Annotated in this window: 58 protein-coding genes, 3 tRNA genes, 1 rRNA gene and 1 pseudogene (1 of these 63 only partly in view); 31 read left to right on the top strand and 32 right to left on the bottom strand. The window is 54.9% G+C overall.

Features of this window, described 5'->3' with window-relative positions; translation table 11 throughout:
- The 3 genes from ACYQ04_RS00005 to ACYQ04_RS00015 form a co-directional block, all read left to right on the top strand.
- Positions 1-2,071 (top strand): 23S ribosomal RNA (locus ACYQ04_RS00005); the annotation flags it as partial.
- A 125-nt stretch (positions 2,072-2,196) separates the two neighbouring features.
- Positions 2,197-2,673 carry a magnesium-dependent phosphatase-1 gene (locus tag ACYQ04_RS00010; protein ID WP_460127210.1) on the top strand — a complete coding sequence of 159 codons (477 nt, stop codon included), beginning with the start codon at positions 2,197-2,199 and terminating at the stop codon, positions 2,671-2,673.
- Between the two features lie 4 nt (positions 2,674-2,677).
- Complete coding sequence (locus tag ACYQ04_RS00015; protein WP_460126594.1) at positions 2,678-3,244, top strand: DUF366 family protein; 567 nt, start codon at positions 2,678-2,680, stop codon at positions 3,242-3,244.
- Here ACYQ04_RS00015 and ACYQ04_RS00020 read toward each other — a convergent pair.
- Positions 3,238-3,846, bottom strand: coding sequence for a hypothetical protein (locus ACYQ04_RS00020; protein ID WP_460127211.1), 609 nt, complete (start codon positions 3,844-3,846; stop codon positions 3,238-3,240). The genes ACYQ04_RS00015 and ACYQ04_RS00020 overlap by 7 nt on opposite strands.
- A gap of 46 nt (positions 3,847-3,892) precedes the next feature.
- On the bottom strand, positions 3,893-4,762 hold the full coding sequence (locus tag ACYQ04_RS00025) for a PhoI (protein ID WP_460126596.1): 870 nt from the start codon (positions 4,760-4,762) through the stop codon (positions 3,893-3,895).
- A 126-nt stretch (positions 4,763-4,888) separates the two neighbouring features.
- Here ACYQ04_RS00025 and lysS point away from each other — a divergent pair, with 126 nt between their 5' ends.
- The gene (lysS, locus tag ACYQ04_RS00030) at positions 4,889-6,466 is read left to right on the top strand and encodes a lysine--tRNA ligase (RefSeq protein WP_460127212.1); all 1,578 of its coding nucleotides are present in this window, start codon (positions 4,889-4,891) and stop codon (positions 6,464-6,466) included.
- A 1-nt stretch (position 6,467) separates the two neighbouring features.
- Here the strand turns inward: lysS and ACYQ04_RS00035 are convergent, their stop codons facing one another.
- Entirely contained in the window at positions 6,468-7,154 is a 687-nt protein-coding gene (locus tag ACYQ04_RS00035; RefSeq protein ID WP_460126598.1) for a class I SAM-dependent methyltransferase, read from the bottom strand.
- Between the two features lie 49 nt (positions 7,155-7,203).
- Here ACYQ04_RS00035 and ACYQ04_RS00040 point away from each other — a divergent pair, with 49 nt between their 5' ends.
- From ACYQ04_RS00040 to ACYQ04_RS00050, 3 genes are read left to right on the top strand one after another with little or no spacing between them, the layout of a single operon-like run.
- On the top strand, positions 7,204-8,163 hold the full coding sequence (locus tag ACYQ04_RS00040; RefSeq protein WP_460126601.1) for a beta-ribofuranosylaminobenzene 5'-phosphate synthase family protein: 960 nt from the start codon (positions 7,204-7,206) through the stop codon (positions 8,161-8,163).
- A complete protein-coding gene (locus ACYQ04_RS00045) occupies positions 8,156-9,307 on the top strand; it encodes a DUF1464 family protein (RefSeq protein WP_460126603.1) in 1,152 nt (383 codons plus the stop codon). Before ACYQ04_RS00040 ends, ACYQ04_RS00045 begins: the two co-directional genes overlap by 8 nt.
- A 59-nt stretch (positions 9,308-9,366) precedes the next feature.
- On the top strand, positions 9,367-9,951 hold the full coding sequence (locus ACYQ04_RS00050; RefSeq protein WP_460127213.1) for an indolepyruvate oxidoreductase subunit beta: 585 nt from the start codon (positions 9,367-9,369) through the stop codon (positions 9,949-9,951).
- Positions 9,952-9,976: 25 nt separating this feature from the next.
- Here the strand turns inward: ACYQ04_RS00050 and ACYQ04_RS00055 are convergent, their stop codons facing one another.
- Complete coding sequence (locus tag ACYQ04_RS00055; RefSeq protein ID WP_460126605.1) at positions 9,977-11,146, bottom strand: MFS transporter; 1,170 nt, start codon at positions 11,144-11,146, stop codon at positions 9,977-9,979.
- Between the two features lie 83 nt (positions 11,147-11,229).
- On the opposite strand from ACYQ04_RS00055, the gene ACYQ04_RS00060 reads away from it, so the two are divergent.
- Genes ACYQ04_RS00060 through lipS2 form a run of 4 tightly spaced genes read left to right on the top strand, consistent with a single transcriptional unit; the run spans position 11,230 to position 15,218 of the window.
- Complete coding sequence (locus ACYQ04_RS00060; protein WP_460127214.1) at positions 11,230-12,141, top strand: PhoU domain-containing protein; 912 nt, start codon at positions 11,230-11,232, stop codon at positions 12,139-12,141.
- Positions 12,142-12,200: 59 nt separating this feature from the next.
- Positions 12,201-13,121 carry an isoaspartyl peptidase/L-asparaginase family protein gene (locus tag ACYQ04_RS00065; RefSeq protein WP_460127215.1) on the top strand — a complete coding sequence of 307 codons (921 nt, stop codon included), beginning with the start codon at positions 12,201-12,203 and terminating at the stop codon, positions 13,119-13,121.
- A gap of 8 nt (positions 13,122-13,129) precedes the next feature.
- The gene (locus tag ACYQ04_RS00070; RefSeq protein ID WP_460127216.1) at positions 13,130-14,290 is read left to right on the top strand and encodes an MFS transporter; all 1,161 of its coding nucleotides are present in this window, start codon (positions 13,130-13,132) and stop codon (positions 14,288-14,290) included.
- The gene (gene lipS2 / locus ACYQ04_RS00075; RefSeq protein ID WP_460126607.1) at positions 14,280-15,218 is read left to right on the top strand and encodes a LipS2 family lipoyl synthase; all 939 of its coding nucleotides are present in this window, start codon (positions 14,280-14,282) and stop codon (positions 15,216-15,218) included. The genes ACYQ04_RS00070 and lipS2 overlap by 11 nt, the downstream gene beginning before the upstream one ends.
- On the opposite strand, the gene ACYQ04_RS00080 is transcribed toward lipS2, so the two are convergent.
- Entirely contained in the window at positions 15,187-15,678 is a 492-nt protein-coding gene (locus ACYQ04_RS00080) for a tetratricopeptide repeat protein (protein WP_460126610.1), read from the bottom strand. The genes lipS2 and ACYQ04_RS00080 overlap by 32 nt on opposite strands.
- A complete protein-coding gene (locus ACYQ04_RS00085; protein WP_460126612.1) occupies positions 15,668-16,600 on the bottom strand; it encodes an RIO1 family regulatory kinase/ATPase domain-containing protein in 933 nt (310 codons plus the stop codon). The genes ACYQ04_RS00080 and ACYQ04_RS00085 overlap by 11 nt, the downstream gene beginning before the upstream one ends.
- A gap of 101 nt (positions 16,601-16,701) precedes the next feature.
- Here ACYQ04_RS00085 and ACYQ04_RS00090 point away from each other — a divergent pair, with 101 nt between their 5' ends.
- Complete coding sequence (locus tag ACYQ04_RS00090) at positions 16,702-17,817, top strand: MFS transporter (protein ID WP_460126616.1); 1,116 nt, start codon at positions 16,702-16,704, stop codon at positions 17,815-17,817.
- On the opposite strand, the gene ACYQ04_RS00095 is transcribed toward ACYQ04_RS00090, so the two are convergent.
- Together ACYQ04_RS00095 and ACYQ04_RS00100 are read right to left on the bottom strand one after the other, a co-directional pair.
- Entirely contained in the window at positions 17,804-18,994 is a 1,191-nt protein-coding gene (locus ACYQ04_RS00095) for a proteasome-activating nucleotidase (RefSeq protein ID WP_460126619.1), read from the bottom strand. The two genes, ACYQ04_RS00090 and ACYQ04_RS00095, sit on opposite strands and share 14 nt — an antisense overlap.
- On the bottom strand, positions 18,984-19,121 hold the full coding sequence (locus ACYQ04_RS00100; protein ID WP_460126621.1) for a hypothetical protein: 138 nt from the start codon (positions 19,119-19,121) through the stop codon (positions 18,984-18,986). Before ACYQ04_RS00100 ends, ACYQ04_RS00095 begins: the two co-directional genes overlap by 11 nt.
- 101 nt (positions 19,122-19,222) lie before the next feature.
- Here ACYQ04_RS00100 and cas6 point away from each other — a divergent pair, with 101 nt between their 5' ends.
- Positions 19,223-19,972, top strand: coding sequence for a CRISPR-associated endoribonuclease Cas6 (cas6, locus tag ACYQ04_RS00105; RefSeq protein ID WP_099209203.1), 750 nt, complete (start codon positions 19,223-19,225; stop codon positions 19,970-19,972).
- Here the strand turns inward: cas6 and ACYQ04_RS00110 are convergent.
- Complete coding sequence (locus ACYQ04_RS00110) at positions 19,929-20,825, bottom strand: MraY family glycosyltransferase (protein ID WP_460127217.1); 897 nt, start codon at positions 20,823-20,825, stop codon at positions 19,929-19,931. The two genes, cas6 and ACYQ04_RS00110, sit on opposite strands and share 44 nt — an antisense overlap.
- A gap of 53 nt (positions 20,826-20,878) precedes the next feature.
- On the opposite strand from ACYQ04_RS00110, the pseudogene ACYQ04_RS00115 reads away from it, so the two are divergent.
- A pseudogene (locus ACYQ04_RS00115) lies at positions 20,879-22,202 on the top strand (HAD-IA family hydrolase).
- 5 nt (positions 22,203-22,207) lie between these two features.
- The gene (locus tag ACYQ04_RS00120; protein WP_099209200.1) at positions 22,208-22,576 is read left to right on the top strand and encodes a DUF2304 domain-containing protein; all 369 of its coding nucleotides are present in this window, start codon (positions 22,208-22,210) and stop codon (positions 22,574-22,576) included.
- Here the strand turns inward: ACYQ04_RS00120 and ACYQ04_RS00125 are convergent.
- The 3 genes from ACYQ04_RS00125 to ACYQ04_RS00135 are packed head-to-tail and all read right to left on the bottom strand — an operon-like array spanning position 22,569 to position 24,255.
- Positions 22,569-23,102 (bottom strand): deoxycytidylate deaminase, encoded by a 534-nt coding sequence (locus ACYQ04_RS00125; RefSeq protein WP_460126624.1) that lies wholly within the window; start codon positions 23,100-23,102, stop codon positions 22,569-22,571. The genes ACYQ04_RS00120 and ACYQ04_RS00125 overlap by 8 nt on opposite strands.
- Before the next feature lies 1 nt (position 23,103).
- A complete protein-coding gene (locus ACYQ04_RS00130) occupies positions 23,104-23,883 on the bottom strand; it encodes a M48 family metallopeptidase (RefSeq protein ID WP_460126627.1) in 780 nt (259 codons plus the stop codon).
- A gap of 6 nt (positions 23,884-23,889) precedes the next feature.
- Entirely contained in the window at positions 23,890-24,255 is a 366-nt protein-coding gene (locus tag ACYQ04_RS00135; RefSeq protein WP_099209197.1) for a BlaI/MecI/CopY family transcriptional regulator, read from the bottom strand.
- A gap of 89 nt (positions 24,256-24,344) precedes the next feature.
- On the opposite strand from ACYQ04_RS00135, the gene ACYQ04_RS00140 reads away from it, so the two are divergent.
- Positions 24,345-24,422 (top strand) — tRNA-Arg (locus tag ACYQ04_RS00140).
- Positions 24,423-24,619: 197 nt separating this feature from the next.
- On the opposite strand, the gene ACYQ04_RS00145 is transcribed toward ACYQ04_RS00140, so the two are convergent.
- Positions 24,620-25,450 (bottom strand): DUF835 domain-containing protein, encoded by an 831-nt coding sequence (locus ACYQ04_RS00145; RefSeq protein ID WP_460126629.1) that lies wholly within the window; start codon positions 25,448-25,450, stop codon positions 24,620-24,622.
- Positions 25,451-25,529: 79 nt separating this feature from the next.
- Between ACYQ04_RS00145 and cobO the strand changes: the two genes are divergently transcribed.
- Both cobO and ACYQ04_RS00155 read left to right on the top strand, forming a co-directional pair.
- Complete coding sequence (cobO, locus tag ACYQ04_RS00150) at positions 25,530-26,057, top strand: cob(I)yrinic acid a,c-diamide adenosyltransferase (RefSeq protein ID WP_460127218.1); 528 nt, start codon at positions 25,530-25,532, stop codon at positions 26,055-26,057.
- 103 nt (positions 26,058-26,160) lie between these two features.
- Positions 26,161-26,412 (top strand): stationary phase-response protein, encoded by a 252-nt coding sequence (locus tag ACYQ04_RS00155; RefSeq protein WP_014122777.1) that lies wholly within the window; start codon positions 26,161-26,163, stop codon positions 26,410-26,412.
- A gap of 17 nt (positions 26,413-26,429) precedes the next feature.
- Here the strand turns inward: ACYQ04_RS00155 and ACYQ04_RS00160 are convergent, their stop codons facing one another.
- A complete protein-coding gene (locus tag ACYQ04_RS00160) occupies positions 26,430-26,987 on the bottom strand; it encodes an aldolase (protein ID WP_460126631.1) in 558 nt (185 codons plus the stop codon).
- Between the two features lie 5 nt (positions 26,988-26,992).
- Complete coding sequence (locus ACYQ04_RS00165; protein ID WP_460127219.1) at positions 26,993-27,562, bottom strand: hypothetical protein; 570 nt, start codon at positions 27,560-27,562, stop codon at positions 26,993-26,995.
- A 78-nt stretch (positions 27,563-27,640) separates the two neighbouring features.
- Between ACYQ04_RS00165 and ACYQ04_RS00170 the strand changes: the two genes are divergently transcribed.
- A tRNA-Tyr gene (locus ACYQ04_RS00170) sits at positions 27,641-27,718 on the top strand.
- Between the two features lie 138 nt (positions 27,719-27,856).
- On the opposite strand, the gene lrpA is transcribed toward ACYQ04_RS00170, so the two are convergent.
- Together lrpA and rlmD are read right to left on the bottom strand one after the other, a co-directional pair.
- Positions 27,857-28,282, bottom strand: coding sequence for an HTH-type transcriptional regulator LrpA (gene lrpA / locus ACYQ04_RS00175; RefSeq protein ID WP_042691562.1), 426 nt, complete (start codon positions 28,280-28,282; stop codon positions 27,857-27,859).
- 61 nt (positions 28,283-28,343) lie between these two features.
- On the bottom strand, positions 28,344-29,600 hold the full coding sequence (gene rlmD, locus ACYQ04_RS00180; RefSeq protein ID WP_460126635.1) for a 23S rRNA (uracil(1939)-C(5))-methyltransferase RlmD: 1,257 nt from the start codon (positions 29,598-29,600) through the stop codon (positions 28,344-28,346).
- 120 nt (positions 29,601-29,720) lie between these two features.
- Here rlmD and ACYQ04_RS00185 point away from each other — a divergent pair, with 120 nt between their 5' ends.
- Both ACYQ04_RS00185 and ACYQ04_RS00190 read left to right on the top strand, forming a co-directional pair.
- On the top strand, positions 29,721-29,936 hold the full coding sequence (locus tag ACYQ04_RS00185; protein WP_042691567.1) for a hypothetical protein: 216 nt from the start codon (positions 29,721-29,723) through the stop codon (positions 29,934-29,936).
- Positions 29,937-29,982: 46 nt separating this feature from the next.
- Positions 29,983-30,810 (top strand): MinD/ParA family ATP-binding protein, encoded by an 828-nt coding sequence (locus ACYQ04_RS00190; RefSeq protein ID WP_460126638.1) that lies wholly within the window; start codon positions 29,983-29,985, stop codon positions 30,808-30,810.
- Here ACYQ04_RS00190 and pyrE read toward each other — a convergent pair.
- Complete coding sequence (gene pyrE, locus ACYQ04_RS00195) at positions 30,772-31,320, bottom strand: orotate phosphoribosyltransferase (protein WP_460127220.1); 549 nt, start codon at positions 31,318-31,320, stop codon at positions 30,772-30,774. The two genes, ACYQ04_RS00190 and pyrE, sit on opposite strands and share 39 nt — an antisense overlap.
- Before the next feature lie 123 nt (positions 31,321-31,443).
- Here pyrE and ACYQ04_RS00200 point away from each other — a divergent pair, with 123 nt between their 5' ends.
- Positions 31,444-32,226 (top strand): PrsW family glutamic-type intramembrane protease, encoded by a 783-nt coding sequence (locus tag ACYQ04_RS00200; protein ID WP_460126641.1) that lies wholly within the window; start codon positions 31,444-31,446, stop codon positions 32,224-32,226.
- Here the strand turns inward: ACYQ04_RS00200 and ACYQ04_RS00205 are convergent.
- Positions 32,210-33,889: an ATP-dependent DNA ligase gene (locus tag ACYQ04_RS00205; protein ID WP_460127221.1), complete on the bottom strand. Its 1,680-nt coding sequence runs from the start codon at positions 33,887-33,889 to the stop codon at positions 32,210-32,212. The two genes, ACYQ04_RS00200 and ACYQ04_RS00205, sit on opposite strands and share 17 nt — an antisense overlap.
- Before the next feature lie 206 nt (positions 33,890-34,095).
- Here ACYQ04_RS00205 and ACYQ04_RS00210 point away from each other — a divergent pair, with 206 nt between their 5' ends.
- The gene (locus ACYQ04_RS00210; RefSeq protein WP_460126644.1) at positions 34,096-34,401 is read left to right on the top strand and encodes a nucleotidyltransferase domain-containing protein; all 306 of its coding nucleotides are present in this window, start codon (positions 34,096-34,098) and stop codon (positions 34,399-34,401) included.
- Here ACYQ04_RS00210 and ACYQ04_RS00215 read toward each other — a convergent pair.
- The 9 genes from ACYQ04_RS00215 to ACYQ04_RS00255 form a co-directional block, all read right to left on the bottom strand.
- A complete protein-coding gene (locus ACYQ04_RS00215; protein ID WP_460126646.1) occupies positions 34,398-35,300 on the bottom strand; it encodes a pantoate kinase in 903 nt (300 codons plus the stop codon). The two genes, ACYQ04_RS00210 and ACYQ04_RS00215, sit on opposite strands and share 4 nt — an antisense overlap.
- Positions 35,301-35,340: 40 nt before the next feature.
- Positions 35,341-35,997: a hypothetical protein gene (locus ACYQ04_RS00220; protein WP_460126650.1), complete on the bottom strand. Its 657-nt coding sequence runs from the start codon at positions 35,995-35,997 to the stop codon at positions 35,341-35,343.
- Complete coding sequence (locus ACYQ04_RS00225; protein ID WP_460126653.1) at positions 35,994-36,686, bottom strand: ABC transporter ATP-binding protein; 693 nt, start codon at positions 36,684-36,686, stop codon at positions 35,994-35,996. The genes ACYQ04_RS00220 and ACYQ04_RS00225 overlap by 4 nt, the downstream gene beginning before the upstream one ends.
- Positions 36,683-37,114 carry a hypothetical protein gene (locus tag ACYQ04_RS00230; protein WP_460126656.1) on the bottom strand — a complete coding sequence of 144 codons (432 nt, stop codon included), beginning with the start codon at positions 37,112-37,114 and terminating at the stop codon, positions 36,683-36,685. The genes ACYQ04_RS00225 and ACYQ04_RS00230 overlap by 4 nt, the downstream gene beginning before the upstream one ends.
- On the bottom strand, positions 37,107-38,456 hold the full coding sequence (locus ACYQ04_RS00235; protein ID WP_460126659.1) for a radical SAM protein: 1,350 nt from the start codon (positions 38,454-38,456) through the stop codon (positions 37,107-37,109). Before ACYQ04_RS00235 ends, ACYQ04_RS00230 begins: the two co-directional genes overlap by 8 nt.
- Positions 38,457-38,496: 40 nt before the next feature.
- A complete protein-coding gene (locus tag ACYQ04_RS00240; protein WP_460126662.1) occupies positions 38,497-38,625 on the bottom strand; it encodes a subtilosin A family bacteriocin in 129 nt (42 codons plus the stop codon).
- Between the two features lie 151 nt (positions 38,626-38,776).
- Positions 38,777-40,384: a Na+/H+ antiporter NhaC family protein gene (locus ACYQ04_RS00245; RefSeq protein WP_460126664.1), complete on the bottom strand. Its 1,608-nt coding sequence runs from the start codon at positions 40,382-40,384 to the stop codon at positions 38,777-38,779.
- 287 nt (positions 40,385-40,671) lie between these two features.
- Positions 40,672-41,259, bottom strand: a complete 588-nt coding sequence (udg, locus tag ACYQ04_RS00250) for a type-4 uracil-DNA glycosylase (protein ID WP_460127222.1) — start codon at positions 41,257-41,259, stop codon at positions 40,672-40,674.
- Positions 41,260-41,264: 5 nt separating this feature from the next.
- The gene (locus ACYQ04_RS00255) at positions 41,265-41,615 is read right to left on the bottom strand and encodes a hypothetical protein (RefSeq protein WP_460126667.1); all 351 of its coding nucleotides are present in this window, start codon (positions 41,613-41,615) and stop codon (positions 41,265-41,267) included.
- Between the two features lie 145 nt (positions 41,616-41,760).
- Here ACYQ04_RS00255 and tes point away from each other — a divergent pair, with 145 nt between their 5' ends.
- The 5 genes from tes (at position 41,761) to ACYQ04_RS00280 (ending at position 47,351) form a co-directional block, all read left to right on the top strand.
- Positions 41,761-43,530, top strand: a complete 1,770-nt coding sequence (gene tes, locus ACYQ04_RS00260) for a tetraether lipid synthase Tes (protein ID WP_460126669.1) — start codon at positions 41,761-41,763, stop codon at positions 43,528-43,530.
- Positions 43,531-43,542: 12 nt separating this feature from the next.
- Complete coding sequence (locus ACYQ04_RS00265; RefSeq protein WP_460126672.1) at positions 43,543-43,842, top strand: DUF3213 domain-containing protein; 300 nt, start codon at positions 43,543-43,545, stop codon at positions 43,840-43,842.
- 120 nt (positions 43,843-43,962) lie between these two features.
- A complete protein-coding gene (locus ACYQ04_RS00270) occupies positions 43,963-46,272 on the top strand; it encodes a methyl-accepting chemotaxis protein (protein ID WP_460126675.1) in 2,310 nt (769 codons plus the stop codon).
- Positions 46,273-46,344: 72 nt separating this feature from the next.
- Positions 46,345-46,683, top strand: a complete 339-nt coding sequence (locus tag ACYQ04_RS00275) for a CidA/LrgA family protein (protein ID WP_460126678.1) — start codon at positions 46,345-46,347, stop codon at positions 46,681-46,683.
- The gene (locus ACYQ04_RS00280) at positions 46,680-47,351 is read left to right on the top strand and encodes a CidB/LrgB family autolysis modulator (protein ID WP_460126681.1); all 672 of its coding nucleotides are present in this window, start codon (positions 46,680-46,682) and stop codon (positions 47,349-47,351) included. The genes ACYQ04_RS00275 and ACYQ04_RS00280 overlap by 4 nt, the downstream gene beginning before the upstream one ends.
- Here the strand turns inward: ACYQ04_RS00280 and enfR are convergent.
- Together enfR and ACYQ04_RS00290 are read right to left on the bottom strand one after the other, a co-directional pair.
- Positions 47,286-47,753, bottom strand: a complete 468-nt coding sequence (enfR, locus tag ACYQ04_RS00285) for a transcriptional factor EnfR (RefSeq protein ID WP_460127223.1) — start codon at positions 47,751-47,753, stop codon at positions 47,286-47,288. The two genes, ACYQ04_RS00280 and enfR, sit on opposite strands and share 66 nt — an antisense overlap.
- Before the next feature lie 388 nt (positions 47,754-48,141).
- Positions 48,142-48,281 (bottom strand) — tRNA-Trp (locus tag ACYQ04_RS00290).
- A gap of 93 nt (positions 48,282-48,374) precedes the next feature.
- Here ACYQ04_RS00290 and ACYQ04_RS00295 point away from each other — a divergent pair.
- The 3 genes from ACYQ04_RS00295 (at position 48,375) to gor (ending at position 51,914) form a co-directional block, all read left to right on the top strand.
- The gene (locus ACYQ04_RS00295) at positions 48,375-48,611 is read left to right on the top strand and encodes a hypothetical protein (RefSeq protein WP_460127224.1); all 237 of its coding nucleotides are present in this window, start codon (positions 48,375-48,377) and stop codon (positions 48,609-48,611) included.
- A gap of 90 nt (positions 48,612-48,701) precedes the next feature.
- Positions 48,702-49,829 carry a fructose-1,6-bisphosphate aldolase/phosphatase gene (gene fbp / locus ACYQ04_RS00300; protein WP_460127225.1) on the top strand — a complete coding sequence of 376 codons (1,128 nt, stop codon included), beginning with the start codon at positions 48,702-48,704 and terminating at the stop codon, positions 49,827-49,829.
- Between the two features lie 126 nt (positions 49,830-49,955).
- Entirely contained in the window at positions 49,956-51,914 is a 1,959-nt protein-coding gene (gor, locus tag ACYQ04_RS00305) for a glyceraldehyde-3-phosphate:ferredoxin oxidoreductase (protein WP_460127226.1), read from the top strand.
- A 70-nt stretch (positions 51,915-51,984) separates the two neighbouring features.
- On the opposite strand, the gene ACYQ04_RS00310 is transcribed toward gor, so the two are convergent.
- The gene (locus tag ACYQ04_RS00310; protein WP_099209145.1) at positions 51,985-52,701 is read right to left on the bottom strand and encodes a hypothetical protein; all 717 of its coding nucleotides are present in this window, start codon (positions 52,699-52,701) and stop codon (positions 51,985-51,987) included.
- A protein-coding gene (locus ACYQ04_RS00315; RefSeq protein ID WP_099209144.1) for an ABC transporter ATP-binding protein crosses the window boundary here: on the bottom strand, positions 52,698-53,355 show its 3' portion. It continues 251 nt past the right edge of the window; the window shows 658 of its 909 coding nt (coding positions 252-909); its start codon lies beyond the right edge, outside the window; it ends in the stop codon at positions 52,698-52,700. Before ACYQ04_RS00315 ends, ACYQ04_RS00310 begins: the two co-directional genes overlap by 4 nt.

The raw sequence follows: 53,355 nt of genomic DNA on the forward strand, positions 1-53,355 counted from the left end.
TGCCGGAGGTAGGCGGTGGGGTAGAGCACTGATTGGGGGTTTAGGGGGAGAAATCCCCCGGCCCCCTGTCAAACTCCGAACCCACCGCCGCCGTAGATGGCCGGAGTAGGGGGGCGGTGTAAGCCGTCACCCGAGAGGGGAACAACCCAGACCGGGGTTAAGGCCCCAAAGTGCCGGCTAAGTGTTACTCCAAAGGGTGTCCCTGGCCTTAGACAGCGGGGAGGTAGGCTTAGAAGCAGCCATCCTTTAAAGAGTGCGTAACAGCTCACCCGTCGAGGTCAGGGGCCCCGAAAATGGACGGGGCTCAAGCCGGCCGCCGAGACCCCGGCGCACGGACCGATTGGTTCGTGATCGGGTAGGCGGGCGTGCCGATGGGGTGGAAGCCGGGCCGTAAGGTCCGGTGGACCCGTCGGTATTGCGGATCCTGCCGGGAGTAGCAGCATAGCCGGGTGAGAATCCCGGCCGCCGTAGGGGCCAGGGTTCCACGGCAATGTTCGTCAGCCGTGGGTTAGTCGGTCCTAACCCGACCCGTAACTCGGCGTCGGGGAAAGGGAAACGGGTTTATATTCCCGTACCGCGGTGGTAGGCGCGGCAACGCAAGCCCGGGGGGTGACGCCTCGGGGTAGGCGGACCGGCCCACAAGGCCGGCTAAGCGTATAAGTCCGGGGAGTGCCGTAATGGCGAGAACCGGATGAAAGCGCGAATGGCCTCCCGTAAGGGGGGTTCCGCCGATCCCTGGGGCCCGTGAAAAGCCCCTCGGAACGATCCACCGCGACCGTACCGAGAACCGACACTGGTGCCCCTGGGTGAGAAGCCTAAGGCGTGTCGGGGGAAACCCAGCCGAGGGAACTCGGCAAATTGGCCCCGTAACTTCGGGAGAAGGGGTGCCTGCGGGTGCGTAACCCGCAGGTCGCAGTGACTAGGGGGGCCCGACTGTTTAGTAAAAACACAGGTCCCAGCTAGCCCGAAAGGGTTTGTACTGGGGCCGACGCCTGCCCAGTGCCGGTATGTGAAGCCCGGGTACAACCGGGTGAAGCACCGGTAAACGGCGGGGGTAACTATAACCCTCTTAAGGTAGCGAAATTCCTTGTCGGTTAAATGCCGACCTGCATGAATGGCGTAACGAGGTCCCCACTGTCCCCGGCTGGGGCCCGGCGAAACCTCTGCCAGGCGCATATGCCTGGGACCCCCGGTGGGAAGCGAAGACCCCATGGAGCTTTACTGCAGCCTGCCGTTGCCGTACGGCGGGGGGTGCGCAGCGTAGGCGGGAGGCGTCGAAGCCCGCCCTCCGGGGCGGGTGGAGCCGTCCATGAGACACCGCCCACCCTCTGCCGTACGGCTAACCCCCGGAAGGGGGGACAGCGGTAGGTGGGCAGTTTGGCTGGGGCGGCACACCCTCGAAAAGGTATCGAGGGTGCCCTAAGGTCGGCTCAGGCGGGTCAGGAATCCGCCGTAGAGTGCAAGGGCAAAAGCCGGCCTGACTGGACCCGTAACAGAGGCGGGTCCAGCCGCGAAAGCGTGGCCTAGCGAACCCCTGTGCCTCCCCGGTGGGGGCCAGGGATGACAGAAAAGCTACCCTGGGGATAACAGAGTCGTCTCGGGCGAGAGCCCATATCGACCCCGAGGCTTGCTACCTCGCTGTCGGCTCTTCCCATCCTGGCCCTGCAGCAGGGGCCAAGGGTGGGGGTGTTCACCCATTAAAGGGGAACGTGAGCTGGGTTTAGACCGTCGTGAGACAGGTCGGATGCTATCTACCGGGGGTGCTGGCCGCCTGAGGGGAAGGCTCCCCCAGTACGAGAGGAACAGGGAGCCGCGGCCTCTGGTCTACCGGTTGTCCTACAGGGCATAGCCGGGCCAGCTACGCCGCGTCCGATAAGGCCTGAAAGCATCTAAGGCCGAAGCGGTCCCCGAAAATAGGCGGCCATTCCTGGGCGTTTGGGCCTGGGTGACCGGTCCGTTGCCCAGGACGAGGGCTCGGGAAGAAGACCCGTTTGATGGGGCGGGGATGTAAGCGGGAAGGGAAACCGACCCGTTCAGTCTGCCGCTCCCAACAGCCCGAGTGCCCCGGGCGGGGCGTCTGAGAGACCAGCTCGCCTATGCACGGCCCTCATCATGACTTAACTTAACTCGACTCTTCTGTAAGACTCAATCCGCAAAAATTAAAATTCTCTGTGATACCTTCTCCCGGTGATTCCGATGAGACTGCTCGTTCTTGATTTGGACGGCACTCTCTGGGACCACGAGGACGCTTCTGCTTTGGTTCCGCCTTACGAGTTTAGCGGTGATTGTTTAACAGATTCCCTCGGCCAAAAACTCTGCCTCTTTCCTGGTGTTCGCGAGTTCATCGAATGGGCGAGCGAAAGGTTCATTCTAAGCATTGCGAGCTGGAACATTGAGGAGAGGGTAAGGCCGATTCTCGAGGGTTTCAAGTTGTGGGACTACTTCATGTTTCCAAAAATCGAAGGCCATCCTGACAAGGGCGACATGATTCGAAGAACCATGGAGGAGCTTCGCTCCTTCGGCTACGATATTGACGACGTCATTTACATCGACGACCGAGATATTCACATCGATGGTGTCAAAATGGCAGTTCCCGGCGTTGATTTCATCCGCATGTGGAAAGACACTAAAAGTTTTGAGGAGCTTAAACAACTACTCCAAAAGCTGGGGTGATATCATGGAGTTGCTCATCGTGAAGGATAGGCGCATAGACTACGACGGCTCCGCGATAGGGAGCCACTGGGCCTACAGGAACTTCGGAATCCTCGGAAACTCGCTCGTCGTCTTCCGCGGAAGGTGCGACGTCAAGGTCGAGGAGATGATTGACATAGAGGACCTCCGCGCGAGCAAGGAAATCAGGAGCGACGACATGGTGCACTACATAATTGAGGTTTTCGATTTAGTCAACACGCTTTTCGCCTCAACGCTCCAGAAGCTCTTCATAGCTAAGCTCTGCGAGGTCCTAGCTGAATACGGCGTGAAGACCGAGAGAAAGGGCGACGACATCTACGTGAACGGGAGAAAGCTCAGCATCTCGATAGCAACCGTTTCCCCGGTAAGCGTCAAAATCCACATCGGGATAAACGTTGAGGCCAGGGGTATTCCAGAGGGCGTTGATGCAATAGGCCTCAGGGAAGTTGGCATCATCGACATCGAGGAGTTCATGGAGAGAACCGGAAGGGCACTCGTTGAGGAGTTCAAAAAGGTGAAGAAGGACAGCCTGAAGGTCAGGTGGGCTCAGTAGAGAATGAACAGCAAACTTCCCACCAGCGGAACGGCCAGGTTGTCGTCGAGCCAGGGCTGATACTCGGCGAGGGTCAGCAACCCTGCCCACATCATCTTTCTTATTGCGTCTCCATCGAGGAAAGCGAGTGCTATCGCAAGGGCGGTTATCAGATACGCCAGGCTTCCTGTCCAGTGCTTCTTGAGCTTCACGTTGAAGCCGTGCCTTCTGAAGTAGTAGTGCCTGACCACCCCGGTTACCCCATCACTGATGGCCATCGCTAGGAGGAGCGCCGTTGCGTACTCCTTTGGAAGAACCAATGGAACAACCGAGGCCGAGAACGCGAAGAAGACCTCTCCGTAGTTGTGCTCTATCTGGTACCAGGAGAACTCCCTCTTTTTAATGTGTGGCCACAGCTGGAACAGGCCGAAAACGAAAGCCGAAGCGCTGAAAACCTCCGCCGGAATCTTTCCGAAGTAGAACATCACTATGGCCGGGACGATGCTGAAGTGAATTATCTTTCTGTTTATCCACGTCCATTCGTCTCCAAGCCACTTGGTAAACGCTATGGCAATCCCTATTAACACCGCGGCAATTCCCGCGTAGGGCAACCACCCGAACATCAACATCCATTCCACCAAAAAATGAAGAAGGTTGGGGCTAATAACTTTATCCGAACGCCCTTCCAACGGTTTCAAGGGCGGTTATGAAGTCGGAAGCGTGAACCACGATGTACCAGTCGTCCGTTCTCGTCAGTTCTCCCCTTGACTTTCCAACCAGCTCGCCGTAGAGGCCCTGAATTCTGACCCTCGGCTCCGTTGTCGAGAGCTTGAGGGTAACCTCGACTGGCTTTCCGTTCTCCCAGACGATTCCGACCCTGAGGCCGGCCTTGGTTTCCTTCCTCTTCCTCAGGCCGAGCTTGAGGTAGCGGAGCCTCTCCTCCGGGACGCCGTTCTCTTCTGCCTTTTCCCTCAGGTACTCCTCCGCCAGGCTTAAGCCGTGGAGTCCGAGGGAGTATCCAAAAACCGGAATTCCGAGGTCCTTCCTAGTCCTCCCCTTGTAGACGTAGACCTCAATTCTGCCCCTCGAGCCCTTTGAGGCTGTGTAAAAGCCCCGGTTCTCTCCTTTAAACTCTTCCAGCTCTGAGAGGAGCGCGTCGTAAGCTGAGAAGGGCAGTGAGAAGCCCGCCCACGTTCCCCAGAGTCTTGGTGGAACTGAGAGAAAGCCGAGCTCCTCGAGGTGGTACTCCAGTGGCTTCGGCCTTATTACCAGGAAGCCCTTCTCTGTAACCTCGAACTCGATGAGGGCCCTCTCCCCGGGAATCACCGTGAACTTGTCTTTCATTTCAACATCTTTGGCCTTCAGCAGTCTTCCCCGTCTCAGCTTTCGCCCTTCCATTGAGCTTGAAACAACAGGAACGGGAGTTTTTCTCCCGGTTTCCTTGTCGTAGGGCACCTTAAAGCCGGCCTTGAGAAGCTCCTCCTGAAGCTCCAGCGACGCTGGAAAGAAGACGTTCATTCTCATTAGTTCGAACTCCATGGCGTTCACCTTTTACATTGTTTGGTAGTTTTTACTTTTTGCACTTATAAATGTTTCTCTTGGAAAGTTGTTCAACTGGAAGCTAACCTTAAAAGCCCTTTCGAGGAGCTAAGCGCGGTGGTGAGAATGGTTCACTGGGCTGACTACATGGCCGAAAAGATAATCCGCGAAAGGGGCGACAAGGAGGAGTACGTGGTCGAGAGCGGAATCACGCCGAGCGGTTACGTTCACATAGGTAATTTTAGAGAGTTCTTCACGGCCTACATAGTGGGCCACGCCCTGAGGGACAGGGGAAAGAAGGTCAGGCACATCCATATGTGGGACGACTACGACAGGTTTAGGAAGGTCCCCAAGAACGTCCCGCAGGAGTGGAAGGAGCACCTCACGAAGCCAGTCAGGGAAGTTCCCGACCCTTGGGGCTGTCACGACAGCTATGCCGAGCACTTCATGGAGAAGTTCGAGGAGGAAGTGAGAAAGCTCGGCATTGAGGTTGATTTCCTCTACGCGAGTGAGCTGTACAAGTCGGGTGAATACGCCGAGGAGATAAGGCTTGCCCTCGAAAAGCGCGACGAGATTAAGGCCGTTCTCGACAAGTACCGTGAGAGGGCCAAGCAACCACCCCTTGAGGACGACTGGCAACCGGTTATGGTCTACTGCCCGAAGTGCAGGCGCGAGGCTAAGTTCGTCTCGTGGGACGGCGGATGGAAGGTTAAATACCGCTGTGAGCACTGCGGTAGCGAGGGCGAGACAGACATAAGGGAGGGCAACGTGAAGCTCCGCTGGCGCGTCGACTGGCCGATGCGCTGGGCTCACTTCAGGGTGGACTTCGAGCCCGCCGGGAAAGACCACCTCGCCGCCGGAAGCTCCTACGACACAGGGAAGGAGATTTCCGAGAAGGTCTTCGGCTGGAAGGCGCCGATGACGCTCATGTACGAGTTCGTCGGAATCAAGGGGCAGAAGGGCAAGATGAGTGGCTCAAAGGGCAACGTTATCCTGCTTTCAGACCTCTACGAGGTCCTCGAACCGGGAATAATCCGCTTCATCTACGCCAAGGCAAGGCCCAACAAGGAACTCAAGATAGACCTCGGCCTCGGCCTGCTCAACCTCTACGACGAGTTTGACAAGGTCGAGAGGATTTACTTCGGCCTTGAGCACGCAAAGAACCCCGAGGAGGAAGAGGAACTCAAGAGAACCTACGAGCTCTCGATGCCGAAGGTTCCGGAGAGGCTTATCGCTCAGGCGCCCTTCCGCTTCCTCGTCACCCTCGTCCAGATGCCCCACCTCGACGAGGAGGGAATAATCAGGGTTCTCCAGGAGCAGGGCCACGTTCCTGAAAAACTCGATGAAGAAGACCTTGAGAGGATAAGGCTCCGCATCAGGCTCGCCAGGAACTGGGTGGAGAAGTACGCCCCTGAGAACGTCAAGTTCAGCCTTCTCGAAAAGCTCCCCGAGCTCGAACTCAAGCCCGAAATTAGAGAAGCGATGAGAGAGCTGGCGGACTGGATTGAGGCCAATACCTTCACCGTGGATGAGCTCAACAACGCAATCTTCGACGTTGCCAAGAAGCGCGGAATCCCGAGCAAGGAGTGGTTCAAAGCACTCTACAACCTCTTCATCGGGAAGGACCGCGGGCCGAGGCTGGCCCCGTTCTTGGCCTCGCTCGACAAGGAGTTCGTGGTCAAAAGGCTCCGCTTGGAGGCCTAATTCATTTTTTCGGCAGGTATACCTGGAAGTAGGTGTGCTCGTTTATCTTTTCTTCCCCGACCTTCCTGAAGTAGAGCTTCGCGAGCAGTTCCACCGCCGTCTTTCCCCAGACGTTGAAGCGAACTCTGAAGGACTTCTCCTCGCTCTGGAACTCTATCAGGACGGTTTTCTCGTCCTTGTCTGGCAAGACCTTGCTAATCCAGTATTCAGCGCCGATTACCTGTCCGTTCATGAGAACCGGAAGGAGCGCCCTCAGGTCGGTGAACTGGAGGATTAGCTTTCCTCCCGGCTTCAGAACCCTCGCCATCTCGCGGAACGCCTTTCCGAGGTCGAGGGGTTCGAAGTGGACGAGGTTGTCGATGAAGAGGACGTAGTCAAAGGTGTTATCTTCGAATGGCAACTCCCTCGCATCTGCCTTGATGAACTCCACCTTCGAGCCCTTCTCTCTGGCAAAACCCCTTGCGAGGGAGAGCATGTAGTCGCTGTTGTCAACGCCAACGACGGTGAAGCCCAAATCCTCAAGCAGGAACGAGAAGCCCCCCGCCCCACAGCCGAGGTCGAGAACTTTCCCCTTTTCCTTCATTAACTTCATCAGGAGCGGTTCAAGGTTCTCAATCCTCTTCCTGTACTCGTCGGAATAGATGTCGCTGTAGGCTTTGAAGGCCGAGTAGTACTCCTTGAACGTCATGTTTTTGAGTCCTCACGAGTCCTTAAATAGGTATCCGAAGTTTCCGGTGATGGACATGGTGGTGAGGATTAGCGCGCCGGCTCATCTGCACACTGGAAACCCCGACCTGAGCGGGGACATGGGACGGCTCTACGGAACGGTTGGTTTCGCCATAGAAAAGCCACGCCTCGAAATAGAGGTCAGAGAAGCTGAAAAAGACCGCTCCAACGACGAAGATGCGTTGAAGTTCTTGACGAGGCTCCGCGAGCGCTACGACTTCCCGCCCGTTGAGGTTACCGTGAGGAGCTACATCCCGAAGTGGGTTGGAATCGGCTTCCACACCACCCTCGCCCTGAGCACAGGAATGGCCGTGAGTAAGCTCTATGGCCTTAACCTCTCGCTTGAGGAAGTGGCGTTGGCTGTAAGACGCGGTCTCATAACTGCCCTCGGCTTCTACGCCCTCAAGGTTGGCGGTTTCATCTACGAGGGCGGCTTCCCTGTGGACAAGCGTGAGAAGGTCGTTCCCCCGCTGATTTTTCGGGGTGACTTTCCTGACGATTGGCTCTTCGTCGTGGCAATCCCGGAGACCCCGAGGAAGGCCCTCGCCGAAATCAGGAAGCGCGAGGACGAGATACTCGGAAACCTCAAGAAGATGCCGCCGGAGCTGGCCGACAGGCTGTCGAGGATAGTGCTCATGAAAATCCTGCCAGCGTTCGTCGAGCGGGACATAAAAACCTTTGGGGAGGGCCTCTACCAGTTCAACCATCTCCTCGGGGAGTTCTGGAGCGACTACCAGGAGAACGTTTACTGTTGCGACATCGTGAACGAGGGAATAAGGCTGATGCTGAAGGAAGCCTACTGCGCCTGTCAGACGAGCTGGGGGCCGACCTTCTACGGCCTAGTCAAAGGCCAGGCTCAAGCGGAAAGGCTAAAATCCATCGTGGAGAATTTCCTCCGCGAGAATGGCGACGGCGGAGAGGTCTTCGTTACGGGCGTTGACAACAGGGGGATGGTGGTGGAGCGTGGTTAAGGCAGTTGGTATAGACTCCGGGACGAAGAGCATGGATTTGTTCGGCTTCGACGACGAGACCGGGGAGGTAATAGTCGACGTCTCTGTGGACAGGAACAGGGTAACCGAGAACCCGGCCGTAATCGTTGAACTCCTTCGTGAAGTTCAGGAGGAGCACGGGAAGATTGACGCCATCGTCGGTCCCTGCGGCTACGGGATACCCCTCAAACCCGCGAGGGAAGCCACCGATGCTGAGATAGCTTTAGCCACGTTCATAACCGAGGCCGACGTTAAGAGGAGGCTCAAGATAGTCGGTTTGAGGGAGCTCATGCTCCTCCTCAGGGAGGCAAATGACCTCAACGTCTACTTCACCCCCGGCGTCATACACCTCCCGACGGTTCCCGAGTGGAGGAAGGCCAACAGGATAGACCTCGGAACTGCCGACAAGGTCTTCACCGTTGCCCTCGCGATGGTGAGGGAAGCCGAGAGAAAGGGAATCCCCTACTCTGAGACGAACCTCATAGCGGTTGAGGTCGGCTTCGCCTACACCTCCGCGATGGCCGTCAAGAACGGCCAAATCATTGACGCCATGGCCGGAACGGCCGGCTTCCCCGGCTACCTCGGGATGGGCTTCATGGACGGCGAATTGGCGTATGCGTTGGCTAATGCCCTCGACGACTTCGGAAAGCTCGTTCTCTTCCAAGGCGGTGCGTCCTACGTTGCCGGGATAGACCCGTTCTCGGTTTCGCCCGAGGAGTTCGTAAAGCTCGCGAAGGAGGACGAGAGGGTCGGAAAGGGCTACAGCGCGATGATAGAGGCCATCGTCAAGGACGTCTTCTCACTGCTTCCCTCTGTTAAACCCGAGAGCATCTACATCAGCGGTCGCTTCTCGCGGATTCCGGAGTTCTTCAGCGACGTCAAGGACGCCCTTGAGGATACCTTCGGGCGCTACGGCTTCTCGGTCGAGGTTCTCAAGCTCCAGAGCAGGGCGAAGGCCAAGGAAGCGGCCGAGGGGAGCGCGATAATAGCCAACGGCATAGCCGGTGGAATCTACAAAGAACTCGTTGAGAGCCTCAGGCTGAGGGAGAGCGGTGGCTCAATCTTTGACTGGGTAAACATTAAAGGCCGTGAAAAGCTCAGAATTTTCGAGGAGCTAATCCTCTGAGCGAATTTTTTTGAGCTTAGCTTTTTATTCTCCCCCTCCAACTCCCCAAGGTGGTGCTCATGGAGTTCAACCTCATCATTACCGGAGTCGGCGGTCAAGGCGGTCTTACCCTTTCGAGGATAATTGGCAACGCGGCCATGGTCGAGGGCTACAACGTCCGCATCGGCGAGACCCTCGGAATGAGCCAGCGCTACGGTAGCGTGCTCAGCTACCTCCGCTTTGGAGAGGAAGTTTATTCGCCCCTCATCGAGGAGGGCAAAGCCAACCTCATGCTCGCCCTTGAGCCTGCCGAGGCCCTAAGGAACGCGCGCTTCCTCGGAAAGGACAGCGTTGCCATAGTGAACGCCTATCCCATCCACACGGCGACGACCCTCGTCGGGAAGGAGCGCTACCCGGAGCTTGACGAGATAGAAAAAGCCATCGGAAGAATCTGCCCGGTCCACATGATGAACTTCCAGCGCGAGGCAGACAGGATAAACCCGAGAACTTTGGGCGTCCTGATGCTCGGCTACGCCTACGGAAAGGGCCTGATACCGCTCAAGCGCGAGAGCCTTCTTGAGGGAATAAGGCTGACCCTCCGCGAGAAGCTCTGGGAGATGAACTTCAGGGCCTTTGAGCGCGGTGAGGAACTCGCGAAGGCCTAATCTTTGTTTTTCCCGTCCGGTTTTCTCATTCTTCGTTGTGCTTTATGAAGAAGGCGTAGAACAATCCGGTCGCAGTGGCGTAGAGGAGTGCGGTGGCGTAGAAAGGATAGGCCAATGAAACCGCGAAGAGGGTCCCGCCGATGGAGTTGCCCACTCCTCGCATGAAGGTCGAGAAGGCCTGCTGTATCCCGTTGGCCGTTGCCTTCTCCTCGGTTTTGAAGAAGCCCATCATGAATGAGCTGTATATCGGCCAGATGATGTTCATCAGTATCGCCCTGAGGACGTAAACCGCTCCCGCGAGCGCAAAGGTCTCTATCGAGGGGAATATTGCGAAGAGAAACGTTGCCGTCCCCTGGAAGGACGTTATGACCTTCACGGGGCCCCATTTTCTCACGAGTTCCGGCAGGCCAAAGGAGCCGAGGCCCATCGCCAGTTGCTGGAAGAAGAAAATCCAGCTTATCGCTTGCAACGTTTCCCCAAACTTGAGCTTGAAGTAGATGCTCATGAATGGTATCGTTATCCCCGCGCCGAGGCCTATGAGCGCGCTCGGGAGCGAGAACTTGAGGATTTTGAGAACCAGGCTTTTCTCCCACTTTATCCTCTTCTCCCTGACCTCAACGTCCCTCACGAGGAGCAACGCCGGAACGACGAAAACGAACTGGAGTATCGAGAGTGAAAATGTTATCCTGTAGGCGGTTTCCTCCGCCAGCGACAGCCCCATGAGGTAGCCCGGCAGAAAGCCCGCCAAGAGAACGCCGAGGGAGTTGAAGAGCGTTCCCAGTCCAAAGCTCTTGGAAAACGCCTCGTGTCTCCTTTCATCCGGAACGAGCTCGCTCAGGTAGGCGTTGTAGTTTGGCTGTCTCAGCCCCATGTTGATTCCCACCAGGACGAAGCCGAGGAAGAGGACCGTTGCGTTCAAAGCGAGCACCTGGAGGAGCCTTCCGATGAGCCCTATGAGCGCGCTCAGGAGCAGGGTCTTTCGATAGCCGAGGCGGAGCGAAAGGTAGCCCGCCAGGAGAAAGAAGAGGCCACCGACTATCGTCTGGGCCGAGAAGAATGCCCCCATCGCCTTCATGTCGTAACCGAGGGCCTTGAGGTAGAAGGGCATTATGAAGAACGAGAACCAGAGGAACGTCTGGCCCAGTGCGTTGGCGCCTATGAGTATCTTCGCGTCCCTGCCGTACTCCGAGAGCATGATGAAACGTCCCTCATAGCGTTTATAAGTCTATCGAAGTGAAGCCTTTAACCACTACCACTATATAGCGTTCGGTGCGGGCTATGGAGTTCAGAAAGATACAGTTTACAGGGCGGAGCTCATACATAATTTCCCTCCCAAAGAAGTGGGTCAAGGAGCACAACCTCAAGCAGGGCGATACTATACCGCTGACTATAAACCCCGACGGCAGTATAACCATCTTCCCCAGCGAGCCGAGGGACGTCAGCGAGAAGAAGATACTGCGACTCTCCAAGGAGTTCTCGCCGGACATGGCCATAAGGCTCGTGATTTCCGCCTACATTCAGGGCTACGACGTCCTTGAGATTCACTTCACCGAGGAGATGCCGATTTACAAGGTCAAGATAAGGAAGGTCCTCCAGAGCCTCCCGGGCGTTGAGATAATCCTCGACGAGCCCAGCAGGATAGTGGCAAAGAGCCTCCTCGACGAGGACGAGGTGAACCTCGTTGAGCTCCTCAGGCGGATTCGCTCCCTCGTGGTCTCAATGCTCGGCGACCTCGAACTGCTCATCCAGGGTGAGGACGGCGAGATAAGGCGCGACATAAACGACCTCGAAAACGAGCTCGACAGGTTCTACTTTCTGATAATCCGAACCGTTAACAGGCTCCTCAGCAAGCACACGGTTACCGAGGAGAGCGGAATCGTCAAGAGGACTTTTGACCTCATGGGAATCCTCTTCATAGCGAGGGAAATCGAGAGGATAGGCGACCACATCATCAGGATAGCCGAGAACCCCGGCGAGGTTGACGTGCCCTACCTGAGGGAGAAGTTCGAGGCAATGGTGGCCCAGATAGAGAAGCGCGACCTCAAGGCGATAGACAAGCTCATGCTCGAACTCCGCGCCACGATTAAGGCCACCGACTACAGGCAGTCAATAGCCAAGGAGAGCTTCCGGAGAATCCTTGAGTACATCGAGAACATCGGCGAGACGATAATCAACATGGCCCTCAGCTGATTTCTCTTCGTTTCCACAACCCTTTTAACCCTTCGAGGGAACTTTTTTCGGTGGTTTTCATGGCCGCGATAATAGTTCACGGGGGAGCGGGCACGATACGGAAGGAGGAGAGGATTCCAAAGGTCATCGAGGGCGTTAGGGAGGCTGTTTTAGCGGGCTGGCGCGAGCTGAAGAGGGGTTCCGCTCTCGATGCAGTTGAAGAGGCCGTTAAAGCTCTTGAGGACAATCCGATTTTCAACGCTGGAACCGGGAGCGTTTTAACCCTCGACGGCAGGGTCGAGATGGATGCCGCCATAATGCGCGGGAAGACCCTTGAAGCGGGAGCCGTTGCCGGAATCTGGGGTGTTAAGAACCCGATAAGCGTCGCGAGGAAGGTCATGGAGAAGACCGACCACGTTCTTTTAATCGGCGAGGGTGCCGTGAAGTTCGCTCGCCTTCTCGGCTTCGAGGAGTACGACCCGGTAACGGAGGAGAGGCTCAAGCAGTGGGAAGAGCTGAGGAAGAAGCTCATTGAAAAGGGCGAGACGAGGCACTGGAAGAAGCTCAACGAGCTCATCAAGGAGTACCCCGAGGTTCTAAGGAGCACCGTTGGAGCGGTTGCCTTCGACGGCGAGGAGGTCGTTGCCGGAACGTCAACCGGTGGGGTCTTCCTCAAGATGTTCGGTCGCGTTGGCGACACGCCCATAATCGGCGGCGGGACCTACGCCAACGAGGTCGCTGGAGCTTCCTGCACCGGCCTCGGCGAGGTTGCGATAAAGCTCGCTCTGGCGAAGAGCGCTACCGATTTGGTTAGGCTCGGTCTCGACGCCCAGTCGGCGAGCGACGCCGCGATAAGCCTCGCCACGAAGTACTTTGGCGAAGACACCATGGGCATCATCATGGTTGATGCGAAGGGCAACGTGGGCTTCGCCAAGAACACCAAGCACATGAGCTACGCCTTCATGAGGGACGGCATGGAGAAACCGGAGGCTGGTGTTTAGTGGCCTCGATGAGGAACGTCTGGCTCCTCAACATCTCGACCTTCTTTTTCTTCCTTGGGATAAGCGTCGTAACGCCAGTAGTTTCCCCGTTCCTCGTGAGCCTCCACGCCGAGCCCTTTCTCGTCGGCCTCGTTGCAGGCGTCACTTCTTTCCTATCCCTCGTCTCCAAGCCGATAGGCGGTGCCGTCGGCGACAGAGGTTATCGCTTTCACGCCCTCGTCGGCGGAAATTTACTCGGCCTCCTCGCTGGAATCCTCTATGTGGTCTCAGCGGTAAGCGCCAACGTTTACCTCTTCGCCTTCGCAAGGGCCATTCACGGCTTCTCGATGGGCCTCTTCTTTCCCTCGAGCCTCTCAACGGCCGTTGATTTAGCTCCTGAAGGGAGGGTTGGCGAGACCCTCGGCTGGCGTGGCATGATGTTCTCCCTCGGCAACATAATCGGGCCGGCCATAGGTGGCTACGCCTCCGACGTGATGGGCTTCGCCGGTGCGTTCGCTCTAACGGCAATCTTCTCTGGAGTTGGGGCACTCTTCGCGCTCATAGCTTGGCGCGAGGCCGGTGAAATCGTCAAGCCGAGGGAGCACGAGAGGGCCAGCTACCGCGAGCTGTTGAGGGTAACCTTCGTCTCGGCATCGCTGACGCTCTTCCTCTTCTCGATGAGCTACGCGGGGGTTACCACCTATCTACCGGCTCTCTACAAGTCCCTCTCCCTTCCCCAGAGCATCTTCGGCTACTACATGATGGTCATCGGCCTTTTCTCCTTCATGACGCGCGTTGTTGGCGGTAAAAGCGCCGACAGACGGGGGCCCCTTCCCGTGATAACCCTCGGTCTTACATTACTCCTCCTCGGCTACGTCCTGCTCAACCTCTACACCCTCCCGCCCCGCTCCTACGTCAGCGCCGCCCTAATCGGGGCCGGCTTCGGCTTAGCGGTTCCGGCGATGCAGTTGATGGCCCTCGGCAACCTTCCGAAGAGAATCAGGACGATGGGCTCGGGAATCTACACGATGTTCTTCGACCTCGGAACGCTCGCCGGTCAGGTCAGCCTCGGCTACGTCGCCCAGCTCTACGGTTACGCCGACGTCTTCCCGCTCCTCCCGCTCATCCTGGGGGTCGGGTTTATAACCCTCTACGCGCCCGTCATCTGGGGGAAGGTCAATGCTCGTTAGGGTCTCCTACGGAACGGCGATAGCGATGGGCCTAATCAGGGCGAAGCTCCTGGCCAAGCCGACGACCGCGTATCTGATGACCTACTGGCCCGGCAAGTGCGCCAACGACTGCGCCTTCTGCGCTCAGGCGCGCTCCAGCAGGGCAAACCTCGACAGGCTCTCCCGCGTCACCTGGCCGGCCTTCGGGCTCGAAAAGGTCGTTCAAGCTCTTCCCAACGGCCGTTTCGGAAGGATATGCCTTCAGACGATAGACTATCCCGGGATGCTCGACGACGTTCTGGCACTTCTGAGGGCGTTCAAGCCCCTCGGCTTGCCGGTCTCGGTCTCGATAACGCCCGTTTCGAGGGAAACGCTTGAGGAGTTTAAGGAACTCGGCGTTGACTACGTTGGAGTTGGCCTCGACGTTGCGAGCGAGAGACTCTTCCGCGAGATAAAGCCCGACTTCGACTGGGACGAGATGTGGGACTTTGCGGAGAGGGTAGTTGACGTTCTCGGCCCGGGAAAAGCTTTAATCCACGTCATAGTCGGGCTCGGCGAAACCGACAGGGAGCTGGTAGAGGTCTTCAAGAGGGCTTACGCGATTGGTGCTGATGTTTCACTCTTCGCATTCACCCCCCTGAAGGGAACGGGGCTTGAGAACCTCGAACCGCCGAGCATCGAGCGCTACCGGAAGGTCCAGCTGGCGAGGTGGCTAATCGAGCATGGCCTGGACGACAGGATAATCTTCGACGGGGACTCGATAGAGGGCTTTGATTTAGCTGACATCGAGGTTCCGCCGGCGGTTTTCGCAACGCACGGCTGTCCCGCCTGCAACAGACCCTACTACAACGAGAGACCAAAGAAAGAGCCCTACAACTTCCCGTTTCCGCCGGAAAAAGAGTACGTAAGGGAGTTCCTCACTCGATTAGGCTCTCGAAGACCTCGTTGAACTCAGGCAGGATGAACTTCTCCCTCACCCTTTCTCCCCTCGCGAGCTTCACGAGGGCGAGCGTAAAGCGGTGTAGCTCCTCGTCCTCCTCGATGAGCCTGAGCGTCGCGTCCATGTTCTCCGCCAGCTCAGCCAGGCGGTTCTCCTTCTTGATTATCGCGAGTATGTCTCCTAACCTCTTCACACCGAGCCTGTAGTGGTCCTCACTCGGTGCCCTCAGGATGGCCCTCAGGGCGCACTTGACCGCTCCCCGGTAGTTGTCCTCCTGGAGGAATATGTCGGCCAGGCGGAAGCAGGCCTCGAAGTAGAACTCCGGCTCAACGTCGAGGCTCTCGTGGAGTATCTCGTCGAGCTTTCTCTTCGCGGTTTCGAGGTCCTTCCTGTTCTCGGCCTCGATTGCCTCGCGGAAGAGCTTAAGGATTCTCTCGCGCCTGTTAAGGGGCTCGTACTTAATCACCATACCCCTCCCCCCTGCTCTCGTGCCAGGCCCTCTCAAAGGCCGGCCAGATTTCATCAAAGCTCCTCTCAACCCGCCACCTCCGCTTGAAGGCGTTGATTATGACCGTTAAATCCCTCTTCAACAGCTCGTAGCTCTCCGGGTGGGCGGTGGTCAGGTGCTGGGCCCAGTCTATTATCAAGATGTCGTCGCCCGTTAAAACGACGTTGAACTCACTTAAATCCGAGTGGACTATACCGAAGCGCACTATCTTGAGGTACTCCTCGAGGATTTTGTCAAGGACTTCCGTTGCTTCCTCCCTCGTCAGCTCATCGTCCCTCAGCTCCGCCAGCTCGGTTCCCTCAACGAACTCCATGACGAGGACGTGCCTGTTCCAGGCTATCGGCTTAGGAACCCTCGCAATCGGGCTGAGCAGGACCAGAGCGTCGTATTCCTTCTTCGCGATGAGCCTTGAGACGTAGAGCCAGCTCGTGTGGTGCTTATCGGCGAAGACGTGGGAGTGATAACCTGCCCTCCGCGAAGCCGTTCTGCCCCCTATCCTGTTGAACTTAACGGCAACTTTCTCTCCGGCTGGCGTTATTCCGACGTAAACGTCCGCGTCCTTTCCAACGCCAATCTGCGTCGTGCTTATCGCCTCTACGACGCCTTTCCTCGCGAGGGCCCTTATGGCCAAAACGTCGTAGCCGTGTATCGTGAGCTGGTAGCCGATGTAGCCTATGTCGCTCCTCCGCCTGACGAGGGACATGTCGTCGAGTTTGCCGAGCCTGAACGATGCAGTCTCAACGTCCACCCTTGCGAAGCGCGCTATGTCCTCTAACGGCACCCACTTGTGGTGCCTCATGTTGAGCTCTACTCCCCTGAGGATTCTGAAGTCCAGGTCCCTGAGTGAAGGATAAGCTTCGAGCGCCAACAGCTTGCTGACCATTCGCTCTCTCCTCCCCCGTTACTACCGCTTGGATTCTTATAAACTTTCGTCGGCCACCTCTGTCCAACAAACTTTTAAGCGCTCAATCCCTCATCGAATCCATGCTCGTTTCGCTTATCCTGATAACCCTCGGCTGGATATTCAACTACGCCCACAGAATGGCCGTTTCCCCGCTCCTTCCGATGATAAAGGCAGAGTTTCATCTGAGCAACGCTCAGGCGGGACTTCTCATGACAGCCCTTCTTCTCCCCTACGCGCTCATTCAGGTTCCAGCAGGTTACTTCGGCGACCGCTTCGGGAGGAAGAGGCTCCTCGCGTTGAGCATATTTGGCTACTCAATCTCTTCCGCGATGCTCTTCTTCGCTTCCCAATATTGGGAAGTCCTGGCCTTCAGAGCACTCTACGGCTTCTTCTCCGGCCTCTACTACGCCCCCGCAACGGCTTTGATAGCCGAAACCTACGGGGCGAGGAAGGGTTCCGCCCTCGGCGTCTTCATGCTTGGTCCGCCCGTCGGTTCCGGGATAGTCCCGCTACTCGTCGTGCCTGTGGCTTTGAACCTCGGCTGGCGCTATGCCTTCCCGATTCTGGCCGTTATGAGCTCGGTCGTTGGAGTCCTGCTCGTCATCTCCCTCAGGAATCTTGAGGAAAGAAGGGGCAGAGCAAGGCTCTCAATCGAGGTCGGCTCGGTGAACCTGGCGGTGGCGAACTTCCTCGCTCTGATGGCCTTCTTCGGCGTTCTAACATTCCTCGTCGCCTTTCTGACCTCGACGGGAATGGGTGTTGAAAAGGCTTCTTACCTATTCTCCCTCCTCTCGCTGGTCGGCATCGCGGGTTCCCTCGCAGGAGGGGTTCTCTACGACAGGCTTGGGAGAAGGGCTCTTGAACTCGCCTTCCTCTCCAACGCGCTCCTAATCGTTCTCCTCGTCGTGAAACCCGGTTTCTTCTCTGCACTCGCCCTCGGCCTGACATTCTACTCGGTCGGCCCGATGGTTACGGCTTTCACCGCTGAAACCGCCGGAAAGGACAACCTTGGACCGGTTATGGGCTTCGTGAACATGGTAGGCTTCTTCGGGGCAACCGTCGGGCCGTACTTCACAGGCTGGCTTATAGACAGGCTCGGTTATAGGGAGGCATTCTTCGCCATAGCGGTTCTCTACGCCCTGGCGTGGGGGGTAATAAAAGGGACGAAAATGACAGAAAAGGTCAGCCGTACATGACCTCGTGCATCGCTATCGCCTGGGCGAGCCTCTTCTCAGCGCCGAGGACCTTTTCTATGGCTTTAAGGAAGTCGTCATGAGTGACGTACTCGCGCCTGTCCCTGATGGCGAACATTCCAGCCTCGGTCGCTATGGCCTTCAAATCGGCTCCGCTCGCGCCCTCGGTGAGTTCCGCTATGATGCGCAGGTCAACGTCCTTGAGGTTCATCTTCCTCGTGTGGACCTTGAGTATCTCGAGCCTTCCGCGGAAGTCCGGGAGCGGGACTTCAATCAGCCTGTCGAATCTTCCCGGCCTCAGCAGGGCCGGGTCGAGTATGTCGGGCCTGTTCGTTGCCGCTATGACCTTGACGTTCCCGCGAGGGTCGAAGCCGTCCATCTCAGCGAGGAGTTGCATCAGGGTTCTGTTGACTTCCCTCTCACCACCGGTCGTCTCGTCCATTCTCTTTGCTCCAATCGCGTCAATCTCGTCGATGAAGATTATCGTTGGAGCCTTCTCCTTGGCAAGCTCGAAGAGCTCGTGGACCAGGCGGGCGCCCTCGCCGATGAACTTCCTGACCAGTTCGCTTCCAACGACGCGAATGAAAGTTGCGTTGACCTCTCTCGCGAGGGCCTTCGCCATGAGGGTCTTTCCACAGCCCGGGGGGCCGTAGAGGAGGACCCCCTTCGGGGGCTCGATTCCAACCTTTTCAAAGAGCTCGGGGTGCTTGAGGGGGAGCTCTATGGCCTCGCGGAGCTCCTGCAACTGCTTGTCGAGACCGCCGATGTCCTTGTAGGTGACCCTGGGTCTCTCTATGACCTCGAAGCCGAGGACGCTCGGGTCCTTCTCCGTCGGAAGGAGCTCGACTATCGCCATCGTTCTCTGGTCTAAAGCTACCCTTGAGCCGGGCTTCAGCTTGTCCCTCTCTATCCACGGGGCGATTCTGACGACGAAGCGCGGTCCGTTGTAGTTCTGGACTATGGCCCTCTCGTCGTCGAGAACTTCTATAACGTTGCCCGCGAAGGCAGGGGGCTGGCGAAGCCTTGACATCTCCATTCTGAGCCTCGAGAGTTCCCTCTCAAGCCTCTCCTTATCGGCCTCGAGCGTCCTCACCTGAAGCTCGAGTTGCCTTATGCGCCTCTTTAGGAAGGTGATGTAATCATCGTAACCTTCATGGATGTTTGCATCCTCAATGCTCATGCTCTCTCACCTCTCTCCAATGTGTGATTATCATCCGAGCCCTTTTTAACCTTGTTGGGTGGTTTTTAAAACCCGCCTCGTTTTTGGCGTTTTTCATTTCGTAGTCTATCCTATATCCAACGTCCATTGCTGACTCTTTAACGTTGTAATTAAATCGACGTTTAGCATACGAAATTCTTATTAACCCTAAATTCCAATTATTCCCGGTTGAAACCGGGGTGGGGTGAAATGAGAATCGAAATCAAGCTTAGGCCTGCGGAGGAAGGAACCATACTGCCCTTCAACTACAACTACGAGGTCTACACCCAGATTCTTGAAAAAATATACCTTGTTTCTCCGGAGTTGGCCCACGAGGTGGAAACCAGTCACGCTGACTACTTCACGTTCTCCCGCATAATGGTCCGCAAGAGGGAGCTTCTCCCGGAGGCGGGCATTAAGGTTCTCTCGGACGACGTTTCCCTCTACGTCTCGTCCCACTCTGGAGAGCTTATCAAGGCCATCGCCGAGGGCTTCCTCGACGACCCTCTCCTTAAGATTGGGGACGCGACGTTCATAGCGGACAACGTTAAGGTCCTCAAGGAGCCCGAGCTCAAGGACGAAGTTCTGTTCTCCACACTCAGCCCGATAATGGTCAGGACTGTCAAGTTCGTCAACGGCAGGATGAAGATATGGGACCTGTATCCCGGCGACGAGATGTTCTTTGACAAGCTCCGCAAGGTAATGCTGATGCGCTACTCGGCCATTTACGGCCACATGCCGGAGGACAAGGAGTTCAAGCTTGAGGTTCTCAAGTTCAAGCCCGTGAGGATTCTCGTGAGGGACACCTACTTCAGGAGCTCCCTCATGGTGTTCCGCTACACCGGCTCGCGGGAGCTCGCGAAGTTCGGCTACGAGACCGGCTTTGGGGAAAAAACGAGGTATGGCTTTGGAATGGTCAAAGTAATTGACTCAGAGCCCAGGCGAGAAGACCGAGTGTGAACTCGATTCCCCACACGATGGCCACGAGCTTCGGCTCCGTTACCTTGACCCTTCTCATTATTGTCCCCAGGAAGCTTGGGTAGGGTGGGGCCTTCAGCGTCCCGTCTGGCATTACCTCCGTTCTCCCGTGCCTTCTCACACCAAAGCGGACGCTCAGAGCCTTTATCGTGAAGTCGAGGAAGTGCGGAATCAGCAGGATGGCTGTATAGACCTCGACCTTGCCGAGGATTCCGATGAGGCCTATCAAAGCTCCGAGGCTGAGAGTCCCAGTGTCGCCGGGGAAGACCCTGGCCGGGTATTTGTTCCACCAAAGGAAGCCGAGGGAAGCTCCGAGTCCTATCAAAGCGAGCTCCCTCGCCGTCCCGTCCGTCATCAGCGCGAGAAAGCCGAGCACGATGGCGCTCGTGCCCACCTCAAGTCCGTTGAACCCGGCCAGCATGTTGACGAGGTTGGCAGAGCCCGTAACGAAGAGAATCGCGAAAACAGGATATAGGATTCCGAGGTTTATTGTGTAGCCGAAGAGGTCAACGCTCCTACCCACGTCCAGGAACGCCACCGGAATCGAGACGAGGAGGGAGAGGATTACCTTGTGGGACTGCCTGAGGGCGGTTAGGTCGTCTATAACACCGACGAGGCCGAAGAGCAGGAAAACCGGAAGGACGTCGGGCTTCACCAGCGCCCCGAGGATTCCAACGGTCAGGACTATCGCAATTCCCCCCATCTCGGGAACTTCTGGCCTTTCCGGCTTGTGTATGTCCCTGCCAACGATTCCCGCTTTCCTCATGAGCTCCCGGACGTATCCAGTGAGGACGAGCGAAAGGATTAAAGCTATAAGCGCGAGGAACGTTATCATCTCTGACACCGGCTTCCCTACGCGGGAGCGAAAATAAACCCTTCGGTGGTAGCATGGACATCAGGGCGGTCCTTTTCGACCTCGATGGAACCCTCGTTGGTGCGGAAAAACCCTTCAGCGAGATAAAGTCCGAGCTTAGGGAGAGGCTAATCTCCCTCGGAATCCCTGAGGAGCTTATAGGCGACTTAACGCCGATGTACGAGGGCCTCATAGAGCTCTCCAAAAAGACGGGCAGACCCTTCGAAGAGCTCTACTCGATTCTCGTCGAGCTTGAAACCGAGAGAATGAACGAGAGCTTCGTCTTTGAGGGTGCGAGGGAGCTCCTTGACTTTCTCAGGGGCGGGGGGATAAAGCTCGCCCTGATGACGAGGAGTTCAAGGAAGGCCACTGTGAAGGCCCTCGAGCTTCACGGCCTCAAAGACTACTTCGACATAATCTCGACGCGGGACGACGTTCCTCCGGAGGAGCTGAAGCCAAACCCCGGCCAGCTTAAGAGAATCCTTAAGGAGCTCAACGTCCCGCCGGAGAAAGCGGTTGTCGTTGGAGACCACGGCTACGACATCATACCCGCCAGGGAGCTCGGCGCGCTCAGCGTCCTCGTCACCGGCCACGACGCGGGCAGGATGAGCTTTCAGGTGGAGGCCGAGCCCAACTTCGAGGGTTGAGAACCTCCTTCACCTTAAGGAGCTCTTTGAAAGGCTGTTCTCGAGCTACGTCGTCGTTCCGGCCTATAATGAGGAAAAGACAATCGGCGCGGTCATTGAGGACCTCCTTCGCTACTTCAGACGGGACGAGATAATCGTCGTGAACGACGGCTCCAGGGATAGAACGGAGGAGATAGCGCGCTCCTACGGCGTTCACGTTTTAACGCACCTCGTCAACAGGGGACTCGGCGGTGCCCTCGGAACTGGCTTCGCCTACGCCGTCAGGAGGAACGCGAAGCTCGTCCTGACCTTCGACGCCGACGGCCAGCATCTCCTCAGTGACGCGCTCCGCGTAATGAAGCCGGTTGCGGAGGGTAGAGCGGACTTCGCCGTCGGTTCGAGGCTTAAGGGGGACACGAGCGAGATGCCCTTCGTGAAGAAGTTCGGCAACTTCGTCCTCGATGCGGTGACCGCTGTTTTTGCCCGGAAGTACGTCAGCGACAGCCAGAGCGGGCTGAGGTGCCTCAGCGGGGACTGCGTGAGGAAGATAAGGATAACCTGCGACCGCTACGCCGTGTCAAGTGAGATTATAATCGAGGCATCTAAGAACGGATGTAGAATCGTCGAGGTTCCGATTAAGGCCGTCTACACCGAGTACTCGATGAAGAAAGGAACCAACGTTTTGGAGGGCGTTAAGATAGCGCTCAACCTTCTCTTCGACAAGCTGAGGTGATGGGAATGTACGTCGTTCAGATGATTACACTCGCAATCGTGCTTGCCCTCGTGCTCTACGTCATCGGCAAGTACAGGCGTGGGGATTTGGAGTGGGGGGACTTCCTGTTCTGGGAGGTTATCCTCATCGGCCTGCTCCTGGTTGCAGTATTCCCTATTAAGGTTGCGAACGAGGTTAAAAACCTGCTCGGCCTTGGCAGGGGACTCGATGCACTCTTCGTCGTGGCCATCGGGGTCGCGTACCTGATAATCTTTAAGGTCTACCTCGCGGTGGACAAGACCGAGCGCGAGATAACCGAGCTGACGAGGAAAGTTGCTATAGAACTCGAGGAAATGAACAGAAGGCTGGAGGAGATTGAGAAAAAGCTCAAATGAACTCCCCAAAGAGCTCTTCAAGGAACGCCCTAACACGCTCCTTCGGCAGTTTGAACTGCCTTATCTTCACTATCCCCTTCTCCTGCGCCTCCTTTAGCAGTATCTCGGTGGCCTCGTTGGGGTACATCTCCTCGTAGACTATCTCCTTGATTCCCGCGTTGATGACGAGCTTGAAGCAGGTGTCGCAGGGGAAGTGCGTGACGTAAAGCGTTGCTCCTTCGAGGCTTATCCCCTTCCGAGCGGCCATCGCTATGACGTTCTGCTCCGCGTGAACCGCCCTGTGGCAGTGGCCGTCAACTATGAGACAGCCAACGTCTATGCAGTGGTCCATTCCCCTCGGTGCGCCGTTGTAGCCGGTGGCGAGTATGTAGCCGTCCTTTACCGCGACGGCTCCAACCCTGAGCCTCGGGCAGGTGGCCCTGAGCGAGACGAGCTTCGCTATCAGCATGAAGTACTCGTCCTTTGTTGGTCGTATCCTTCTTATTCGCTCAGCCTTTTCCCTGTCGAGGAAAATCTCAACGGCCATGTCACTGCACCTGCTTTATTCTCATCAGGTTGTTCATCTCAAACGTTATCCTAAGAATCCTCTCCTCGTAACTTGGATGGGTTTCGGTGAAGAAGGCAAAGCGCTTTTCCCTCTCTATGCCAGGCTCTATGCTTGGGACAGCGTTAACCCTGACGTTCATCCTCAGGTCCTCGTAGTACTTGAGCTCCTCGAGAGCCCTTTTGAGGCTCATAGGTATCGTAAGCAATCTTAGGGCCGTTTCATCCGCTAGGAATTCCCTCTTCTTCATGAAGTCGCTCCTCGCGAGCTCGTATGCTATGTAGAGCGTTAGAGCTGCTACCTTTACCGCGGCATTGCCCGCTATTAACAGTATTAGCGTTGTTATGAGCATTAAGAATCTGCCGTAGGTCACCAACGGGAACCACTTGGTGTCACGGTTCTTTATGTGGCCGAGTTCGTGGGCGGCAACGGCTATTATCTCATCCTCGTCGAGCACTTCAAAGAGGCCCAGAGAGAGGACTATCGTGTTGCCGAAGGAGTACGCGTTTGGTATGTAGTCATCGCACAGGTAGACCCTCGGCATTTGAACCCCTGCTTTCTTGGCCAGTTCTGCTATGCCGTCGTAGAGCCAAGGTATTTCCTCCCTTTCTAAGGGAATCAGGTTCTCCCCAAACTTGTGTCTGGTTGCCCACACGTACAGAAGGGCTAAAGTACTCATTGCGCTGAGTGCCATGATGAGTCCGATGTCACCAAGCGCCTTGAGGACTAAGATGACCTCAAGGGCGAGGATGAAGTAGAGCATGGTGCATCACTTCTTAATCTTTGAAAGGTAGGCGTACGTTGCTTCTCTGAAGTTCGTCATGAGGGCATCGAGGATGCTCTGGACGACTTTCTGCTCAAACTCTTCCCTCGTCGTCGTTATTGAATAGACGTACCGCATCCCACCTCTACCCTTCTCGACGCTTCTCTTGAGTAGTCCCTTCTCGCAGAGACGGTTCATGAGAATGCTTATCGTGGAACGTCTTATCTCGGGGTGTTTCTCCTTCATATGCTCATAAACCTGGCCAGCCGTCGCAACTTTGACCTTCCACATATGCTCCATTATCTCTGCCTCGAGTGGTGGGAGGACGGCCTTGATGCCCTCTTCGGTGAGCTTAAACTCGTGTGGTTCCACTTTCTCCACCCCAACTAACTTGGGTCCTGAAGCCTAAAAGCTTTTCTCGGGTTAAGATTTTTAAGCCCCCTACGGTATTTATTTCGGGTGGGCCGGTGGCTTAGCCTGGACAGAGCGTCGGCCTCCGGAGCCGAAGGTCGCGGGTTCAAATCCCGCCCGGCCCGCCATAGAAACTTTTGCCAAGCAAAAGTTTCATCAAAGTTTGTGATTCCTTTTGAAAAAAGCTTATTCTTTGAGTAGATTTCTTTTTGAGTTTGCTTCTTTGGAGAGTGAATTCCTTTAAAAGCGTCTTTTAAAGGGGTTCAAGCCTTTTTTGCGCTCCTTTAGAGCGCAAGAAAAGCAACCCAAGTAAAAAAGCGAGGGGTCATGTATTAATCGCTCGCTCAAGTTCCCTAACAGGTTTGAGCTCGGAAATCAGCATGTTAAAAATTCTCTCGTCAAGGGCTTCCTTCTCAATTGACACCAGAAGAATTCCTCTGTTGAGACTCGCCAAATCGCGCAGACTAGCTATAAAGCGCAGAACACTCTCTGGTTTGTTCTCAAGGAGCAGGTACTCGACGCAGTCAATAAGGATGACTTTATCCAGGTTCGTGGACTCGAGAAACGTCCTGAGGTTTTCAAGGAGGTATGGGAGCCTCGTGGGTTCAACGGCCTCATCGTGCTTAACCTTTGAGACCCACAGAACTGGAACTATTTTCAGGCCGAGTCTTGAGCGAAACACCTCTGGGGGGTCTCTTGTGACGGCAATTCCCGGAAGGTGCCTGTGCTTTGTCAGCTCGACGAAAAGTTTTTCGGTTTGTTCACTACTCCCCCAGTAGGCCCCGTACGCCATCTCCTGGTTTGGCTCCGTTGCTATGGGGACTATGATATACTGGCCCCTTGCGAAGGGTAGGTACAGCATTATCGAGGAAAAGAACAGGAGAAGGGCACCAACTGTCAGGAGGAAGGACCTAACGATTATATACGTCTCGTTGCCGTAGAGGATTGAAGTGCGCAGAAGCACCCCTATTAACTCCGCAACGACGACGAGAACGAAGGCACCAATGAGAAGGTTAAAGACCCGGGTGAAGTACCTAACCCGAAGGTTTTGTTTGACGCTCTTCTCAACGGTGAGCAACATCACGACTATTGCAAGGGAGAGGAGCAGGACCGTGAGGTCTCTGAGGAAGTAACCCAGCGAGAGCACGTGAGGCATGTATGTACATTGATGCCCAGGTTTTTAACAGTTTCGCGGGGTTTTTAAAGGATTGGAGGATTTATCCACGGTGGTTCCAATGTCATGGAAGGAGAAGCTTGGTTTGGTTCACATCTACACCGGAAACGGGAAGGGCAAGACGACGGCCGCGTTCGGTCTTGCCGTTAGAATGCTTGGCTCCGGTGGAAAGGTCGCGATAGTCCAGTTCATGAAGGCCCCGAAGGTTTACGGCGAGCAGAAGAAGATTGAGGAGTGCGGTGCACTGATAGAGTCCTTCGGCCTGCCGAAGTTCGTTCACGGCAAGCCAGAGCCTGAGGATATAGAGGCCGTTAGGAGGGCCCTTGCGAGGGCGAAGGAACTCGTTTCAAGCGGTGAATGGGATTTGGTGATACTCGACGAAATCTGCGTTGCCCTTAGCTTCAACATGCTGGACGTTGAGGAGGTCAAGGAGCTCATAAAGAGCAAGGCCCCGAAAACCGAGCTCGTCCTAACTGGTCGCTACTGTCCGGAGGAGCTCTTTGAGCTGGCCGACTACGTCACGGAGATGAGGGAAGTAAAGCACCCGTACCAGAAGGGAATCCTCGCGAGGAGGGGCGTTGAATACTGAAGTCCACTTCAAGAACCGAAAAGCTTTTTAGTTAGGAAAGCTTAAGATAAGCCGGGGAGATTTTAGTAACAATTTTTTAGGATAATCGAAAGGGGGTGATAGAATGAGCGAGCTGATTCAGCAGATTGTGCAGGTTCTCAAGGAGCAGGTCGTTCAGGACACTGTCGTTCCCAGGAACATAAGGCGCGCCGCCGAGCAGGCAATAGAGGTTCTCCTCGACGAGAGCAAGGAGCCCGCGGTTAGGGCGGCCGATGCTATAGCCATCCTCGAGGAGATTAGTGAGGACCCGAACATGCCCATGCACACCAGGACCATCATATGGGAGGTTCTCGGCGCCCTCGAGCAGGTTAAGTGAGCCTTTGATTTTTCCGCTCATTTCCTGCTCAGGTACCAGAGCTTGGCGCTCTCCTCGACCAGCTCCGCCTTGTAAAAAGCCTCTCTCAGGCTTTTTCCGACGGTCACGATTCCGTGCTTCGCCATCAGAACCGCGTCCGCACCCTTCAAAGCTTCTGCCGTGACTTCTGCCAGCTCCTCAGTTCCAGCGGGTCTGAAGGGCGCTATCGGAATTCTCCCAAGGTAGAGCTCAGCCTCGGGCGTTATTATCGGCAGTTCGCCTTTGAGGAGGGTCGAGGCAACTATCGAGTAAGGCGGGTGGAGGTGGGCTATTGCCTTAACGTCCGGCCTCGCCCTGTAAACGGCCAGGTGGAGCCTGTACTCGGAGGAGGGCCTAACGCCAGAGCGCTGGTTCCCGCTGAGGTCTATCACCGCCACCTGCTCCTCCGTCATCTCGTCCATCACCGCCCCGGTCGCCTTGATGAACACTAAATCCCCGACGCGGGCGCTCAGGTTCCCGCCGAAAGCGGCGGTTAAACCGCGCTCGTGGGCCTTTCTCGAGTAGAGGACGAGCTGGCGTTTTGCTATTCGGCTCATCTTACTCACCCCTTTACCTTAACCCCGTAGCCGCAGTCCAGACAGAGGGCCTTCTTACCGCGCCACGCGAGCTCACCGCCACAGAGGGGGCACGTGTCGAGGTTTCCGGCATCTTTCCAGCGCTCGAAGGTTTCGCTATCAATGACGAGGTAAACCCCGTCCTTTTCCTCCTCGAAGTCGCCCAGAACGGAGGTGCTTTCGAGTTCGCCGGTTTCGAGGTTGACTATCACCGGCTCGAGGCCGATGTTGCCCTCGTACTCCAAGTCGTTCGCGGGAAGTATCTCAAGGATTAGCGAGTTGAGCTTTCTGTCGTGGTACGCTATTACCTCGAGCGCGTCGCTCACCTCTCCGCTCGCGGGGATTACATCAACGACCAGGCTCTCTCTCGGAAAGAGTAGCACTATGACATCCCTGCTCCTGAGCAGGGCGAGGCCCTTGCCCATATAGAGCTCTTCAAGGCCGAGCTCCTTCAGGAATTCCCTGACCTCGTCTCCGCTTGGAAGGCGCTTTTCCGTGACCATGACGTTCATCATTCTCTTCGCGAGCGGGACCGCGACGGTTATCGGCTCCTCCATTTTCCCCACCGCCGATATTCGGAGGGAAAAATTTATAAACCTGCCCCGGGGATAATGGTTCGGGCCAAGCAGTAGGGTCCCGCGGTAGCCTAGCCTGGGAGTGGCGGCGGACTGTAGATCCGCAGGTCCCCGGTTCAAATCCGGGCCGCGGGACCACCAGAATTCTAAGCGCTTCTTGAGGCTACAAAACAAAACTATAAATGGTGTCTTAATTCGTCGTTCTCGAGAGAAACATGTAAAAAGAGCGTTTAAAACCGTCTAGCGGTCCAAAAGTTAAAAAGAAATCCCTTCGGTTCACTTCATTCTCTCGAGGATTATCGCCGGGCAGACCTTGGTGACGCCCTCAATCCTGCCGATTTTGTTCGAGATGATGTCCGATAGGTCTTCTCCGTCCCTGGCCCAAATCTCGGCCATTATCATGTGGTCGCCGCTCGTCAGGTAAACGTGCCTCACGAAGTCGAACTCCTTGAGCTTGCTTGCAACCTCAAAAATTTTTTCTGGCTTGGTATCTATCCCGGTTATGCTCACGAGGTTGTAGCCGAGCTTCGATGGGTCCACAACTATGGTGTACTGCTTTATCACTCCTGCCTCCTCAAGCGCCTTGACGCGCTTCCTAACTGCCGTCTCGCTTATGCCGAGGACCTTCGCTATCTCCGTGAAAGGTGTCCTCGCGTCCTTGGTGAGCATGTCGAGTATAATCTTATCCCTCTCGTCCAGCATAATCCACCACCTAAGTTCTAATTACGCACCCATTCCTTATTAAGGTATCGGTCTTTTTGGTTTATGTATCGAACTTCTTTAATTCAATCACGGCCTCGACGTGGGGCGTGTGCGGGAACATATCGAGACCGACGGCGCTTTCAATCCTGTATTTCTCCCTCAAAGCCGAGAGGTTCTCGGCGAGCGTTTTGGGATTGCACGATACGTAGATTAGCCTCTCCGGTTTGTCTTTTAAGATTTTCCGGATTAGCTTCGGATGGAGGCCCGCCCTCGGCGGGTCGACTATCACGGTGTCGTAGTTTGAGAGGTTCTCCACGTCCCTATCGCTCCCCACCCTGAACTGGGCGTTTACCCCGTTCAGCTCGGCGTTTTTGTTGGCCATCTCAACCGCGAAGGGGTTAATCTCGATTCCCTCAACGGCGAAACCCTTCTTGGCGAGGTAAACGCCGAATGTGCCGACGCCGGAGTAGAGGTCGAGAACCCTTTCGCCGTCGGCGAGCTCCGCCACCTTCCTGACGAGGTTGACCGCCTGATGGCTGTTGGTCTGGAAGAAGCTGTTGGAGTGGATGAGGTAAGTCACGTTGTCGAGTTTCTCCCTTATGAATGGCTCGCCCCAGAAGCGTTCGACATCGCCGTAGGAAACGTCGCTCTCGCTCCTGTTGACGCTCCAGTAGAGAGATGTGGCGAAGGGAAAGTAGTCAGGGAAGGACTCCGGAAGGGTTCCCTCCTTCGTCACAAGGTTCACCATGAGCTCGCCGGTGAATTTCCCCTCTCGGATGACGATGTATCTCAAAAAGCCCTCGTTCTTCCGTATGTCGTAGAGCGAAAGCTTCTCGTCCTCGATGAACTCTCGCAGGGCCTTCAGAACCCTTCTGCTCGCCTCACCGAAGACGGGGCACTCGGCTATGTCAACGGCCTCCCACCACGTCCCGTAGCGCCTGAACCCTATCCCCGTTGTCGAAATGACAACATCAATTCTGTTTCTATGGCCGTATATCTTTGGTGAGGGAATAATCTCGACGTCAAGACCGAGATACTTTGAGAGTTTTGATGCCTTGAAGCGGAGCTGCTCCTCGTAGGGCAGGTGCTGGAGCAGACAGCCACCGCACCTCCCGAAGTAGGGACATTTTGGCTCGGTTCTAATTTCAGAGGGCTCTATTAGCTCGAATTCAGTTGCTATGAGCTTTCTCTTTTTTCTCCTCCACTTCCTAACTTCCACGAGGTCCCCAGGTGTCGTGTGCGGGACGAGGATTTCCCGCTTTCCCACTGGGAGAACGCCAAGCCCATCGTCGCTAAGCCTCTCTATAACTCCCCTCATGGCCGGCGATGCTCGCCGTCGCTTATAAACCTGCCCATTTATGGCCGTTTGTACGTTCGCCAAAACTGTCCACGGAAGGTTTATTTAGTTCGAGAGCGTACTATTATCGGTGCCGGGTTCATGTTTGGGCGCCGTAAGGATATAGTCTACAAGGTTTTGGCAACCAAGAAGAGGGCCGTTGCCCTGCAGAACCTCAGCGCGGAGCTTGAAACGCCCGCTCCGGCCCTGCTCAAGACCGTTCGGGAGCTGGAGTCCGAGGGCCTCGTTGAGGTCTTCTACGGCCGCGAGAAGGCGGCCATCATGGTGAAGGCCAAGACGCTTGAGGACTACATTTGACCTTCAATCATTTTCTTTGAATCAACGGGAATGGGAGAAATGCTTTATGGTTGCGATAGTGGTTACTGGGCGAGGTGGGGCCGGGAAGACGACGATGACGGCCAACCTCTCGACGTACTTCTCGGGCATAGGCCTGAGAACCCTTGCAATAGACGGTGACCTTTACCTTCCGAAGCTCGCCTTTCACTTCGGGATATACAATCCGATAACGAACCTCCACACGCTCTTGAAGAAGGAGGACTCAAGACTCGAGGAATCCATATATCGGGATGTGAGGACGGGCGTTGACGTTCTCCCCGGGAGCTCAAAGCTCTACGATATCCTAGATATAGACCAGAGGCGGCTTAGGCAGATAGTGATGGACGTCCAGACCAGGTACAACGTTACGCTGATTGACTCGCCCGTGGGGATTCCCTTTGACACAATCTCTACCTTCCGGCTGGCCCAGTACCAGTTAATCATAATCGAGGTGGAGAGAGGGCCCATTCACTCCTTCCACAGGATGGTGGAGAACGAGGTCGAGAAGCTCAAGGCCCTCGGTGAGGCGTACGGCCTCAAGGTGGGGGTGCTGATAAACAAGGTTCGCGAGGCCGAGCCTGTGATAGACGGCATCGTGAACTTCCTTGAGGGGAGCTTCAACGTTCCCGTCGTTGGAATCGTCGCCCACGACCCTGCGGTTCCGGCGAGCCAGAACGAAGGCGTGCCGGTTATAGCCTTCTCCCCGCACGCGAGGGCGTCAAAGGACATAACGACCGCGGGAAGGGTTCTGAGCGAGTGGGTCTTTGGGAGAAGGGAAAAGAAGAGCCTCTGGGAGAGGATAAAGGAGGCCTTTCTCTCAGTCCTTCACGGAGTCCCTTCTGGCGAAAAGCTCTGAGACCGTGACGAGGGGTGCAAAGAGGTAGTCTCCGAGGTTCTCGCGGGCGCCTTCTTCCCGGTCCACGACGACGAGGATAGCGGATACCTTTGCCCCCTGATTCTCAAGAACCTTCGCCGAGCGGAGGACGCTTCCCCCGGTGGTTGTCACGTCCTCGACGAGGAGAACCCTGTCCCCGGGCTTAACCTCGCCCTCAATCTGGCTCCCCGTGCCGTGTCCCTTCGGCTTCTTCCTGACGATTACAAGGGGCTTTCCAGTTTCGAGCGAGAGGGCCGTTGCTATGGGAACCGCGCCGAGCTCCGGGCCGGCAACGTGGTCAAACTCGACCCCAAGTTCCTCAGCCTTCTCCTTCATTAGCTCGGCGATGAGCTTCAAAACTTTGGGGTTTGTGATGAGCTTCTTGACGTTGATGTAGTAGTCGCTCTCCTTTCCAGACGTCAGGACGAAGTGGCCGAAGAGAATTGCCCCCTCCCTGAAGAAGGCCTCGATGAGCTCGTCCTTCTTTTCCATTGAAACCACCGGTGGGTTTTGGCAGGGTCGCTTAAAAATGTGATGGGGTTAGCGGTCAAGTTGACATAAACCAATCAACCGAAAACTTTAAGTTACCACCTATGAAAGTTAAACGGTGGTATCATGATTACGGAGTTGCTCGTCTTCATTTACGTTCTTCTCGCAATCTTCCTTGGGGTGAGGATATTCACGAAAACGTTATCCTGGTTCGCCGAAACCGACAGAACCGTTGTTCCCGTTTCGACAGCCTCAATGGTTGGGTGGGGTTTTCTGGCTTTCTTCTTGGCCCTCATACTAGAAGCGATTGTGCTGTACTCTTTCCGGGGAGGGACAACTGCCTTTGTCCTCTTGGCAATTCTCGTTGGCCCAATAGAGGAGGGAGCAAAACTCCTGCCTTTTGTGGCCAAAAGAAAGGAAACACCAATGAGGCGCTGGAGCCTTACCGTTAAGACGGCCTTTGTATTCGGTTCCATCGAAGCAGTCATGTACTTCTTACTCCTTATCTCGCGGGGGAACCTGCTCGGGGCGCTCTTTCGAATGATTGTTATGATGTTCCACGTTGCATGGACGGCAGTGGCCCTTGAGGACGCCCTACGTGGCTCCCTTATGAAGGGCTACCTCAGGGCGTCGCTTCTACATGGGCTCTACGACGCGCCGATGCTCCTACTCTACGCGGGAAATTCCGCAGGCGTTCCCCTCATCCTCGCGGGAATCTGGGCAATCGTATACCTTTACCACTCCATAGACGGTGCCTTCGAATTCGCGGTGAGCTACGCGAGGAAAGCCGTCGCCAGGAGGAATGAAAGCGACGTCGAGGAGTACTCGGAAGAAATATCGATGGAGAACGGTGAAACCTGGGAAAACGGTGGAGAGGAGGACCCGCGGGAGCTCACCTCTTCGCCTTGAACCTCTCCTGGAGTTCGTAGAGCTGGGCGACCCTCTCTATGGTGTCAGCCTCCTCTGGGCTTTTATCTTCCCTCAGCGCCACGTAGCGCGGGAAGCGGAGCGCGAAACCGCTCTTATACTTGGGGCTCTTCTGTATCTCCTGATATGTTACTTCGATGACGACCTTTGGCTCAATCTCGACGAACTTGCCCTCTTCACGGACAATCAGGGGCTTGAGCATCTTGGTGAACTCGACCAAATCTTCATCGGTGAAACCGCTCCCGACCTTGCCCACCGGGACGAACTCACCGCTCTCCGGGTCGTAGGCCGCGACGAGGAACGAGCCGAGGAGGTGTGCGCGCCTTCCCTCGCCCCATTCGGCTCCGATGATAACGAGGTCAAGGTTCTCCATCGTGGGCTTAATTTTCAGCCACTTCTTACCGCGGTTTCCTGGCTCGTAGACGGAGTCCAACCTCTTCGCCATCAGACCCTCGTGGCCGAGCTCAAGGGCCATCTTGTAGAACTCCTCGGCCTCTTCGACCTTCTTCGTAACGAGCTGTTCGGCGAGCTTTATCTTATCGCTCTCCTCAACACTCTCCTCGAGCTTCCTCCTCCTCTCTGCGAACTTCGTGTCGATGAGGCTCTCCCCTTCAACGTAGAGGATGTCGAAGAGGTTGAGCTCGAGCGGAATCTTCTCAATCATCTCCTCGATGTTGTACTTCCTCCTAAAGCGCCTCAGGACGTACTGGAAGGGCCTCGGGCGACCGTTCTCGCCGACGGCAACCAGCTCGCCCTCGACTATGACCTTAGAAGGCTTCAGAGAGGCCTTTACCGCCTCGACTATCTCAGGAATCGAGCGGGTGACGTTCTCAAGCCTCCTCGAGTAGATTATCACCTTATCCCCGTCGCGGTGGACCTGAACGCGCGCGCCGTCGTACTTAATCTCGAAGGCCGCTTCACCGCCCATCTCTATCAGGGCTTCCTTGACGTTGGCGGCGTTTTGAGCTAGCATCGGCCTTATCGGCTTCCCAATCTGTATGCTGACCTTTGAGAGCCCCTCGTTCCCCTCGAGCTTTGCAACCTTTGCCACGTATCCGAAGTCGCTCGTGAGCATGTATGCCCTCTCGACGAGCTCTGGCTTCACCTTGAAGGCCTCCGCTATGGCATCGCGCAGGATTCCCTCGGCAACGCCCGTCCTCATCGTCCCGAGGACGGTTCTGGCTATGTACTTGCCCTCCTCTGGCCCGGCGTCCATGAAGAGGTTGGCCAGGTATTTCATCTTCCTGTCCTGGCTCCCCTCTCCGCTCGCCTCGGCAACCTTAACGAAGGTGCTGTAGACGCGCTTTATCGTGAGGGGCTGGCTGAAGAAGCTCTTCTGCTTCCTCTTCTTTAGAGCCAAAGCCACGCTCTCGCCCAAATCACCCGTGTCCTTAATCGAGTTCTCGATTTCCCTCTCTGGAACCCCAGTCGCCATCGAAACGGCCCTTATGAGAAGCTTCTCGCCGACGCCGAGCTCGCGCTCGTCCCAGTCCGGAAAGACCTTGCCGAGAATCAGGTAAGGAACTATCTCGAGCAAATCGTCGGGCGTCTTCTTGAGGAAGTCCGCGACGAACCTGGTCTTGAGCGTTTTGAGCGTGGTCTTCTCAAGTCTCCGGTAGAGCTCCGCCAGCTCGGAGTACCTCATGTCACCCACTCTCACCACCGAAACCAATACGGCGAGGAGGATAAAAGGGTTGTTGGGCCAAGCGTTAAATAGGGAACTCACAAGGCGTTTCAGCTCAGAAGTCAGGCGGATTACAACGTTATGTGCTCACCTTCCCGCGAGGAAGCAGAAGGGGTCCTTGAGATGGCCCTTGAATTTCTTGAAAAGGCCGAGGAGATGGTTAGGAAATGGAAGCGCGCGAACGGGCTTTAAACGACTTCCTTATGAGATTAAAGCGGAAGTTTGGGGATAGAATAGCTTCTATTTACCTCTCCGGCTCCTACGTGAGGGGTGACTATGGGGAGGAGAGTGATATTGACCTCCTCATCGTTGGAGACATTGCCCTTGACGACCTCATTGATGACATCTTTGAAGTTCTCATGGAACATGGGGTTGTTCTCAACATTATAGTTGAAAGACCGGAAGAGTTTGAGAGGTGGAGGGACACCTCTTTCCACCGAACCGTTCTCGGTGAGGGCGTGAAAATATATTAACCAACCCACCTCCCGACCTTCGGCTTCCCCTCGTGGATTTCGGCAACGTCGTAGGGGACGTCGAGGTCAGCCAGAAGGGCCTTCGCGTTTTCGAGCTCCCTCTCCCGAACGAGTGCGAACAGGCCCTTCCCGAGCATTATCATCGAGCTCGGGTTCTTCAGAACCCTGTCGAGTTCCCCCGCCAGCTCAAGGAGCTCGCCGGTGAGCAGGCCCGTCCTCTCGGCGAAGGCCCTTGCGAGGATCATGAGCCTCTCTGGGGTTGGCTCCTTCAGGAGTTCCTCCAGAGCCTTCTTTCCCTCGACTTCTATCGCCTTCACGACGTCGCCATCGAGAACCTCTTTAGTCGAGAGCTTTCCGAGGGGGACGACCAGAACGCGGTAGTCCTCGAAGAAGAGGTTGTCAACGACGCCGACTCCGGGTCCACCGGCTTTAACGCGGACTTCAATTCCCCCGGCGAGCTGGGCTACGACATCGCCGAGGCCCCCTCTGTGGATTACCTCGGCCTCGTGCGCTATCTGAGACGCCCTAAGCCACGTTCCCCCGAAGGCGTAGCTCAGCGCTAAAGCCGTGCCGAGAGCACCTCCTGCACTGTTGCCGAAGCCGTAACCGTTGGGAAAGTCAAAGTACTGCCATATTTCAACCTCGCCGAGAAAATCGGAAGGAACGAGCCTCTCAGCGACGGAGTAGCTGATTACAGCCTCTTCTCTCTTCACGGGCTCGCCGTTAAAGGCGATGTGGACATGCCTCTCCAGCGTTCCAGTCTCTATGCTCGCGAGGACGTTGGTGCCCTTGTCGAGGTTGATTCCAGCACCGAGGGAGCCGGCTTTGAGCGGGTCCTCATGGAAGAGGGGGACGAAGAAGGCCGTTATATGGGCTGGAACGAATGACCTCACGAGCATGATGACACCCAAAACAAAAGAAGTGAGGTGCTTAAAAACATCACGACGCGAGGAGGACCCTCTCGGTGTTTATCGAGGAGATGACCAACGGGCCGAGTACTGCAACGCCCAGGGCTATCAGTATCATAACGTTGGTCGCGACCGAGATGGAGTAACCGTGTTCGAGAAGGTATTTTGGAACCCTTGCGAGGACGAAGAGCAGGATGAACATGATTATGTTGATGAGTCTCACGTTTGAAACTTGAAGCACCACCACCATTGAAACCATTGAGAGTCCAAAGACGAAGAGCGAACTGCCGATAACGGGCAGGAAGAGCCATGTGGGAGACGCGTTTTCCGTGTTCATGTACATCACAAGTCCTACGGCTATTGACGCAATTTCTCCAAGCAACAGAGAAGGCAGGAGCTCAAAAAAGACGTGCTTGGAAAGTCTACCAGGCATGACGAGCAGGAGGTGGTAGAACCTGGCGGTCTTGCGTTTTATCATGCTCGTGAACGATATTGCAACCATAACCGCGTAGCCAACCAGCATCATCGTAAAGAGGGTGTAGAACGTGAAGTTCTCCTGCCCCGTGAACTCTTTGGGAACGCTCTTTGAGGAGAACGCCCACACGAGGAGTCCAACTAGGACTATCCCGAACAGTGAGTCCCTGAGGGTCGTTTTGAAGTGGATGGTTATGAGCCCCCTAGTGTTCATAATTCCACCCCCACGAGTTTGATATACATCTTTTCAAGGTCAACGGAGTTGTCCACCCCGAAAGTGGACACCGTCATTCCGTCCTTGATTATGGTGGCCCTATTCGCCACCTTCTGAACCTCCGCGAGTTCGTGGGAGGAGAACAGTATCGTCTTCCCTGCATCCCTCAGGTTGGCGAGGAGTTCCCTCATCACTATCCTGGCGGTGGGGTCAAGCCCGCTCATGGGCTCATCCAAAATTAGGAGCTCGGGGTTGCCCACCAAGGCAGCGGCGAGGGAAACCTTCCTGCGCATGCCCTTGGAGAGCTCTTTGAACCTCTTCCCCCAGTGGGCCTCTTCAAACCGCACCTCCCTCAGAACCCTCGTGACTTCGTCGCGGTCGAATCCCTTTGAATAAGCACAGAAGAGCAGGTTTTCCTCGACCGTCCAGTCGGGGTTCAGAACCTCGTACTCGAACATAACTCCAACTTTGGTGAACATGTCCCTTGACGGCTTCTCGCCGAGGACCCTGACCTCACCGGAATCCGGGTGGAGGAGACCGAGGATTGTCCTGATTGTCGTTGTCTTTCCGGCTCCGTTCGGCCCGAGAAAGCCGTGGATTTCGCCTCTCTCCACTTCAAAGTTCACACTCCGGAGGACCTCTCTGCCCCCAAGGGACTTCCTGAGGTTCCTGACCTCGACGACCTTCACCTCCTCCACCCCCAGACGAGGTAGTACGTCCCGAGGAACAGGGGAATTAGCACGAGAACCGGCTCGAGTCCTGTGAGCTTCTTCACCGCCGGCGCCATCAGGAAGAGGGCGAGGATTATGTATGAGTTTGCCACGTAGTTGAAGGCCTTCCGTGCGCCGGTATTCCACTTCCCGACGCCGAGGGGGCCGCGAAGGGAGTTCACCAGAAGTGAGATGCCGTAGAGGGCCGTAGCAAGGCGGAGGTCTTTCTGAGGTATTTGAAGAGAGTAAATGACTGAGATTAACCCGACGACTGCATCGGAATACCTCCTTATCTGCGGCCAGCGGGATTGTTCACCCAGCAGGGTTTTCTTTGCGGTGTGGAGGATGAGGGCGAAGGCAACGTAACCGTATAGACCAAGAAGGAGAAGGACCGTTTTCTCATCCATTGGTTCTCACCCGGAGATACTTTTTCAGGGCTTTACCTCCAACGGTATTTGCCCATCGGCATCCTTTGAGTGGTGTGAATCCCTTTTCAAGGACGTAGCGTGCGCGCAGGATGCAGGGAGTGCAAAAGTTAATGAACTTGCAGTTTCCGCAGATTCCAGGACCGGGGGCGTTTATTCCATGGAGAAATTTAAGATGCGGGGTTATCTTCCTAAAGGAGCCTTCCAAATCGTTGATGTCAATCTTAGCAATAACATCTCTGGTCGAGTCGCTCACAACGCACATCCTGACTGAGAGGTCGGGACCTATTGTTAAGCTTCTCCACCCTGCACCGCAGTTTTCAATGTTCTTCCCGAATTCCTCAAACTGGACAACGGGTATTATCTTAGAAAATCTTTTTCGAACTTTCTTATCAATTTCACTAAGACGCCACAGGTCTTCGTTGGACCACGTGAATCCATCGGCCCTGCCAAAGGGAAGCATCGGGCTGTATGTGAACATTTTAGCCCCCAACTCAACTGCCAGTTCAGCGACCTTTTCTATGTGCTCTATGTTCTCAGGCGTTACGGTCATGGCAATCCTCACATTAAATCCAGCGTCGGTGAGCCGTTTTATGTTTTCAACTGTCCTTTTCCACGCACCCTTCAAACCTCTGAATTCGTCGTGAAACGCGGGGTCATGGCTGTCGAGGCTGACGCTGAAGAAGAGCTTGTCCGTGTACGATGAGAGTTTCTCAATAGTCCTTGGAGGAAGGTAGAGACCGTTCGTGAGGACGCCAACGAGCTCGAGCCTCTCTGCGGCGTACCTAACGATTTCCACGAAGTCCGGATGAAGCGTCGGTTCTCCACCGGTTAACTCAGTGCCAACGAGGAGGTGTCCTGAGAGAAAATCGATTATCTTTTTGAATGCCTCAAAGGGCATGTAGAGTGGTACCCTTTCTTTTATTCTATAGCAGTGGGCACAGTTTAGGTTGCAGTTCTCGGTGAGCTCAAAGACTACGTGTGAGGGGAGGATGTAATCGTGCTCAGCCACCTCAACTGGGACATTGATTGGAATGTCTGAAACAATCACATCACCATTTTTGATGGCAGTTAAGAGGAATTCAAGGATTTTATGACGCTCCTCCTTAGAATGGGCAAGGCTGTCTGTGATTTCGGATGCTTTTCTTTTCCCATCACACATCCTGAGAACATAGGCGGCATCAAGGTTCACGATTCGTTTGATGTTTCCTCTGTGGATGGATGCGAGATGGGGATAAACCCTAAGCACGGTTTCTTTTGCAAGAGAGACATGCTTATCCTCGAGGGTTTCCAATGTCACGGCAGGTTTGATGACATTCTGCATCCCTTCACCTCCTAGTGGGTATTTCAAAAAAGTAATGGCCTCAGAAGAGGCCAAAGAGACCGTAAACACCGAATCCTTCGAAGTCTGGAATTGGGCCGTCAGAAAGACAGAGGGCACAGAGAGCACAGACGTTGCAGTCCTTACCCGATACAACGTACTTGGGGTTCATATCACCACCCCCTCAAGAGTTGTCATCAACTTGTATCCAAGAACATACATAAATTTTTCTTTACCAATTAGTAAGAAACTCTATGTTATTAACCAAAGGTTTAGAAACTACAGATAGAAGCCAATTTGATTAAGAATTAAAAAAGAAGAGTTCACTCCTCGACCACGTACACCGGCACCTTGCCATGCGGAACGCCGTACTTTTTGCCGTACCACTCGCTGAGGGCGTACCATGTCACAATGAGTAGCACAAAGCCTACCGGCAGGAGAATCTTCCAATCTTTCAGCCCAATTCCAAAGAGCAAGTAGAGAACTAGACCAACGCTCGACGCCGTCACCGCGTAGGGTATCTGTGTGGTAACGTGGTCTATGTGGTCTGAGCCGCTGAACATTGAACTCATTATCGTGGTGTCGCTTATCGGGGAGCAGTGGTCACCGAAGATACCGCCGGCGAAGACCGCACCGATGCTGGCGAAGACGTCGGGACCTATGTGTCCAGTGACACCGTAGGAGAGCGGAATCGCTATCGGGAGCATTATGCTGAAGGTTCCCCAGCTGGTTCCCGTTGTGAATGAGATGAACATTGAGATTAGGAAAACTATGAGTGGAATCCAGCTTCCACCAACCCCCGCACTCTTGGCTATGTGCACTATGTACGGGGCGGTGCCGACGGCGTCAGTGGCGCTCTTTATGCTCCACGCGAGGAGTAGAATGGTGTTTGCTATAATCATCTGCTTCATACCGCGGATTATCGCATCCTCAGCCTCTTCAATCGTCATCTGCCTCATTCCGATTACGAGAGCGAAGGCCACAACCACCATTGCAAAGCTTCCCCAGAGGAGGGCTTTTGCTGAGTCGGCGTTTCCAAGGACGTTCATCAGGCCTCCCTTGGCGTAGGCGGCACTTCCACCGCCGGTGTACCACATACCGTAGAGCGTGACGAATATCAGGGTGAGTATTGGCCATATGAAGACGTGGACGCTTCCGTTCTCCTTGGGCATTCCGAGGTCCACTTCAGTCGTCATCAAGGGTTTTGCCCCGTCGCGGAGGACCTTTCCTGTCGTCCTAGCGCGCATCTCCGCTTTGAGCATGGCACCATAATGCCTGTGGAAGAAGGCCACAAGGAACACGAGGATGATGGCGAGTATAGAGTAGAACCTGTAGGGAACGCTGTGCATCCAGGCACCGTAGGCACCACCCACGGAGGTTAAGTCCACGTTGAGCTTGCTGAATGCATCACCGATTAAACCGACCTCGTAGCCTATCCAGGTCGAGACTATGGCTATTCCCGCGACCGGAGCCGCTGTGGAGTCGTCTATGTACGCCAGCATCTCCCTGGAAACCCTCGTCCTGTCCGTTATGGGCCTCATTGTGTTTCCTACGATGATGGTGTTGGTGTAGTCGTCGAAGAATATCAGCACTCCAAGGAGCCAACCCATCACGGCTGCTCCCCTGCTCGTTTTGACCCTGTCAGCCAGCGCTCGTCCTATCGCAAAAGCACCCCCCGATTTGTATATCAATCCAACACCGGCACCAATCAGGAAGTCAAAGAGAAGAATCTTAACGTTCCAGTCGTCGGTAGCGTTCTTAACAATCCAGTCGAGGGTCTGGGCGGTTCCGCTTATTGGATTCCAACCAGAAACCATGACTCCACCAACCCAGACGCCGGCAAACAAGGCAAGGATAACCCTCTTCGTCCATATCGCTAAAACTATTGCAATCAGTGGGGGAAGCAGGGACAGCACCCCAAAGTCCGACATATTTTCACCTCCTTTTTGAATCTGCCGGAGATTTTCGTAATATATAAGATTTTCTTGAAAATTTTTGGCAATATTCGCGTCCCCCTCGAACAGCCCTAAAAAATCCACGTACACTAATGGACAGTTACTGGCTGTGTAGTGTATATAATTGCGACTAAGTATATTATAGAACATTGAACCAATAAAAACCTTTCCCAAAAGCGTTCCAGCTTGGCTCGTACAAAAGGGATAAAACGAAAAATCGTAACACTGACGACCGCAAAATTTGCAGAAATGTGAAGAAAAACTCAGCTAATTTTCTCAAGGATTTTTGCCAGTTTGACGAAGTCCTTCTCGAGCTCTTCCCTTATTGGAGGCCTGTAGAGGGCCGCGGCAGGGTGGTACATTGGCATTATAATGATTTTCCCAAAGAGAGTCCTCGCCTCGAAGGTCTCCCCGTGGATTTTGCTTATGGGCTCAGGCTTGAACCCGAACTTTTCCAGGATGTAGCGCATCGAGTGCCTGCCGAGTGGAACTATGACCTTTGGCCTTATTATGTCAATCTGCCTGTCGAGGTAAGGGGAGCAAGCTTTGATTTCCTCCTCCGTCGGGTCACGGTTTTCAGGCGGGCGGCACTTGACGATGTTGGTTATGTAAACCTCGTCCCTGCTCAGACCTATCCCAGCTAAAAGCTCGTCGAGAACCTTCCCGGCCCTGCCCACGAAGGGCAACCCTTTCTGGTCTTCCCAGTAACCAGGGGCCTCGCCGACGAACATGACCTTGGCGTCGTAGCTTCCAGAGCCGGGGACGGCGTTTGTCCTGAGACCCCCGAGGGGACACTTCCGGCAGTTCCGGATTCTCTCCTCTAGCTTCTTCATGAGCTCTTCCTTTCCCATAGGCATCACGTCAGCGTTTTCTGGCTGAGGTACGCCTTCAAGAACTCGGTCCACGCGGTGTAATAACCCCTCTCATAGTTATCACGAAAGTCCTGCCCGGCCAGTTTTGAGTAGTTCTTGAGCAACTCCTCGGCTCTCTCCCTGTCGTTGCTGGAAATCAACTGGACGACAAGTGAGTCGGCGTCGTTGTCCTTGAGGGCGTTAATTATGCCCTCGACGGCCCTTGAGTAGCCTCTACCCCATTCATCGTTGCCCGCTATTTTCATCAGCTTCTCCATGTGCCCCTTTGCCCTGCTGAAGTCCCTTCTCAAAAGGGCTCTTACGAACATCTCCATCCTCATCTCACGAGCCGGCATTCAACCACCCGACTGGCTTTCGTGGAGGAACTTTTAACCTTAGCCCGAGTTCCCACATCTGGGGCATACCTATGCAGAAAAATCTTCATATCCACGCAAAAGCTTTTATACCTCCCCGTTGGATTTAGTGTAGCGGTGATGAACTATGGCCCAGAACATCGGTGAAGTACCGAGTGGTGAGAAAGAGTTTGAGCAACTAACTAGAAGGGTCAGGGATATAGTCGAGTTCCCTGAAATAAGCGAGGAGGAGTTTGAGGGAATGCTTAAAACCGCTAGCAGGGGTTACGGTGGCCCGTTGCCTCATAGGACCTACTCCCTCTGTCCGGAAAGCCGGCGCGTGGTTCCTGCCCTCGTCTGGGAGCGGGACGGTAAAGTGTGGATAACCAAGCGCTGTCCCGAAGGTATGATAACCGACCTCTACTACGAGAGTGTCGAGCAGTACTACCGCTTCCAGCGCTGGAAGTACGATTTCAAGCTCAAGAGCGTCAACGTGGAGAACACCGGTGTGAACTGTCCCTTTGACTGTGGTTTATGCGCTCGGCATCGCTCCCATACGAACCTGCTCAACATCGTTCTGACCAACCGTTGCAACCTGTCGTGCTGGTACTGCTTCTTCTACGCCAAGGAAGGTCAGCCGATTTACGAGCCGACGCTCGAGCAGATTAGAATGATGCTCCGCAACGCCAAGAAGCAGTACCCGGTTGGAGCCAACGCCGTCCAGTTCACCGGCGGTGAGCCGACCCTCCGCGACGACCTGATTGAGATTATCAAGATTGCGAAGGAAGAAGGTTACGACCACGTCCAGCTCAACACCGACGGAATAAAGCTCGCCTTCGAGCCCGAGCTCGTGAAGAAAATCCGCGAGGCCGGAACCAACACCCTCTACCTGAGCTACGACGGAATGACGCCCCAGACCAACTGGAAGAACCACTGGGAGATTCCGCTCATCTTCGAGAACGTGAGGAAGGCCGGAGGGCCGGGAATAGTCCTCGTGCCGACAACGATTAGGAACGTCAACGACCACGAGCTTGGGGCCATAATCAACTTCGGTCTCAACCACCTCGACATAGTGAGGGGTGTTAACTTCCAGCCGATTTCCCTCGTTGGAAGGGTTCCCAAGAAGGAGCGCCAGAGGTTTAGGATAACGATTCCGGGAGCGATAAGGCGCATAGAGGAGCAGACCAACGGCGTAATCGAGATGAACGACTGGTACCCGATTCCGATAGCAGGTCACATAGCGAGGTTCTTCGAGGCGTTCACCGGTTCACGCTACTACATGACGAGCCACTACTGCTGTGGGGCCGCGACCTACATCTTCCTGGACCGGGAGCACAAGAGGGTCATCCCAATAAGTAGGTTCCTTGACGTTGAGGGTTTCGTCGAGTATCTCGAGGAGAAGGCCGAGGAGATAGAGAAGTGGAAGAAGCTCGGCAAGCTCCAGAAGCTCAAGCTTGGCGCCGAGATATTCCTCAAGTTCAAGAGCTTCTACGACGACAAGTACGCTCCGAAGGGCCTCAAGGTCCTCGACCTGATAAAGAACGCCTTCATGCACGGCAACTACGACGCCCTCGGCAAGTTCCACGAGAACGCGCTCTTCATTGGGATGATGCACTTTATGGACGAGTACAACTACGACGTCGAGCGCGTCGAGCGCTGCGTTATCCACTACGCCATGCCCGACGGAAGGGTGGTGCCGTTCTGTACCTTCAACGTGATTCCCGAGCTTTACCGTGACAAGGTGCAGGCCCAGTTTAGCTACACCTGGGAGGAGTGGAAGGCCCTCCACCCCGACTGGGACTACTGGAGCGACAAGTACAGGAGAACCAAGGAGTTCGTCGAGAAGATGAAGAACAGTGAGGTTTACAGAAAGACCTACATCGACATTGAGGATTACTTCGGACTTGCGAAGGAGTGAGGGGGTGATTGAATGGCCGTTAACCCGAATGCGAAGCTCACCCGGCTCGAGCTCCAGTTCGATAAGGGGAACTGGGAGCTTGCAACGGCAAAGCAGTACGAGCTCCTGACGAAGGCTGAGGTCTGGAGGGCTTTCCTCAACAGCTACACCGGGAGAGGCTTCGTGATATTCGACGAAGAGGCCCTGTCCAGGGAGAAAATCCTCGAAACCCTGAAGGACCTCAACGCCAGGGTTGTAAGTGAGAAGAGGCTGACCGTGGATGAACTCCTTGAGTCCAGTTACTCCTGGAACAACATCCTTGAGAGAACCTGATTTCGCCCTTTTCTCCCTTTTCTGAAGAGTAATCACCTACACAGCCCCCTACACAAAAGCGATTTAACTTTCAACGCCGTAATTCTCCCAACTATAACTTGGGTTGCGGGGGTGCGCGGGATGCAATTTCGTAAAAAGATAACCGCAACTCTCATCGTTGCGGTTCTCGTCACGGTTGTTTTGGGGGCAGCGATAGTTGGGTACTCCACAATAACCATGCGCTCCACCATTCATAAAACACTTGATGAACAACTGAACCAGGAACTTCCCAAGGTCATGTCCAAGCAAATTGAAAAACCTATAGTTGAGGAGGCAGGTACTATAGCAGTTGGGTCGGCGGAGCTAGGAGCCAAGCTCTTTGACGACTACTTTGATAAGATGAAGATGATGGGAGAGATTGCAACGGAGGCGGTCCAAGTTGCGTATACAAACTACGGGACCAACAACCCCGAGTTCAAGACGTTTCTTCTCAACAGGTTTAAGGCCATCAAAAGCCTTGACTCAAACGTAGCTAACGTTTACTTTGGTAGCTCTACGGGTAACATGTACATTTATCCTGAGCAGAAGCTTCCGGCCGGTTACGACCCGAGGAAGAGGCCATGGTACCAGGAGGCAGTCCAGAAGAACGGACCGGTCTGGACTGAACCTTACAGAGATGCCTCAACTGGAAAATGGATGGTGACGTACTCCCAGCCCGTTTACGTCAATGGAAAGTTCGTTGGAGTTATTGGAATAGACGTCTTTGTTTCCACGCTCATAGAACAGGCGAAGCAAATAAAGCTCGGTGAGAGCGGTTACATAGCCATAATTGACCAGAAGGGAACCGTAATAGTCCATCCAAACCAGAGCCTTGTCCAGAAATTAAACATTTATGATGTTCCCTCACTCAAGCCAATAGCGGAGGCCCTTAAAAGTGGAAACAATTCCGGTTGGGTTGTTTACGAGTTCCAGGGTATCAAAAAAATCGCCGGTTACAAAAGGATGAAAACGACGGGATGGATTGTTCTGGCAATCGTGCCCCTTAACGAACTCACCGGTCCTATGGACAAGGCCATAAACTCAGCTTTGAAGGAGAGCAGCACAAAAATAAACACCCAAATATCGGCTGTCGTTGATGACAACGTGAGAAAAGTGTTCATAGGCTCAGTGCTGGCGGCCTTAATTGGGGCCCTTATGATAGTCTTGGCGTACAGGATACTCAAAGACACTCTAAGGCCCCTGGAGAACCTCCGCGAGGTTGCCCAAGCCCTTGCCGAGGGCCGGCTGAGTGAAGTGAACAGAAAGCTCAAACAGATTAGATACCTCGAGAACGATGAGATTGGTGCGTTGATTAAGGCTTTTGAGGCGGTTGGGAAGGACCTCGTTGGAACCTTAAACACGATAGCAACAAAACTCGAACGCCTAGCCGAGGGTGATTTAAGCAACGGCCTCAGCATGGAAGCCAAGGGTGAGCTCAGGGAAATCCTTGAGGACCTCCGCGACACAACCCACAAGCTCAAGGGTCTAATAGGGGAGATAGTGGCGGTCACCGACGAACTCGAAAAGAAGGCAAACGTTCTGGCACAGATATCGAGCGACGTTACCGAGGCGATTAATCAGGTTAATGAGGCGGTTCAGCAGGTTAGCATTGAAGCGCAGAGGCAGCAGGAGCACATCAACGAAATAACCGAGGGAATGCGCTTCGTTGCAGAAACCAGCGCCGAAAGCGTCAGGGCCATAGAAGAGTTTGAAGGGGCAGTTAACGAAGTTGTCAATATCGCCACCGAAGGCAGGGAGAAAGGCGAGGTCTCAGCCCAGCAGATAGAGAGCATCCAGGAGATGATGAACGACATTGAAGGCGCCGTCAGCAAGATAGCGGAGATGAGTAGGAGTATTGAGGAGATTACGGATGTGATTACGAATATTGCTGAGCAGACTAACTTACTCGCCCTCAACGCGGCTATTGAGGCGGCGAGGGCTGGAGAAGCTGGTAGAGGCTTTGCGGTAGTTGCCCAGGAGATTAGGAAGCTTGCTGAGGAGAGCAAGCAGGCCGCTGACAACATCAAGAACATCATCGACCAGATAACCACCGAAATCAAGGACGCTGCAGAGAGAACCGAGAAAGGTGTCAGGGTCGTGGGTGAGAGTGCCGAGACCCTCAGGGAGACCGTCACATACCTCACGAACATCGCCGACCTCCTCCAGGAGGCCAGTGGCAGGATGGGCGAAGTGAAAGAGCAGGTCCTCAGGACGCAGGATGAGGTTGATAAGGCGTTGCGTGCTTTGGAGAATTTGGCTGCGAGTGCTGAGGAAACGACCGCCAGTGCTGAGGAGGTTAGCTCTGCCGTGGAGGAGCAGACCGCCGCAACGGAAGAGCTCGAAAGAGCCGCAAACGACCTTAAAAACATCGTTGAACAGCTCAGAAACATCATCAGCAAATTCAAACTCTGACGGCTTCTCCATATTTCCCTTTCTCCAAACCCCTTCCGAAAGGTCTTTTTGGAAAAGCGCGTACTCCAAACCATGAAGCCATATCGAGGACTGGCGATAATATTCGGTTTCTACGCGCTCGGTGAGATGGTCAGTTCCGGTCTTAACCTTCCTGTTCCGGGTAGCGTTCTCGGGATGCTGTTCCTGCTCTCGGCGCTTCTGAGCGGTGCCGTGAAGCTTGAGTGGGTTGAAAACGAAGCCGAGCTCTTCGTGAAGAACATGAGCGTCCTCTTCATCCCGCCGGGAGTCGGTATAGTCACTTATCTCGGCTTGATAAAGGCCCAGCTCGTTCCAATATCGGTCGCGCTGGTTCTCAGCTTCGTCGTTACCCTCTTCGTGACCGCAAAAACCGTGGAGGTCGTTCGGAGATGAACCCCTATGGGATAGCCTTAACGCTCGCGGTGTTCTACGTCTTCTCGGAGCTCCATGCGAGAAGAAAGGCGTTCTACACGAACCCAGTCCTGCTCTCGATAATTACAATCGCCGTGGTTCTCAAGCTCGGAAATGTTTCCTACGACTCGTACATGGAAAGCGCGGTCTTCCTCAAGTTCCTGCTCGGACCGGCAGTCGTGAGCCTGGCAATCCCGGTCTACAAGAACAGGGCGCTTATAGTCAGGTACGCAAAGGAAATCTCGCTGGGAATTCTAATCGGCGGAACCACCGCGGTGCTGAGCGCCTACTGGACGGCCCAGTTACTCGGCGCGAGCGAAACCGTTCTTCGAAGCATAGCCCCGAAGAGCGTGACGACTGCAATAGCCATAGGCGTGAGCGCAAAGATAGGCGGAATTCCCTCGCTGACGGCGGTTCTGGTGATAACGACCGGACTGCTCGGCAACGCCTTCGCGCCGGAGTTGCTGAACGTCTTTGGGGTGGGGGGCAGAATAGCGAGGGGTTTGGCAACGGGGGTTTCCTCACACGGCCTTGGGACGGCGAGGATAATAACCGAGGACGAATTGGCCGGAGCCGTGAGCGGGTTAGCCATGGCTCTGAACGGAGTCTTTACCGCGGTCCTTCTTCCGTATCTCATCAAAATCATCTAAGATGCACTCGCTGACGCGAAGCCTATCGTTGGCGTCGAGAAAAAGCGTGAAGTCCCTCCTCGCCAGCCTGTCGTCAACTGGCGCGTGCTCGACTAGGAACGCTATTATCTCGGCCGTACTGTAGGGAACTTTTATACCCAGCTTATCGGCCTTTTCAAAAAGCCTCTCTGGAACGTTGAATATGTCCTCTCCCCGCCTCACATCAACGCTCACTTTGGAGTTAATCTGCTCCCAGATTAAAAGGGTGTTTCGGGCCTTCTCAATCTTCTCAAGGGCCCTTCTCTCCAGTATGCTAACGTTGGCCCTGCTCGTGCCGAGGAGCTCGGCAATCTCACTCTGTTTAAGGCCTCTCGCGCGAAGACGGAGAATCTTAATCTGTTGTTCAGTCAAAAAGCTCTTCATTGTAAACACCAAAGCTTAACAGAGCATGGAAGGTTAAAAGTTTTTAGGTTAGGAAAACATCTAACCGGTGAGCAAGCTTTGTTCCAAGCTATTGAAGATGCCAGAGGAGAAAACTTTTGCACAGCCTTTGGGAAAGGCTGGCGAAAAGAACGCCCTTCTCACCAACGGGCAAAAAGTCAATCGTGCACTGTTCAAGTGCAATTTTAGAAGGGGTTTAATATCAAATAGGTTCTTCAAGCAGTTCCAATTTTGTCATTGGCGTCCAATGGACGCCGTTTAAAGAAGGAACACTCACCAAAGAGCACGTGAATGAGAAACCCACTCAGAAATGAATACTTCAAAAAAGCACTTAATCTTCCGCCAGCGCTTTCGTCAGAAAGGGCTGTAATGGTGGGGGCGCGGGGATTTGAACCCCGGTCCGCGGGTTTCTCCGGGTCAGAGCTCCAAAGGCTCATCCCCAATCAGCAAACCCGCAAGTCCTCATACCTCTGGAGCCCGCGATGATGGACCAGGCTACACCACGCCCCCGTCCGTCTCAACCTTAACCGTCCCGGGTTTATAAACTTTGCTCCCGGAAGTTTTATTAACTTTGACACACAAAAATACTACGAGGTGGTGGCCATGGAGGAGCCAATCGTTATTGGAAAGGACAGGTTCAGGATTGGGGAGGACGAGACCGCGAGGAGGGAGCTCAGGGTTGTCAAAGTCCACGACGACGTTATACAGCTCCAGGAGGAGGTCCACGGCATCATAGCCCTCGTTGGTGCGAGCTCGAGCGTCAACATCAAGAAGGACGAGCTCAAGAACCTCATCAAGGTTGTCAAGGAGCAGTTCGGTTGGACCGATATCTGTGAGTGAACCCTTTCAATTTTTAGGCTCCCCGTATCATCTACGGTGATATCAACGTTTTATAAGTATAAAACTCCCTATTCTCCTCGGGTGGTTGCCATGGCCGTTGGAGAAAAGATAACGATTAGCGTAATTAAGGCCGACATAGGTGGCTGGCCGGGGCACTCCAGGGTGCACCCACAGCTGATAGAAACCGCGGAGGAAGTCCTTGCCAAGGCCAAGGAGGAAGGGACGATAATCGACTTCTACGTGGCCTACGCGGGCGACGACCTCCAGCTGATAATGACCCACAAGAAGGGCGTTGACAGTTCAGATGTTCACGGGCTCGCCTGGAAGGCCTTCGAGGAGGCAACCAAGGTCGCCAAGGAGCTCGGCCTCTACGGCGCCGGTCAGGACCTCCTCAAGGACGCCTTCAGCGGAAACGTCCGCGGAATGGGCCCGGGCGTTGCCGAGATGGAGATTACCCTCAGGAAGAGCGAGCCGATAGTGACCTTCCACATGGACAAGACCGAGCCCGGAGCCTTTAACCTGCCGATATTCAGGATGTTCGCCGACCCGTTCAACACCGCGGGCCTCGTCATCGACCCTAAGATGCACGCCGGCTTCCGCTTCGAGGTCTGGGACATCCTCAAGCACAAGCGCGTCATCCTCAACACCCCGGAGGAGGTCTACGACCTTCTCGCGCTCATTGGAGCCAAGAGCAGGTACGTCATCAAGCGCGTTTACCCGAAGGAAGGCCACCCGCTCCCGAAGGACGAGCCGGTAGCTGTTGTCAGCACCGAGAAGCTCTACGAGATTGCCGGCGAGTACGTCGGCAAGGACGACCCGGTCGCCATAGTCAGGGCCCAGAGCGGGCTTCCGGCCCTTGGTGAGGTCCTCGAGCCCTTCGCGTTCCCGCACCTCGTGAGCGGATGGATGAGGGGCTCTCACAACGGCCCGATAATGCCCGTTCCGATGAACTACGCCAACCCGACCAGGTTCGACGGCCCGCCGAGGGTTGTCGCGCTCGGCTGGCAGATAAGCCCCGAAGGAAAGCTCGTCGGCCCGGTTGACCTCTTCGACGACCCGGCCTACGACTACGCCAGGCAGAAGGCCCTCGAGATTACTGAGTACATGCGCAGGCACGGCCCGTTCGAACCCCACAGGCTCCCGCTCGAGGACATGGAGTACACAACCCTGCCGGGCGTGCTGAAGAGGCTTGAGGAGCGCTTCGAGGACATCGAGTGATTCCTCCCTTTTCTATTAACATTTCCGTTTAACTTTTCTCGATTGGGTTAGTTCTTATGTTTTTGGAAAACCTTATTAACTTTTGGCGAGACCTAACACTTAGAGTGATACAAAGGGGTGGTGGCCGTGAAGTTCACTGTCATACATATAAAGCTCAACGAGAACAAAGTTGAAAGCGAGGAAATCGAAAAAGATGGCATTTACGGCGTCATAGATTACGGTCTTGAGCTCCACGAGGCTCTCGAGACTCATTCCATTGACCCCTATGGCCCGAAGAACGTCGTTATAATGGGTATGGGTCCCTTCGCTGGCTCGGTTCTTCCTGGAGCACACAGGCTCATGTTCTTCTTCCGCTCACCGCTCTACGGGACTCTCTTCCCCTCGGCGATGGGTGGTGCCGCGTACGCCTTCAAGAACGTCGGCGTCGACTTCGTGACCTTCGAGGGAAAAGCCGAGAAGCCCGTCGTGGTTCTCCTCTACAACGATGGCGAGAACGTTAGGGTCGAGCTCCACGAGATTGAGCTTGAAAAAGTCATCGAGATATGGAGGGGCTACAAGGGCGAGGAGGGCGTTTATGCCCTCACCCAGTATCTCCTTGATACCTTTGGCGACAGGTTCGACTTCGAGTACAGGATAGCGGTCGTCGGTCCCTCTGCCCTCAACACCAACTACGGCGCGATATTCTCTCAGGCCCTCAGGAAGGGTCAGCGCCTCGTAGGTAGCGAGGACTGGGCCGCGAGGGGTGGCTCTGGAAGCGTTCTGCTCAGGGCCCACAACGTCGTTGGAATAATCTTCGGCGGAAGGCCTCGGAAGAGGAAATTCCCGGGTGAGGACATCTCGAACTTCAGGACGGCGAAGGAGATAGTTGAGGGCGTGCACAAAAAGCCCTACAACGAGATTATTGCTGAGAAAACCACCAAGTACCGCTTCAACCCCAAGCTCAACACCGGTGGAACCTTCGGAGGCAACTACCCGGCCGAGGGAGACTTCGTTCCGATACTCAACTGGCAGATGCCTTACATTCCGAAGGAGGAGCGCATAAAAATCCACGAGAACATAATGAAGCACTACTGGGAGTCCTTCAACGAGGAGGCCATAAAGCCCAAGAACTGGACGACCTGTGGCGAGCCCTGTCCTGTGGTCTGTAAGAAGTACCGCAACGGCCACCACGTCGAGTACGAGCCCTACGAGGCCAACGGACCGCTCAGCGGAAGCATAAGCCTCCGCGCCAGCGACATAAGTGTGAAAGCAGTTGACGCCATGGGCTTTGACGCGATAGAGTTCGGAGGAACCGCCGCTTGGGTTCTTGAGCTCGTTCACCGCGGACTGCTCAAGCCGGAGGAAGTGGGCTTAAGCGGCAAGCCGGAGTTCACGAAGGAGGCCCTAATCGAACGCCCGGTCGAGGCGAGTGAAATCAACGCCAGGCTCGTTGCTGAACTGGCCCACCGCGTAGCCTTCGGCGAGAACGAGGTGGCGAGGATAATCGGCCTCGGCAAGAGAAAGGCGAGTGTGGTCTTCGACGAGCGCTTCAAGGACAGGCTCAAGTACGGCGAGAGCTTCAAGGATTACGCGGTGTTTACTCCGCTCGGCGAGGACGGCGAGATGACGCCTACTATGTATTGGGCGATAGGCAACTACATACCGCTCCCGATTCAGGGTCGCTACTGGACCTTCTACCAGTTCGGCGTCTTCCTTGAGCCCGAGGAGCTCGCCCAAAAGATAATCGCCTCGGCCCTCTGGGAGTTCTGGTACGACAACGTCGGCTGGTGTCGCTTCCACAGGGGCTGGATGAAGCCCGTGCTTAAGGCGCTCTTCATGGACGCCTACGGCGAGAACGTCGACATGGAGGAGCATGCGAAAAAGCAAATCAAGAGGCTCATCGAGTACGCAAGGAAGGCCGGCTACACCCCGGTCTTCTGGGACAGCATGCGCGTCATAGACCTCGTTTCAGCCGGCAGTGAGGAGTTTGGAAACGAAAAGTGGGCTGAGAAGTTCAAGGCCGACAAAGTCGGCACGGCCAAGGAGTACCTGAGCCGGGTTCTGGAAGCCTACAGCGAGATTCTTGGGGTTGAGTGGAGGCTCTGATTTTATCCTCTCTTTCTCCGTTTGGCGTTCTTTGAATGATAATTTTGATGAGAAGAATAATGAAAAATGGCTAAAACGGCTTCTCAAGCATGTAGCCGGAACGGATATTTCTAAGTGCCAAGACTACGAAAATAACAGTCAAGGCTCCCGATACTAACCACGAAATGGGATTTATACTCTGCAGTCCAATCGCTGAGCGGATGCAGGAAAGAAGGTGCGTAACGGGGTTCAGGTAGAGCGCCGGAAAGCTTGAGCGGTAGTAGGCAGGGGAGAACACCACGAGGAGCCAGGGAAGTATTCCCGTAACGGCCATTGCCTTGTAGGGGTTTCCTATTTTTGCTCCTATTGCGACTGCCAATGCTCCTAGTTCAAGGAAGGTGAGCAAAAGTGCCAGGACTAAGAGCGGAACGTTTATCCTGCTCACTCCTTGGTAATAGAGTATAACGGTGAGACCTATTAGCACTTGAGGAGTGACCATGAGAGAGTACGTTAGGAACTGTGCAAGAATAACTGTGGAAATCTTTGGTGGCAACGTCGAGTAGAGTTCAAGAACGCTGGGTTCAAAGATGTTACTGACTCTGTTCGTCAGTGTTCCAAGGAAAGAGCTCACCAGCGAAACGACGATGAAACCGCTCACGAGGTATGAGATGTCCTCGGGGGTTCTTGAGCCGGAGTTCATAATCATCATAAACAAAAGGGCGAGCGGCATGATAAGGAGATTGACTAGGAGGAACGTCTTGTAAATCCTCATTCCCTTTAGCTCCATTCCGATTAGGGGCCGAATCATTCTCTATCCCTCCCGATGAGGCTTATCACAAGGTTCTCGAAGGAGGGGGATTCAATCTCAAGGTATGCGATGCCGGAACTCTCGAGTATTGCCTCCACCGTCTTCAGCGCATCCCCAAGCGTGTCAAAGGCCATTTCGTAGAGGTCTCCGCGCCTTTTGTGTTCCTTAGGCAGAAGGTTGGGGGATATCGCTCGTTCAGGTATCAGGCGAACTTCAGTAGGCATCTTAATCATTGAGACGATGTCCGCAGGCGTGCCAGAGGCGACTATCTTCCCGTAGACGAGGAGATACACCCTATCACATAGGGCCTTAACTTCGTTCATGTCGTGGCTGGCGAGTAGAATACCCTCGCGGTTTGAGTTCCTTATTGCACTCCAGAGGCGGTGTTTTGTGACGATGTCCACCATGCTCGTGGGCTCGTCGAGCACGAGAACCGGGAGCTCCTGAACAAGTGCCATTGCCAGCAATAGTGATTTCTTCATGCCTCCGGAAAGCTGATACCCAAAGAACTTTGCCGCCCCATTGAGTCCAAGGAGATTCAAAACCTCAGATATCTTCTCTCTCATCTCCACCGGTGAAATGTCTCCGTTCCGCATTTTAAGCACGTATCCCAGAACTTCCTCAACCCTTAGCGATGGAAAGCTGAGAGGGTAT

The organism is Thermococcus prieurii, from assembly GCF_054657655.1.

Excerpts from the sequence above, each read along its gene's own strand:
- ACYQ04_RS00310 (WP_099209145.1), bottom strand. The coding sequence starts at position 52,701 with ATGATTCGGCCCCTAATCGGAATGGAGCTAAAGGGAATGAGGATTTAC.
- ACYQ04_RS00190 (WP_460126638.1), top strand. The coding sequence starts at position 29,983 with ATGGTTGCGATAGTGGTTACTGGGCGAGGTGGGGCCGGGAAGACGACG.
- ACYQ04_RS00240 (WP_460126662.1), bottom strand. The coding sequence starts at position 38,625 with ATGAACCCCAAGTACGTTGTATCGGGTAAGGACTGCAACGTCTGTGCT.
- ACYQ04_RS00025 (WP_460126596.1), bottom strand. The coding sequence starts at position 4,762 with ATGGAGTTCGAACTAATGAGAATGAACGTCTTCTTTCCAGCGTCGCTG.
- ACYQ04_RS00090 (WP_460126616.1), top strand. The coding sequence starts at position 16,702 with ATGCTCGTTTCGCTTATCCTGATAACCCTCGGCTGGATATTCAACTAC.
- ACYQ04_RS00265 (WP_460126672.1), top strand. The coding sequence starts at position 43,543 with ATGGCCGTTAACCCGAATGCGAAGCTCACCCGGCTCGAGCTCCAGTTC.
- ACYQ04_RS00065 (WP_460127215.1), top strand. The coding sequence starts at position 12,201 with ATGGCCGCGATAATAGTTCACGGGGGAGCGGGCACGATACGGAAGGAG.
- ACYQ04_RS00295 (WP_460127224.1), top strand. The coding sequence starts at position 48,375 with ATGGAGGAGCCAATCGTTATTGGAAAGGACAGGTTCAGGATTGGGGAG.
- lipS2 (WP_460126607.1), top strand. The coding sequence starts at position 14,280 with ATGCTCGTTAGGGTCTCCTACGGAACGGCGATAGCGATGGGCCTAATC.
- ACYQ04_RS00165 (WP_460127219.1), bottom strand. The coding sequence starts at position 27,562 with ATGGAGGAGCCGATAACCGTCGCGGTCCCGCTCGCGAAGAGAATGATG.
- ACYQ04_RS00280 (WP_460126681.1), top strand. The coding sequence starts at position 46,680 with ATGAACCCCTATGGGATAGCCTTAACGCTCGCGGTGTTCTACGTCTTC.
- lrpA (WP_042691562.1), bottom strand. The coding sequence starts at position 28,282 with ATGCTGGACGAGAGGGATAAGATTATACTCGACATGCTCACCAAGGAC.
- ACYQ04_RS00040 (WP_460126601.1), top strand. The coding sequence starts at position 7,204 with ATGGACATGGTGGTGAGGATTAGCGCGCCGGCTCATCTGCACACTGGA.
- fbp (WP_460127225.1), top strand. The coding sequence starts at position 48,702 with ATGGCCGTTGGAGAAAAGATAACGATTAGCGTAATTAAGGCCGACATA.
- ACYQ04_RS00120 (WP_099209200.1), top strand. The coding sequence starts at position 22,208 with ATGTACGTCGTTCAGATGATTACACTCGCAATCGTGCTTGCCCTCGTG.
- ACYQ04_RS00205 (WP_460127221.1), bottom strand. The coding sequence starts at position 33,889 with ATGAGGTACTCCGAGCTGGCGGAGCTCTACCGGAGACTTGAGAAGACC.
- ACYQ04_RS00145 (WP_460126629.1), bottom strand. The coding sequence starts at position 25,450 with ATGCCTCACGTGCTCTCGCTGGGTTACTTCCTCAGAGACCTCACGGTC.
- lysS (WP_460127212.1), top strand. The coding sequence starts at position 4,889 with ATGGTTCACTGGGCTGACTACATGGCCGAAAAGATAATCCGCGAAAGG.
- ACYQ04_RS00200 (WP_460126641.1), top strand. The coding sequence starts at position 31,444 with ATGATTACGGAGTTGCTCGTCTTCATTTACGTTCTTCTCGCAATCTTC.
- ACYQ04_RS00110 (WP_460127217.1), bottom strand. The coding sequence starts at position 20,825 with ATGATAACGTTCCTCGCGCTTATAGCTTTAATCCTTTCGCTCGTCCTC.
- ACYQ04_RS00060 (WP_460127214.1), top strand. The coding sequence starts at position 11,230 with ATGGAGTTCAGAAAGATACAGTTTACAGGGCGGAGCTCATACATAATT.
- ACYQ04_RS00160 (WP_460126631.1), bottom strand. The coding sequence starts at position 26,987 with ATGAGCCGAATAGCAAAACGCCAGCTCGTCCTCTACTCGAGAAAGGCC.
- ACYQ04_RS00080 (WP_460126610.1), bottom strand. The coding sequence starts at position 15,678 with ATGGTGATTAAGTACGAGCCCCTTAACAGGCGCGAGAGAATCCTTAAG.
- ACYQ04_RS00275 (WP_460126678.1), top strand. The coding sequence starts at position 46,345 with ATGAAGCCATATCGAGGACTGGCGATAATATTCGGTTTCTACGCGCTC.
- ACYQ04_RS00015 (WP_460126594.1), top strand. The coding sequence starts at position 2,678 with ATGGAGTTGCTCATCGTGAAGGATAGGCGCATAGACTACGACGGCTCC.
- ACYQ04_RS00230 (WP_460126656.1), bottom strand. The coding sequence starts at position 37,114 with ATGGATGAGAAAACGGTCCTTCTCCTTCTTGGTCTATACGGTTACGTT.
- ACYQ04_RS00185 (WP_042691567.1), top strand. The coding sequence starts at position 29,721 with ATGTTTGGGCGCCGTAAGGATATAGTCTACAAGGTTTTGGCAACCAAG.
- cobO (WP_460127218.1), top strand. The coding sequence starts at position 25,530 with ATGTCATGGAAGGAGAAGCTTGGTTTGGTTCACATCTACACCGGAAAC.
- ACYQ04_RS00050 (WP_460127213.1), top strand. The coding sequence starts at position 9,367 with ATGGAGTTCAACCTCATCATTACCGGAGTCGGCGGTCAAGGCGGTCTT.
- ACYQ04_RS00255 (WP_460126667.1), bottom strand. The coding sequence starts at position 41,615 with ATGCCGGCTCGTGAGATGAGGATGGAGATGTTCGTAAGAGCCCTTTTG.
- ACYQ04_RS00155 (WP_014122777.1), top strand. The coding sequence starts at position 26,161 with ATGAGCGAGCTGATTCAGCAGATTGTGCAGGTTCTCAAGGAGCAGGTC.
- pyrE (WP_460127220.1), bottom strand. The coding sequence starts at position 31,320 with ATGGAAAAGAAGGACGAGCTCATCGAGGCCTTCTTCAGGGAGGGGGCA.
- ACYQ04_RS00130 (WP_460126627.1), bottom strand. The coding sequence starts at position 23,883 with ATGCTCTACTTCATCCTCGCCCTTGAGGTCATCTTAGTCCTCAAGGCG.
- ACYQ04_RS00245 (WP_460126664.1), bottom strand. The coding sequence starts at position 40,384 with ATGTCGGACTTTGGGGTGCTGTCCCTGCTTCCCCCACTGATTGCAATA.
- ACYQ04_RS00215 (WP_460126646.1), bottom strand. The coding sequence starts at position 35,300 with ATGCTCGTGAGGTCATTCGTTCCAGCCCATATAACGGCCTTCTTCGTC.
- ACYQ04_RS00035 (WP_460126598.1), bottom strand. The coding sequence starts at position 7,154 with ATGACGTTCAAGGAGTACTACTCGGCCTTCAAAGCCTACAGCGACATC.
- rlmD (WP_460126635.1), bottom strand. The coding sequence starts at position 29,600 with ATGAGGGGAGTTATAGAGAGGCTTAGCGACGATGGGCTTGGCGTTCTC.
- ACYQ04_RS00010 (WP_460127210.1), top strand. The coding sequence starts at position 2,197 with ATGAGACTGCTCGTTCTTGATTTGGACGGCACTCTCTGGGACCACGAG.
- ACYQ04_RS00085 (WP_460126612.1), bottom strand. The coding sequence starts at position 16,600 with ATGGTCAGCAAGCTGTTGGCGCTCGAAGCTTATCCTTCACTCAGGGAC.
- ACYQ04_RS00095 (WP_460126619.1), bottom strand. The coding sequence starts at position 18,994 with ATGAGCATTGAGGATGCAAACATCCATGAAGGTTACGATGATTACATC.
- ACYQ04_RS00235 (WP_460126659.1), bottom strand. The coding sequence starts at position 38,456 with ATGCAGAATGTCATCAAACCTGCCGTGACATTGGAAACCCTCGAGGAT.
- tes (WP_460126669.1), top strand. The coding sequence starts at position 41,761 with ATGGCCCAGAACATCGGTGAAGTACCGAGTGGTGAGAAAGAGTTTGAG.
- ACYQ04_RS00100 (WP_460126621.1), bottom strand. The coding sequence starts at position 19,121 with ATGGACGTTGGATATAGGATAGACTACGAAATGAAAAACGCCAAAAAC.
- ACYQ04_RS00125 (WP_460126624.1), bottom strand. The coding sequence starts at position 23,102 with ATGGCCGTTGAGATTTTCCTCGACAGGGAAAAGGCTGAGCGAATAAGA.
- cas6 (WP_099209203.1), top strand. The coding sequence starts at position 19,223 with ATGAGAATCGAAATCAAGCTTAGGCCTGCGGAGGAAGGAACCATACTG.
- ACYQ04_RS00055 (WP_460126605.1), bottom strand. The coding sequence starts at position 11,146 with ATGCTCTCGGAGTACGGCAGGGACGCGAAGATACTCATAGGCGCCAAC.
- ACYQ04_RS00270 (WP_460126675.1), top strand. The coding sequence starts at position 43,963 with ATGCAATTTCGTAAAAAGATAACCGCAACTCTCATCGTTGCGGTTCTC.
- udg (WP_460127222.1), bottom strand. The coding sequence starts at position 41,259 with ATGGGAAAGGAAGAGCTCATGAAGAAGCTAGAGGAGAGAATCCGGAAC.
- enfR (WP_460127223.1), bottom strand. The coding sequence starts at position 47,753 with ATGAAGAGCTTTTTGACTGAACAACAGATTAAGATTCTCCGTCTTCGC.
- ACYQ04_RS00020 (WP_460127211.1), bottom strand. The coding sequence starts at position 3,846 with ATGTTCGGGTGGTTGCCCTACGCGGGAATTGCCGCGGTGTTAATAGGG.
- ACYQ04_RS00210 (WP_460126644.1), top strand. The coding sequence starts at position 34,096 with ATGGAAGCGCGCGAACGGGCTTTAAACGACTTCCTTATGAGATTAAAG.
- ACYQ04_RS00070 (WP_460127216.1), top strand. The coding sequence starts at position 13,130 with ATGAGGAACGTCTGGCTCCTCAACATCTCGACCTTCTTTTTCTTCCTT.
- ACYQ04_RS00220 (WP_460126650.1), bottom strand. The coding sequence starts at position 35,997 with ATGAACACTAGGGGGCTCATAACCATCCACTTCAAAACGACCCTCAGG.